We start from the raw sequence: 56,755 nt of genomic DNA on the forward strand, positions 1-56,755 counted from the left end.
GCCGTCTGGGCGGCGCGAATGGAGGACGTGCCCCCACCAGCGCACCGGGGCGCCGGCCTCGAGCAGCACCGCCTGGAGCCCACGCTCGTGCACGCGCGCGGCGGCGGCGAGCGTCATGGGCCCGGCGCCGATATCCGCGACAGGGATCCAGCACAAGAGCTAGACGAAGCTGGTGACCGAGCCAGCAGACGGCTCAACGTCGAGAGGCCCTCCGGCCTTGCAGCCCTCGTGAGTCACATAGCTGTCCCGGCGGTCGTGATACCAATCCCCGTTCCTGGCCGCTGTCACCGGCGGACAGGGTGACAAGCACAGGCCGCTAGCGCGACCGACCTGGCATACGTCGTGCTCTGTGCACACTTATGTTTCACCACCCGACGCGCCGGCGTCGGAGTGTGAACTGGGTGCTTTTAGGAATGAACGCGAGGCAACCCGCCCAGGTGCGGATTCGAAAGGACGACTGATGCCATACCCGTCGCGGCCTTTCCTCTCGCCATTGCCGCAGTTCGCCGACACGGCCGGTGTGCGGCAGTCTCCTGCCCAGCGGGCCGCGCTCATCGAGTTCGTCAGCCGGGAGTACACCGCTGGCCGATCCCTCCGAGAGCTTGGACAGCTGACCGGGCGGACACAAAGCGCCATCCGTCGCGCCCTGGACCAAGGCGGGGTTTCTCGCCGACCCCCGGGTGCCCCGAAGACCGCAGCGGCGCCCCCGTCCCAATGAGCCGCCCCTCCGCGCTGCGCCCCGGTCCTGGCGGCTCATGTGTCGTCTAGTGTGCCGAGGTACACGGGCGGGAGGGGGTTGGCACTCGTGAGGCTGCAGCTGCCCTCGCCCGACGATCGCCGGCTGCTCATCATGGTCCCCAGATCGGCGAGCGTCCGCCGTCCTGCTGCCTGCAGGTCGAGGTCCTTCGCTGGGTGTGGCTTCGTCGCCCAGATCGTCAACCGGCCTGGACCATCAAAGCGTGATCTGACGCGGACGGGGTCCTTCGAGCCGACACCGGCACTGAACGCCTTGCCGAAGATCAAGTCAGCACGTCCACCCGCCGCATCGTTGGTGTAGCGCTCGGTCCGGTCCGGCTTGCCGAAATCCTTGGCTCGACGTGCCTCGTCAATCCAGTCCGCCTGGAACGAGTCCTCGACGTACGTGCACGTGTATCGCACGGCTAAGAAGCCGTCGCGGACCGCGATGTCCAGATCCGGCTCATCCGACGGGGGGACTGCTGAAGGTCTGGTTGACACTTCGGGTGTGGTGTTTCAGGCCGCGTGAGCGGCTCGGTTGATGGTCTCAAACTCGACGGGGGTGAGCTTGCCGAGGGCGCGTTGCCGACGCCGGCGGTGGTAGGTCCGTTCAATCCAGGTGACGATCGCCAGGCGCAGCTGGTCACGGGTCTCCCAGCGGCGGGAGTTCAGGACGTTCTTCTGCAGCAGGGAGAAGAACGACTCCATCGCCGCGTTGTCCGCCGAGGAAGCCAGCGGCCCATCGACCCGCACAGGCCGTGCCGGTGCAGGGCGGCGACGTAGGGCCGCGAGCGGAACTGACTGCCCCGATCCGCATGGACCACGCACCCGGCCACCTGCTCGCGGCCGCGGCGGGCGATGGCCATCTCCAAGGCGTCGAGGGCGAGGTGGCTGGTCATCCTCGAGTCGATCGAGTAGCCGACGATCCGGCGGGACCAGACGTCCTTGACCGCGCACAGGTACAGCTTCCCCTCGCCGGTTGGGTGCTCGGTGATGTCGGTCAGCCACACCATGTTCGGGCCGGGTGCGGTAAGTCCCGCTCGACCAAGTCGTCGTGCACCGGCGGGCCCGGCTTCTTGGACCGGCCCCGCTTGCGGGCGTGGGCGGAGACGATCCCGGCCTGCGAGCACACTTTCCACACCCGCCGCTCGGAGACCTCGTGCCCGGCCTCGGCCAGCTCGTCGGCGATGAACCGGTACCCGAACCCCGGGTCATCGCGGTGCACCTCGAACGCGGCGTTCGTCGCGTACGCGTCGACCAGGTCCCGCTCACTGACCGGGGCCGTCCGCCAGGAGTAGAACGGCTGCCGGGAGAAGCCCAGCAGCCCGCAGGTCACCGCGACAGGGATCCCGTCTGCGGCAAGGTCCAGGACCAGCGGGTAGGTCATTTTGGGGACTGGCCCAGCCTCAGGTTCGCCTGCGAGAGATATGCCGCGGCCCGGCGCAGCACCTCGTTCTCCTGCTCCAGCGCGCGGTTGCGCCGCCGAAGCTCCTTCAGTTCCTCCGACTCGGCCCTCGTGGTCCCGGGACGGATCCCGTCCTCCACATCAGCGCTCTTGAGCCAGTTCCTCAGGCACGACTCCGAGATTCCGAAGTCCCTGGCCAGCTGCGCGATCGGAGTCTCACCCTTGCGGGCGAGCGCGACCACATCGTCACGGAACTCCTTCGGATGGGGTGCAGGCATGTCGACATCCTTCCAGCGGGACCTCCCGGCCCCACAGAACTGGTGTCAACCGAACCTTCAACACTCCCATGCGGCAGGCGCTCGAGCTCACCGGGCTCGTTACCGCGACGCGGCTGAGTTCCGCCCGATTCACGAACGGGCAAGTCAGGGGTAGCACCCGAACCAGACAGGCCACACTGCGGGTTTCTGCAAGCCTCCGACGCTACGCAGAGCGACAAGCGACCGGTCTGTGGGCCTGTCGCGCGACTCCGTGATAGGACTCCGGTGAGCGGTTTGATCACCGCGGCCGAACAAACGGCGGGACGGTGGCTGCCGTTCGGCAGGACACCTCATGTCCCACCTGTGCCTTTCTCCGACCGCCCAGTCTGAAATCGCCCGCCAGCTCGGTGCTCTGGCGGCTGCCGTCACTACGGAACCTGGCCCGGTAGCACCCGACGACGTCGTCGGACTCGCGCAGGTCAGAGTTCGGGTCGCTACCCCCGTGGGTTTGACTCTCAGGCGCCCCGACTGGGCGCCGACTTCGCTTGCGCTGGACCCGTCTCTCGGTCGGTCGACCTCCTCCAGTACCAGATCGGAGACGGCCCCTGCCTCGACGCGGCTACCGGCCCCTCCGTCACCTTGTCGGCCTACGTGGCCGAGGACTCCCGGTGGACGACGTTCGGCCTGCGCTGTGCGGCGGAGACCGGTGTGCACTCGCTCCTGGCGTTGCGCCTGCCCGTCGGCGGCGTCGCCCACGCCGCGCTCAACCTCTATGCCCCTGACCTGGACGCGTTCACGCCCGCGGACGTGGTGCACGGGTCGGCCCTGGCCGCACTCGTCATCGAGTCGCACGTGCGTCGGGCCGACAACACCAACCTGCGCGCGGCGCTCGAGAGCAGCCGGACCATCGGGATGACGGTCGGCATCCTCATGACCACTTACCGCGCCGAACGGGAGACCGCCTTCGCGCTCCTGCAGTCCGCGAGCATGACGCTCAACACCAAGCTGCGCGACGTGGCCGGCGAGGTCGCGGACACCGGAGCGCTGCCCGTCCCTCGGCCGTCGCGCCGGCCCTGACACCGCCGCCGACGGGGCGGCGGCGCGCAGCCGGGCGTGGAGCCCGCCCCGCGCAGGAGCGGCGAGTCCTCCAAGGGGTCGGTCCACCCGGGTGGGGGTGGAGGGTCCCGCAGCAGCGGGCCCCCGTCGCGGTCCACGTCCGCGTCGTCCACCCGGGGCGGGTCGCCCGACTCCTGCGTGCCGTCGTCCTCACCGGTGCCCATCGTGCGCCTCCCGACGACCGGGGCTCACCGGCCGGAAGGGGTCCTACCCCGCCCTCGGCGGACCAACCCCGCCGGCGGTGCCGCCCTCGGGGGGCGTCATGAGGTGCTCACGGCCGCGGTCGACGACGACCACGCGGTCGCGTAGGCCGGCGGCCGTCGCGGCCGCGAGGAAGTCGTCGAGGGACGAGGTGAAGACGTCGTAGTCCTCGTGGTGCACGGGGACGACCTGTCGCGGGTCGACCATCCGCATCGCCTCGACACCCTGGTCGGCGTCCATCGTCACGAGCACCCCGAGGACGCGCGTGCCGCCGAGATGGAAGAGTGCGACGTCGATGTGAGGGTGCCGCAGCGGGACCTCGCGCAGGTCGTCGATCGCGAGGGTGTCACCGGTGACGTAGAGGCGGCGCCGACGACCGTCCGCCTCCCACTCGAGGACGCTGCCCATGACGTCGGGCAGGACGAGCCCGGCGCGGGGCGGGCCGTGCCGCCCCGGGGTCGAGGTGATCCGCACGCGGCTGTCGCCACGCGTGACGACGACCGCGTCCCAGGTGTCGAGCCCGAGCGCCGCGTGGAAGCCGAGCTCGTGCAGCGCCGAGGCCGACTCCGGGGTGGTGACGACCGGCAGGTCGTGGTCGAGCCGGGCCTGGGCCACCTGGTCGAAGTGGTCGCCGTGGAGGTGCGAGAGGAGGACCAGGTCGATCGGCGGCAGGTCGTCGATGTCCATCGCGGGGTCCCGGAGCCGTCGGGTGCTCAGCCCGTGACCCAGGTCGACCGACTCGTGCCGGTGCACGAAGGTCGGGTCGGTGAGGACGGTCAGGCCCCCCACGTGGAGAAGCGTCGTGGCGTTGCCGACGACGGCCAGCCCGTCGGGCCGCCCCTCCTCCCCGGGGTCCGTTCCCGGGAGGGGCAGCTCGATGACCCTGTTCATGCGCGGGCACGTTCCCTGTCGGCCGGCGCACGGCGCGTCGTGGCAATGCCGAGGGCGACGAGCACGACCCCGAGGGCGAGGTGCAGCCAGTCGTCGGCGGTGTCGAGGGGCACGAAGTTCGCCTGCGAGGTCTCGTCCACCACGAGGCCGTAGAGCCAGAGGACGAGGTAGACGACGCCGCCGACGACGAGGTATGTGCGCGCGGCGCCCGCCGTCCGGGACATGAGCAGACCGGCGACGCCGAACAGCAGGTGGACAACGTTGTGCAGGACCGAGACCTGGAAGATCCCGAGGAGCATCGCGTGCGACTGGTGGCCCGCGAACTCCAGCTGGTCGTAGTCGGTCGTGATGCCCGGCACGAAGCCGAGGATGCCGACGACGAGGAAGACGACGCCGAAGACCTGCGCGGCGCGGCGGGCGGGGTGCACGCCGGGTCGGTGGGCGTCGGCGCGCTCGGACGTGTGGGGTGATGTGGACATGGGTCCCTCCTTCGAGTAGGTGCTGGCTGGTCTCTACCCCTGCGTCTCAACCTCATTCGTCGACGACCGGGCCGCTCCGCGGGGCGGGGAGCCGCGTCGAACGGTGGACTCGGTGGTGCGTACGACGGTGAGGACGGGGTATCAGCCCGGGAGCACGCCGGTGTGCACGACCTCCTCTGCGATGTCGCGCAGCTTGCGGTTGGTCGACGTGCTGCGCCGGCGCAGCATCTCGAAGGCCCGCTCGCTTGGGACCCGGTGGCGCGCCATGAGCACCCCGACGGCCATCCCGATGCTGCGGTTGGTGCGCAGCGCGACCTCGAGGTTCTCGGCCCGGGTCTTGGCCTCGTCGACGAGCCTGTTGCGCCGCCGGGCGAGTTCGTGGTGCGTGCGCAGCCGTGCGAGGAGCTCGACGGGGTCGAAGGGCTTCGCGACGTGGTCGTCGGCGCCGGCGGCCAGGCCCTCCGCCGCCTCCCGTGCCCCGGAGCGCGCCGTGAGCAGGACGATCGGCACCGTGCTCCAGCGGCGTTCGGCCCGGAGCACGCGCACGAGGTCGAGCCCGCTCGGGCCGGGGAGCATGACGTCGCAGAGCAGGAGGTCCGGGACGACCTGGACGGCGAGCGCGGCCGGGACGTCGGGGACGGCGACCACCCGCCAGCCGTCCCCCTCGAGCATCCGCCGGAGGTAGCCGCTCACGTCGTCGTGGTCCTCGACGAGGACGAGGAGCGGACGGTCGTCGGGCATTCCCTCGTCGACGGCGACCGGCTCGCGACGACCGGCGGTCACCGCCCCGTCGAGCAGCCCGGCGACGAGAGAGGAGTCGCTGACGACGGGTGCGGGCGTGCCGCCACTGCAAGGGTCGCCGACCGGCACCCGGACGCGGGCGAGCGTGCCTCCTCCCGCGCCCGGCTCCAGCGTCAGTGAGCCGCCGTGCGCCCGGACGAGGTCTCGCGCGTGGGCCAGCCCGATGCCCGTCCCCGTGTGGCCGCGGACCGGACGACCGGGGCCGCGGCGGAACCGCTCGAGCACGGCGTCGACCTCCTCGGGCGCGATGCCCCGGCCGGTGTCGGCGACCTCGAGGACGACGTCGTCGCCCTCCCGGCGCAGGGCCACGCGGATGCTGCCGTCCGCGGTGAAGCGGTAGGCGTTGGACAGCAGGTTGGCGACGACGGTGCTCCAGGAGTCGGGGTGGGCGAGGGCCACGACGTCCTCCACGTCGGTGTCGAGCACGAGGCCCGCCGCCTCGACGGCGCTGCGGAACATGGCCACCACGTCCCGGGTCAGCACCCCCAGGTCGACCGCCGCACGCTCGACCTCGAGCCGACCCGCCTCGGCCCGGGAGACGTCGAGCAAGGCCCCGACGAGGCGGTCGAGGCGCACGGCGGCCCGCTCCACGGCGTCGAGGTGCTGCTCCGCCTCGTCCGCCGCCAGGTCGAGGCCGCGCAGCTCGCGCGCGGCCGTGAGCACGACGGTGAGCGTGGTGCGGAACTCGTGGCTGACGTTGGCGACGACGGCGCTCTTCGCGGCGTCGAGCTCGGCGTAGGCCGCCACCCGGGCCCGCTCGGCCGCCGCCCCGCGGACGTCGCCGAGGAGGGTGGAGATCTGATGCGCGAGGAGGGTCACGAAGCGCTCGTACTCCTCGTCGACGGAGCGGTACGGCGTGAGGCCGAGGGTCAGCACACCCTCGAGGGGACCCTCCGCCGTTCCGAGCGGGACGTGCACCAGACCGGTCGGGCGGTGGCCGGCCAGCGGAGGGGGCTCGACGACGAGGTCCCCCGGGCCGATCCCGACGTGCTGCGCCGAGCGCGTCCGCCCCGCCACGGCGAGCGCGTGCGCCCCGGCCTCCTCGACGCGGGCGGGGACGACCTCGCCCCCGTCCACGACACCGGTGCTCGCCGCCCGGACGAGGGCGCCGTCGCCGTCGGGCAGGTGCAGGGCCGCGAAGGGTACGGCCCGACGGTCGGCGGCGAGGAGCTCGACGACCCGCGTGGCCGCCTCCTGCGCCGAGCCGACCGCGAGGCTCGGCAGGGCCGCCAGCTCGCAGACGACGGCCGAGCGGTAGCCCTCGACGACGACGGGCGTCACCTCGGTCGTCGCGACGAAGACCCCCAGGACCTCCCCGTCGGCCGCCCGCACCGGGCTGAAGGAGTAGCGCCAGTAGGTCTCCTCGACGAAGGCGTGGCGCTGGAGGAGCAGCAGGAGCGCCTCCTCGTGGTCCGGTACGCCCTTCTCGACGACCCGCCGCACGCGGGGTCCGAGCTCCGGCCAGGCCTCGGGCCAGCACTGCGCGGCCGGCTGGCCCATCGAGCGGGGGTGCTTGACGCCGCAGACCGGACGGTAGGCGTCGTTGTAGACCTGGACGAGGTCCTCGCCCCACCACAGGAGCATCGGGATGCTCGCGGGGAGGACCGTGCGGATCGCCGCGGCGAGCTCCGGTCGCCACGTCGTGGGATCGCCGAGCGAGGTCGCCGACCAGTCGGTCGAGCGGGCGAGGGCGGAGGTCTCGTCGCCGCCGGGGAACAGGGAGTCGAGCAAGGCCCGGGGGCTCTCGCGCGGGTCGCGCGCGCGGGCCTGGGGGGACGGGTCGGTCATCTGGGTCCTGGCGTGTCGCACGGAGCGCCGGTCAGCCGTGGGTTGGACCTCCGGCACTCCGTCGCTCACCCTAGACGAGCCCGCGCACCCGTCGCCACGGCGACGCATGGCCCCGGGGCGCAGGGGTATCCGCGCCGCATGAGCGACACGACACCCGACCCGACCGTCACCGTTCCCGGAGCCCCGTCCTCGGAGCCGCCCACGCTGGAGGAGCCCACCGACCCCCGTCCCCCGCCGCCCCCGAAGCCGGAGCAGGGGACCCCCGACCCCCGCACCCCGACGGGGGTGTCCCTCGAGGCGGACCCCACGGACTTCGCCCAGCAGGGCGAGTACCTGACCACGTCGACCGGCACCCGGCTGCGCGATACCGACCACTCGCTCAAGGCCGGCGAGCGGGGGCCGACGTTGCTGCAGGACCACCACTTCCGCGAGAAGATGACGCACTTCGACCACGAGCGCATCCCCGAGCGGGTGGTGCACGCCCGGGGCACGGGCGCGCACGGCGTCTTCCTCGGCTACGGCACCGCGGGCGACCTCTCCCGCGCGGCGTTCCTCGGCAAGGACGTCCTCACCCCCGTCTTCGTCCGGTTCTCGACCGTCCTCGGCTCCCGCGGCTCGGCGGACACCGTCCGTGACACGCGGGGGTTCGCGACGAAGTTCTACACCTCGGAGGGGGTCTTCGACCTCGTCGGCAACAACATCCCGGTCTTCTTCATCCAGGACGGCATCAAGTTCCCGGACATCATCCACGCGGGCAAGCCGCACCCCGACCGCGAGATCCCGCAGGCCCAGTCGGCGCACGACACCTTCTGGGACTTCGTGTCGCTGCACACCGAGGCGCAGCACCACACGATGTGGAACATGTCCGACCGCGGTATCCCCCGGTCCTACCGGACGATGGAGGGCTTCGGCGTCCACACCTTCCGGCTCGTCGCCGCGGACGGCTCGAGCTCGCTCGCGAAGTTCCACTGGAAGCCGCGGCTCGGGGTGCACTCCCTCGTCTGGGAGGAGGCGCAGATGCTCGCCGGGTTCGACCCCGACTTCCACCGGCGAGACCTCTACGACGCCATCGAGGCCGGGGCGTTCCCTCAGTGGGAGCTCGGCGTCCAGGTCTTCCCCGACACCCCGGACCAGACCTTCGAGGGGATCGACCTGCTCGACCCCACCAAGCTGGTCCCCGAGGAGCTCGCCCCGGTGCAGCCGATCGGTGAGCTGACGCTCAACGCGACGCCGACGAACTTCTTCGCCGAGACCGAGCAGGTTGCCTTCCACCTCGGGCACCTCGTGCCGGGCATCGACGTCACCGACGACCCGCTGCTCCAGGCGCGGCTGTTCTCCTACGTCGACACCCAGCTGACGCGCCTCGGCGGCCCGAACTTCAACCAGCTGCCGGTCAACCGGACGCACGCCCCGGTCAACGACATGCTGCGCGACGGCCTGCACCAGAGCGCGGTCCACGGCGGGGTGGCGCCCTACAAGCCCAACAGCCTCGACGGCGGCTGCCCGTTCACGGTCGGCGCCGGCGAGCCGGCCCTGGAGGACTTCCCGGCGGCCGTCGCGGCCGAGGCGACCAAGGTCCGTCGCAACCCGGCGTCCTTCGGGGACCACTTCAGCCAGACCCGGCAGTTCTGGGTCAGCATGAGCCCGGTCGAGCAGGACCACATCGTCGCCGCGTACGCCTTCGAGCTCGGCAAGTGCTGGGACTCCACGATCCGGACCCGGCAGCTGCTCGCGCTCGCACAGGTGGACGACGGGCTGGCCGCGCGGGTCGCCACCCGGCTCGGGATGCCGGCGCCGGCGAGCGTCGACGTCCCCGAGGTGGAGCCGAGCCCGGCGCTCTCGCAGATCGGCCGCGAGTGGCCGGTCGAGGGGCGCCAGGTGGGGGTCGTCGTGTCGGCCGACACCGACCCCGCGGACGTGGAGGCGTTGACCACGGCGCTGCGCGAGGCGCTCGTCACGGTCCTCCTCGTCGCGCCGGTGGGCGGCCCGGTCTGGCCGGACCGGCCGGAGCAGGCATATCGCACGCTGCACACCGCCCGCTCGGTCGAGCTCGACGCCGTCGTCCTCGCCGACGCCCCGCCGCCGCTCGGTGACGAGCCGGTCGTCGACGCGACCGTGCCCGACGTCGACCCGCGGGTCACCACCCTCGTCAGCGAGGCGCTGCGGCACGCGAAGCCGGTGGCCGTCCTCGAGCCCTCGATCGCGGAGCGGCTCGGCGTCGACACCTCGGCGCCGGGGGTGCTGACCGGCGACCTCGACGGCCTCGCGGGCGACCTCGTCCGGGCGCTGTCGACGCACCGGGTCTGGGAGCGCCAGGGCCGCACGAGCTGACAGGGCGCGGGGGGCCGGGCGCCGCCCGGCCCTCCGGCGCACTCCCCGCCCCCGGTGCGTGTACACCGCAGTAAGTGTCGCCTCGGCGACACCTACTGCGGTGTAGCAGGCACCTGGGGATGGTCTGCTGGTCCCCGGGACGGCGACGGGCCCACGGCCGCCGAAGCGGTCATGGGCCCCTGCCGGCGGTGGCTCAGCCGCCCGAGGAGGTCTGCTCCTTCGCCTCCTGTGTCACGTCCTGCGCCGCGGACGAGCCCTCGTCCTTGACGCGAGAGACGCTGTCGGACGCGGTGTCCCGCACCGACTGCACGGCCTCTTGGGTGCTCTCCTGCAGGCCGCCGGCGGTCTCCCCGGCGACCGACTTCACCTCGTCCACGAGGGGCTGCGCCCTCTCGGCCGCGCTCGCCGCGAGGCGGCGCTCGGCCGCGCTCGGCGGCAGGAGAGAGCCGACGAGCCAGCCGGCGGCCAACGCGACCGCCCCGGCCGCGAGCGGGTTGCCGCGGGCGGTCTCGCGCACCTGACCGGGCACCTCGCGGACCGCGTCGGTCGCTCCGTGCGCGGTGTCGCCGCCGGCGCCCGCGACGTCGTGGGCCGTGCCCATGACGCGGTCGCGGAGCCCGGCGGCGCGGGAGCCCGCCCGCTGGGTCGTCCGGCGCGCGACGCTCGACGGGCGGACGCTGTCGGCGAGGACGTCGACGTCCTCCGTCAGCCGCCCGCGCGTGCGGTCGATCTCGCGGCGGATCTCGTCGGGGTCCTGCTGGGTCGGGGTCATGACTGTCCTCTCAGGGCGTCGGGGATCTCGGTGGTGGTGTCGACGGTGCGCGGGGCGACGGGGGTGGCCCGGCGCAGGCGGTTGCGGCCGAGGACGGCCGTGACGGCGGCGACGAGCGCCCAGACGAGGGCGACGACGAGCGCCGACCAGTCCCGGCCCATCCACTGGCCGAGCCCCCACCAGGCCGCGACGGACAGGAAGACGAGCACGAGGTGCCCGGCCACCGCGGTGACGGCGAGCATCGAGGCCCCCGCCTTGGCGTGGTCGGCGCTCTGGCGCAGCTCGGCCTTGGCGAGGTCGACCTCCTGCCGCACGAGCGTCGAGAGGTCGGAGGTGACCTCGCCGAGGATCTCGCCGACGGACCGCAGCGACGGCTCGGGCAGGTCGGGCCGGGTGCTCCGCTCGGTCATCGTCCGCTCCGGCCGAGGTCGCCCGGCCCCTCGAGGAGGCCGTCGTCGCCGATCGGCGTCGGGCGTCCGTCGGGGTCGATGGGCTGCGTCTGGCGGTGGACGCCCCGCAGCTCGTCGTCAGGGAGCGTGGCGCCTCCGGCCGCCGCCGTCTGCGGGCTCGCGCCCGGGGTCGTCGGCGTCGTCCCGGTCGTGGCCTCGCGTGGCGAGGTGGCGTTCGGCACGGCCGCGTCGCCCCCGGCGTCACCCGTGCCGTCGGACGACCCTGCGCGCGCACCGGACCCGCTGCCCGTCGCGCTCGAGCCGCCGGCTCCGTCCGTCGTGGCGGAGTTGCCGCCGGAGGTGTTCGAGGAACCGCTCGGCTCACCGGCGGCCATGCCGCGGCTCATCCGCCCGGCGAGCACGCCGAGCCCGGCGGCGACCGCGAGGAAGGTCCCCGGGCGGCGCTGCGCGAAACGGCGGGTCTCGTCGAGCAGTGCTCCGGGGTCGCGGTCCTCGAGCCAGCCGGCCGCGGTCCCGGCCCGCCGGGCGACGTCGTCGACGAGGTCACGGGCCGGGCCTCCGTCCTCGGCGTTGCGGGCCATGGCCCCGAGCTGGTCGGCGAGCGCTCGCAGCCCGTCGGCCGCGCGCTGCTGCTGGGTCCCGGCCTGGTCGGTGAGGTCGGAGCGGGCCTGGTCCCACAGCTGTCGGGCCTGGTCCTTGGTCTCGTGGGCGACGTTGCGCGCCTCGTCGGCCGCGGTGCTCGCGACGTCGGCGGTCGCCTGCTTCGCGTGCTCTCCCGTGGCCTGGACGCCCTCGGCGTCCGTCCGGTTCGTCTGGGTGGTCATCTGCGCCCGTCCTCTCCCGCCGTCGACCCTCGACGGCATGGGCGGGGCGTACCCGGTGGTGGGAGCCGGAAACGTTCTGCCGGAACGGATGCGCACTCCACGTCTGACGATGTGCGCAGCCGGGAGGTCATCCGTCCTCGGCCGTCACCGTGCGTGGACGCAGCAGGGCGAGGGCGGCGAGGATCATCCCGAGCAGGAGGTGCAGCACGCCGCCGACGTCGTCGACCGGCACGACGTTGGCGGCGGAGGACGGCTCGACGACGAGGCCGTGCACCCACAGTCCGAGGAACACCGCACCGGCCGTCAGCAGGAACGCCCGGGCCGCACGCGCCGACCGGGCGGCCCACCCCCCCCGGCCAGCCCGAGCCCCAGGTGCACGAAGTTGTGCGCCACCGAGACCTGGAGGATCCCGAGGAGGTGTGCCCCGGACCCCTGGCCGGTGGGGGCGAGCTCGCCGAGCCCGGAGGTGATTCCCGGCAGGAACCCGGCGACGCCGAGCGCAGCGAGCGCGAGGCCGACGAGGCCGGCGGCCCGCCGACGCGCGAGACCGACGGCGTCGACGGGGGCGGGCCGGTGTGGCGGGTGGTGCGTCGGCACGGCCGGTCCCGTCAGAAGACGGGTTTGCCGCCCGTCACGCCGAGCACCGTCCCGGAGACGTAGCTCGCCTCGTCGGAGGCGAGGAAGACGAAGGCCGCGGCCACCTCGACCGGCTGGCCGACCCGTCCGAGCGGTGTCTGCGCGCCGAAGCCCTCGACGGCGTCGGCCGGCATCGTCGCGGGGATGAGCGGGGTCCAGATCGGTCCGGGGGCGACCGCGTTGACGCGGATCCCCCGCGGGCCGAGCTCCTGGGCGAGGTTGACGACGAGGTTGGTGAGGGCGGCCTTCGTCGCCGCGTAGTCGAGGAGGTTCTCGCCCGGCTGGTAGGCCTGGACGGAGGTCGTGACGACGACCGAGCCCTGCGACTCCTCGAGGTCGCGCGCCAGCTCGCGCACCAGCCAGAAGGTTGCGAAGACGTTCGTGGCGAAGGTCCGCTCGACCTGCTCGGGCGGGAAGTCCTCGAGACCGTCGTGCGTCATCTGGAAGGCCGCGTTGCTCACGAGCACGTCGAGGCCACCGAGCTCGGCGCGCACCCGGTCGACGACCTCGACGACCGCGCCGTGGGTGCGCAGGTCGGCCTCGACCGCGACCGCCCGGCCGCCGGCGGCCTCGACCGCGGCGACCGTCTCGCGTGCGTCCTCGGCCTCCTCCGGCAGGTGCGTGACGACGAGGGTCGCGCCCTCGTGCGCGAAGGTGACGGCGACGGCCCGACCGATGCCGGAGTCGCCGCCGGTCACGAGGACGCGCTTGCCGACGAGGCGGTCACGCCCCACCCACGACGTCTCGCCGTGGTCCGGTCGGGGGTCGAGGGCGGCGGTCGTGCCCGGCCACTCCTGCTCCTGGGCGGGGATCTGGGTCATCGGGGTGCTCCTGGGTCGCGGGGCACCGCCCGGACCGACGGCGCCGTCCTGCCACTACCCGTCGGGTGTCGCGTCACGCCCCGACCGGACGCGTCCGCCCCGCCGGGGGCGGTCCGGTCGGGATGGCCTCAGACGAGGATCTCCAGCGGCTCACGCGTCACGAGCTGTTCCCAGGGTCGGGCCCCGGCCGAGGCGGCGACCACCTCCCGCAGACGGACGCGGATCGAGGACGGCAGCGACGCCGGTCGAGGAAGCAGAGTTGTCTCACACCGGCACTCGCGCATCGAGTCGGCCCAGTAGAGCGAGGGCGTGGCGCGGGGGACCAGGGGCACCTCGGCGCGGAGCATCCCCACGAGGCGACCACACCGGCGGCACGAGGCGGCCCCCACGTCACTGAGCCGAGCGGCGGCGCTCATCCCTGCCTCGCCGTAGTGGCGATGCCGTCGAGGACGAAGCGCTGCGTGAACGCGAAGACGACGATCATCGGGACCGTCGCGACGAGGGTTGCGGCCATGGCGATCTCCCAGTGGTACTCGCCCGAGAGGGCGACGGTGTCGACGATCTGCTTCAGTCCCCGGGGCATCGTGAAGTACTCCGGGGTCTGGAGGTAGATCAGGGGTTTCATGAGGTCCGACCAGCTGGCCTGGAGCTCGAAGACGAACACGATGACGAGCGCCGGCCGGGCGAGCGGCAGCGCGATGCGGCGGAACATCGTCAGGTGGCTGGCGCCGTCGACGCGGGCGGCCTCGAACAGCTCCCGCGGGATGCCGAGGAAGAACTGCCGCAGCAGGAAGATGTAGAACGCCGACCCGAAGAGGTTCTGGGCCCACAGCGGTACCTGCGTGTTGACGAGACCGGCCTGATTCCAGATGAGGTAGGTCGGGATCATCGTCACGGCACCGGGCAGCATCATCGTCGCGAGGACTAGGCCGAACAGCGGCCCGCGCCAACGGAACCGGAAGTAGGCGAACCCGAAGGCGACGAACGCGCTCGACATCGTGACCGCCGTCGCGGCCATCAGCCCGACCGTCGCCCAGTTGAAAACCGAGCGCAGCACCGGGCCGGCCTGCCAGACCTCGACGAAGTTCGACCACTGCACCGTCTCCGGCAGCAGCGAGTTGTCGAACACCTGCGACTTGGGCTTGAGCGAGGCCGAGACCAGCCACGCGAGCGGGTAGACGAACAGGGCCGTCGCGCCGAGCAGCACGAGGAGGTAGAGGGCCTGACCGATCCGGCGGCGCCCCGACGTGGGGGTTCCGTTGCGGCGCAGCCGCACCGGCGCAGGGAGCGGACCGGCGGGGGCCGGCTCGGCGCCGGCGACGGGCAGGCGCGCGAGGTCGGGCCGGGCGTCCGAGGTGGGTGTGGTCACGAGCGGCTCCCCTCGTAGTGGACGAAGCGGTTGCCCACGCGCACTTGGACGACCGTGACGACAAGGATGATGACGAACAGCAGCCACGCGAGCGCCGACGCGTACCCCATCCGGAAGTACTGGAACGCGTTCTGGAACAGGTAGACCATGTAGACAAGCGAGGAGTCGGACGCGCTGGCCTTCTGCTGCGGGCCGTAGAACATCGTGTACGCCTGGTCGAACATCTGCAGCGCCGCGATGGTGTGCGTGACGACCCCGAAGAAGAGGGCCCCCGAGATCATCGGCACGGTCACGTGCCAGAAGCGCCGCACCGGGCCGGCACCGTCGAGCATCGCCGCCTCGTGGAGCGCGACCGGCACGTTCTTGAGCGCCGCGAGGTAGATGACGACACTGCCGCCGACCGCCCACAGGCTGACGACGGCGAGCGAAGGCTTCATCCACGTCGGGTCCGTCGTCCAGCTCGGGCCCTGCACCCCGAACCAGCCGAGGACCTCGTTGACCAGGCCGCGCTGACCGTTGAGGAGGAGCAGGAACATCGCCCCAGCGGCCACGGCCGGCGTCATGACCGGCAGGTAGAACGCGGTGCGGAAGAAGCCCGCCGCGCGCCCAACCCGGTGAAGCAGCAGCGCGAGCCCGAGCGCCACGACCGTCGCGGCCGGGACATAGAGCAGCGCGTAGACGACCGTGTTGATCAGGGCGGTCCGCACCCGCGGGTCCTCGCTCAGCTCGCGGTAGTTCGCCAGCCCCACCCCGTGGGCGGTGTCGACGATCGAGTAGTCGGTGAACGAGAGCACGAGGCTGGCGACCATCGGCCCGGCGGTGAAGAGCAGGAACCCGACGACCCACGGCGAGATGAACCCGAAGGCCGCCCGGGTCTCCTGCCGCTGCAGCCGCCCGCTCACCGCCCGGCCTTCTCGTACGCGGACTCGGCCTCCTCCTGCGCCTGCTGGAGGGCCTGCGCGGCCGGTGTGCCCTCGAGGGCGCGAGAGACCGCGCTCTGCCAGGCGGCGTCGATCTCGGCGCCGGCGGGCGAGGGGTTGACCGCGGTGGCCTTGTCGAGGACCGAGTAGTAGTTGTCGATGGCGTGCGCGAAGCCCGCGTCGGGCGCCGGCGTCAGGTACTGCTCCCGGATCTGTTCGTCGGCCTCGGTGTTGGCCGTGAACAGTCCCGTGAAGAACGACTTGTCCTTCTCCACGGTCTGCATTCGGGCATCGGCGGCCTTCATCCAGGTGTCCGTCGAGGTCATCGTCTTGGCCCACTGACACGCCGCGACCGGGTTCTTCGCGCCCTTCGGGATCACCCACGCCGAACCGCCCAGCATGCTCACCGGCTTCCCTTGGCGGTCCGTGATGATCTCCGACTCCAACTCGAGGCCCTTCGGGATGGAGTCGCGCAGCACGTTGACGTACCAGTTCTCCATCGGAAAGGCGGTGATCGTGCCCAGCGTCAGCGGGTTGTCGGCACCGAAGATGTCGAAGCTGTCGCGGAAGGACTTGAACTTCGTCCAACCGCCCTGGGCCTGGACGAGCCCGACGGTGTACTCGAGCGCCTCGACGGCCTTGGGGTCGTCGAGGCGCGGGGCGCCGTCCTCGCCGACGATGTCGACCCCGTTGATCTTCGCCCACAGCGGGAAGGAGTCGGGCAGCTTGGGATCGAACCCGATGCGCTGGATCTTCGACCCGTCGGCGCGGTAGAGCTTCGTCGCGGTCGCGGCGAGGGCATCCCAGTCGCGGGTCAGGATCTGCGACGGGTCGACGCCCTCGGCCTTCAACGTCTTTGCGTCGACGAGGTCGGTCTGGACGATGGAGAACTCGGGGATGCCGTAGGGGTGCCCGTCGTAGGTGACCGAGCGCATGGCGGCCGACCGGTACTGCAAGGCGTCGATGCTCTGGCCGGCGATGCAGTCGTCCAGCGGCTGGATCGCCCCCTTGGCGGCGTAGGAGCCGATGAGCGTGCGGTCCATCGAGACGGCGTCGGGCGGGTTGCCGCTCGCGAGCGCGGTGAGGAACTGCTGGGCGTCGAAGCCGCCGGGGTTGACGGTGACGTCGACGTCGGGGTTCGCCGTCTTGAAGCCTAGACGCGGGACTGGCCCACCTCGTCCTCGCCGCCAAAGCCCATCGTCGTCATCGAGCCGGTGGCGCGTCCCGCCCAGGAGGACTGCGCGTCGTCCTTGGAGGACACCACCTCGTCCCGCCCCCGGTTGCCACCCACGCCGGCGCACCCGGCCAGAGCCACCAAGGGGACCACCACGAGCCACCGTCGCCACGTCGTCGCCATCACTCGACCTCCTCGTCTCCGGACCGGCTCCGTGCCGGTGGGCGGCGATCAGGTACCCGGGGCGACAAAGGAGAAACGCTTCTCCCCCGAGAACGGTCTCTCCGCAAGGTCTCCTTCCGGGGCGCAACCACTCCGTGCGCCCGGCAGGGGATTCTCTCCGCAGGCATGGATCCCGGGGCAGCACACCTTCACCGGCGGCTCTCAGGCGGACGTCTCGACCGCCCCCTCCGGCCGCCACCCGCGACCCACCCTCAGGCGGCGACCACGTCGAGGCTTTCCCGCAGCTGACGTAGGATCCGCGACAGGATCCGCGAGACCTGCATCTGGCTGACCCCGAGCATCGACCCGATCTCCGACTGCGTCAGCTCCTCCACGAACCGCAGCCGAACCACCCGGCGGTCGCGCTCTCCCAGGGCGTCCAGGGCCAGCCGCAGGTCGGTGTGCAGCTCGAAGCGGTGGTAGAAGTCCCCGACGTCGGCGAGGCGGTCGCCCTCGGTCCCGCCGGCCAGCACCGGCGCGTCCAGTGATGCCGGTCGGAACGCGGTGCTGCACAGGCGGGCCGACTCGATGTCGGCGCACTCGCACTCCAGCAGCGCCGCGATCTCCGCGGTGGTCGCCTCGCGCCCGAGCCGGTGTCGCAGGCTCTCCTCCGCCACCACCACCTCGGCCCGAAGCTCCTGCATGCGGCGCGGCGGTCGGACGACCCAGCCGCAGTCCCGAAAGTGGCGCTTGAGCTCGCCGGTGATGGTCGGCACCGCGAACGCGACGAACCCCGACCCCGAGTCCGGGTGGTAGCGGTTGGCGGCCGCGACGAGCGCCGTCCGGGCGACCTGCTCGAGGTCGTCACGGTCGACACCGCGGCCGGCGTACCGGTGGGCCAGACCGTCGGCCAGCGGCAGCATCTCCTCGACGACCTGGGCGCGCAGGCGTCGCTGCTCGTCGAGGTCGGTCGTGACGGCGACGCGGTCGAGGAGGCCTTCGACGACCTGGTCGCGCTCGCCAGGCAAGGTGGAACGTGGGGTCTTGGACATGACTGTCCTCCGTCAGGAAGAAGGAGGGCACACTGTCTGACCCGCCACGCGGCCGGATCTGGACCTAGGGTTATACCGTGCCACCCATAGCCTGCCGACGGGGGTTTGGTGGCACGGATTCTCGCGCGGCGATGACCGAGCGGCTCAGGACGGGAGCCGGGCGCGCTCGTTGACCGCCGCCCTGGCGTCCCGCAGCATGTGGCCGAACCCCACGCCGGGGAGCGCGTCCTCGTCGAGCACGGCGATGTCGTCACACCTGAGCAGGAGTTGCTCCGCGCGGTCGAGGTCCCCCGCCTCCTGCGCCGTCACGAACCGTGGGACGACCTCCCGCTCCGACCTCGTCTCGTGGTGCACCATCCCCGCCGCGAGGAGCCCGAGCTGCACCGCGAAGGACGGGCAGTCTGTGCCCAGGTCGTCGAGACGCTCTGCCCCCTCGACGATCTCGTGCTCCTCGACGGCGTCCCCGGCCCCGGCCACCCCGTCGGCCGCGAGGGCGACGCGCTCCGCGGCCAGGTGGACCGCGAGGTGGCGCAGCAGCCGGTGGAGCGCCGCGTCCCGGGCCCCCGGTGCCGCGCGCGCCACGTCAGCCACCATCTCGCGCAGCCGCCGGTGCTGGGTGGCGACCACGCCGGCGAGCGTCGTGTGCGACATGCCTCTTCCTTCCGGGGTGACGACCAGGGGGCAGCCCTGCCGCCCAACCCTGGTCGCGCGGACCACTACCCCGATGCTCCACCGGCATGCGCGCCACGGGGACTGCCGGGACCGGTGTGGCGACATCCGAACCGGGTAGCCCACGGGCATGGACACCACCTCACGGTCGGGACTGACGAGCACCGAAGGAGGCGCCGGGGTCGCCCTCGTGGCCGGCGCCTCGCGCGGCCTCGGGCTCGAAATCTCACGGGTGCTGCTGGAGCGGGGATGGGTCGTGCACGCCACCGGCCGCGACCCGGCCGCGCTGCAGCGTGCGCTCGACCTGCTCGAAGCCCCGCCCGGACGCCACCACGTGCACGTCGCCGACTCGCGCGACCCTGCCGCCGTCGACGAGGTGGTCACCGCAGTCCTCGAGCAGCACGGCCGGGTCGACGCCGCCGTCCACGTCGCCGGCGTCATGGGCGTGGGCGCGGTCGAGTCGGTGACGCTCGGTCACGTCCACGTGGCCGTCGACACGATGCTCTGGGGTCCGGTGCACCTCGCCCTTGCCGTCCTGCCCTCGATGCGCAGCCGCCGCGCTGGTCGTATCGGGATCGTGTCGTCGGTCGGCGGCCTCGTCGCGGTCCCCCGCCTCATCCCGTACTCGGTCGCCAAATTCGGGGCCGTCGGCCTCGCCGAAGGCCTCGCGGCCGAGCTTTCTGGCACCGGGGTCACCGTGACCTCGGTGACCCCGTGGCTCATGCGCACCGGCGGCCACGTGCACGCCCGCTTCACGGGTGACGCCGCCGCCGACGACGCGTGGTTCGCCCCGGGCGCGACGTGGCCCGGGGTCAGCCTCCCGGTCGAGCGGGCCGCCCGGCGCATCATCGACGGCGTCCTCGCGGGGCGGCCGGTCGTCAGCGTCTCGCCGTGGGTGGCCCTCGCCCGCCGGGTCCACGGCCTCGCCCCGGCGACCACGGTCCGGGCCCTCGGCCTGGCCGCCCGGCTCCTGCCCGGCGACGCGCCGGTCCGCGACTGGCGCCGCACGGACGCACCGTCCGCCGAAGGTCACGCGGTCGCCGCCCGCTCCCGGTGGCTGCGCGTGCTCGCCGCCCCCGGCCGCCGCTCGGCCCACCGGCAGAACCAGACCGGCTCGCGTGGCGGCGCCACGGACCGGTAGCGCCGCCGACCTGGCCAATCGTTCGCGCACCCACGTCGGTCTCCTCATGCTGCGGCTCGGTTACGGCTTCTCGCCGGAACTGCGGCGCCACCTCGGGGGTGGCCCAGCCTCGACCCTCCCCGCAGTCCCCTGCGGTTGGGGCGCTCGAGCGCTACTGCACGTTCCTCAACCGCCGGCAACTGGACGGACGCCTGATCCGCCCAAGCACAGGCGACACGAGCCGAGCCCGGCTCGTGACGGCTTTCAGCAAATCGCGCGTTCCAGTGCTCCCCTCCCCTCACTTTGCCGACAAGTTCGAGTCCTGCCGGGGGCGCGCTGCAAAGTGGTATCTGACCTGCAAAGACACCGAATCGTGGAACCGTACGTGCCCTACCCGTGCCCTAGCAGACCGTCTCAGAACCGAATCATCGCTCATGCCGTAAACATGCTCGTGATCAGACGGGTTCTGCATCCGCTGACGGGAGCAGACACGCTCAGGCACCGCGCTGATCGGCCTGTCGGACAGACCCATCGACGAGTGCACCGCGCTGGCCGTCTCCACAGCGCAATGGGGTCACCCGATGTGCGGGCCCACCTCGGTCCGGGGGTTCGTCACGGGCGAGCCCCGCGGGGTGGTCTCACCGCGCTGGGCTGGGCCTCGGTGGGCGTCCTCGAGCTGACCGCGCTACCGAGCATCGGGAAGGACCGCCGCACGTCCTGGGCGCGGGACGCGGACGTCCTGCTCGTCGACGGCAGCGACGCGACGTACCGGGCCCACTGGATGCGCACGTCCGGGCTTCCCGAGCTGCTGCCCTCGCTGACGGACACGGTCTGGGTCGGTGTGAGCGCCAACAGAATGGTGCTGACCCCGCGCATCGGCTCCGAGTTCGTGGCGAGGCCGGACGCCCCCGACGACCGGACGCTCGGCCTCGTCGACTTCTTCCTCTTCCCGCACCTCGACGTCTTCTCGACGAACACGATGGCCGACGCCGAGCACTGGGCCACCGCGATCGGCGGGCCGGCCTACGTCATCGACGACCAGACGGCCGTCACCGTCGACGGGCACGCCGTCGAGGTCATGTCCAAGGGTCGCTGGCGGAGGTTGCCGCACTGAGCCACCGGCGGTCGTTTCCGCGTCGACCGCACCGGGTACGACCGCGCCGTGCCTCCGAGCGAGCCGTCCCGACCGCACGACGCACCCCTGCGCCGATGAGCCCGGTCGCCCTGGCCGGGCTGGTGCTCGCGGGCGTGGTCGTCCTGACGCCACTGTCGCGGCGGCTCGGCCTGCCGCAGCCGGTGGTGCTCACGGTGCTCGGCCTCGCCCTCGGCCTGGTCCCCGGCACCGGGCCGGTCCCCGTCGACCCCGAGCTCATCCTCCCCGTCGTCCTGCCCCCGCTGCTGTTCGCGGCCACGCAGCGGGCGACGGTCTCCCAGTTCCGCTCGGGCGCCCGGGTGATCGCCGCCCTCGCGGTGGGGCTGACGCTCGTCAGCGCGGCCGCGGTCGCCGTCGTGGTCCACGCGATGGGGCTGGGCTGGGCGGAGTCGGCGGTCCTCGGCGCCGTCGTCTCGCCGCCCGACCCCGTCGCCGCGACGTCGGTCGCGCGGCGGCTGCACCTGCCGGGCCGCGTGCTGACGCTCATCGAGGGCGAGGGACTGTTCAACGACGCGACCGCCCTCGTGCTCTACGCCACGGCGGTCACGGCCCTGGTGACGGGTGAGGTCTCGGCGCCGGGCGTCGCCGGACGCCTGGTGCGGGAGGTCGTGCTCGGGGTCCTGCTCGGCCTTGCCGCCGGCTGGCTGGCCCGCGTGCTGCTCGCCCGGATCGACGACAGCGTCAGCGAGACCACCCTGACGCTCGCGGCTCCCTTCGCGGTCTACCTGGCCGCCGACCGGCTCGAGGGGTCGGGGGTGCTCGCCGTCATCACCCTCGGCCTCTACCTGCGAAGCCGGGGGCACGCGGCGGTCAGCTCCTCCGGCTACCTGCTCGGCCGGTCCGTCTGGCGCTACCTCGACTTCCTCGTGACGAGCGTGGTCTTCGTCCTGCTCGGCGTCGAGCTGTCGTCGGTCCTCCTGCGTGCCGCGCCCGCGACCCCCTTCGTCCTCATGACCGCCGTCGTGACCGGCGTCCTCGTGGTCGTGCGCGTCGTGTTCCTGCTCGTCGCGCTGCCGGCGACCCACCGCCTGACCCGCGCCCGGCTCCCCTACGACCGCCACGAGGGCCTGGCCGCCGGGTGGGCGGGGATGCGCGGCGTCGTCACCGTGGCCGTCGCGCTGTCGGTGCCGCGGACGGGTGACGACGGCGCACGCGCGACGATCGTGCTCGTCGCGCTCGCGACGGTGCTCGTCACCCTCGTCGTGCAGGGGCTGACCCTCCCGTGGGTCGTCCGCCGGCTCGGGGTGGCCGAGGAGCGGGACGAGCGCGCCGAGGCCGCCGCGCTGCGCCGCCGGGCGGCGGAGGCCGCCCTGGACGCGGTGCGACGCACGGCGACCGAGCACGGCGTCCCCGATGCCGTGCACCGCGCGGCGGCCCGCCGCTACGAGGCGGAGCTCGAGGCCCAGGAGGCCCTCGCCGAGGCCCGGGCGGACGACACGCGGGGCGACGACCACGCCCGGGCCGTCGCCCACCTGGCCCGCGTCGCCAACGACGTCGAGCGCGACGTGGTCCTCGCGGCGCGGCAGTCCGGCGAGGTCTCGACGGAGGTGGCCGAGGAGGTGCTGCGGGCCGTCGAGGCCCGGTCGGCCCGCATCACGGGCTGACCCGGTCCGCACCGCCGGGCCGCCGACCGCGCGGACGTGTCGCCGCCGGGGTCGTGGGTAGCAGGCCCACCGGCCCGTGACCCGATCCCCGGAGGCGACCCGTGACGACCACCCGACCGACGAACCCCGCCGACACCCGCGAGGCCGCCTCGCTGCAGGCGCCCGGGCTGATGCTGGGCGTCGGCCTCGGGGGCTTCGTCGACGGCATCCTGCTGCACCAGCTCCTCCAGTGGCACCACATGCTGAGCAGCACCGGCCGCGACCACCTCGGGCTGCGCGCCTACCCGGTGAAGAGCGTGCCCGGCCTGGAGATGAACACGGTCTGGGACGGGGTGTTCCACACCGTCACCTGGCTGTTCGTGCTCGGCGGCCTGGCCCTGCTCCCCGCGCGGGTCACTGCGGCCCGCGGACGGGTCTGGGGCTCGCGGGTGCTGTGGGGCTGGGTGCTGGCCGGCTGGGGCGTCTTCAACCTGGTCGAGGGCGTCCTCGACCACCACGTGCTCGCCATCCACCACGTCCGCAGCGGGCCGCACCAGCTCTGGTGGGACCTCGGCTTCCTCGCGCTCGGCGCGGTCCTGCTCGTCGTGGGGACGACGCTGGCGCGCGGGGGCCGCTACGAGTCGCGCGAGGTCGAGCCGGACGCGGCCCCGTGACGCCCGAGCACGCCGGCACGGGCGCCGGCCCCCTCGTCGTCGCGGCGCTCGCCGTCGTCGCCGCGGCAGCCTACGTCCTCCTGGTGCTCGCCGCGCGGCGCTCCGGGCGCGGCTGGGACCCGCGGCGGACGGCGTCCTTCCTCACCGGCTGCGCCCTCGTCGTGGTGGCGGGACCGGCCGGGACCGCACTCGGCGGGTTCCCCGGCCACATGGTCGTCCACCTCCTCGTCGGGATGGTCGCCCCGGTGCCCCTCGTGCTCGGGGCGCCGCTCACCCTCGCGGTGCGGGCCCTGCCCGTCGGACGCGCCCGCACCCTGACCCGCCTGCTGCGCAGCCGACCGGTCGCGGTGCTCACGGTGCCGTGGGTCGCCCTGCTCCTGGACGCCGGAGGGCTCTGGGTCCTCTACTGCACACCGCTGTTCACCGCGATGATGCGCGACCCGGCCGTCGGTGTCCTCGTGCACGTCCACGTCCTCCTCACCGCCTGCCTGTTCGCGTGGACCGTGGCCGGCCCCGACCCGGTGCCGCACCGGCCCTCGGTGCCGCGGCGCCTCGTCGTGCTCGGCGTGGCCGTCGCGGCCCATGCGGCGCTCTCCCAGCTCCTCTACGCCGGGGTGCTCGTCGAGGTGCCCGGCCCGGCGCCCGGACGGATGGCGGGGGCACAGCTCATGTACTGGTTCGGCGACCTCGCGGAGGTGGCGCTGGCTCTGGCCGTGCTCGGCCGCTGGCGTCCGGCGGCGCGGCCGGCGCCCGCCCCGGCCTGAGCCGCCGGGTGTCGTCGGGCAGGCGCACCGTCACCGCGGCGGCGTCGAGGTGAGCGAGCAGCGGCAGGACAACGCGCCGGCTGCTGCCGAGGGCGGCACGGGCCTGGGCGACCGTGAACGGCTGGGACAGCGCGGCCAGCCGTCGCACCGCCTCCTCGGTCGCGCCCGGCAGCAGGACGACCCCGCGGCCGGCCCGCTCGAGGTGGCCGGAGCGCACGAGGGCGTCGAGCCGGGGCCCGACGAGGCCGAGCTCGCGCAGCCGCTCGGCGGTGGGCGCCGCGAACGGCGCGTCGGCGAGGTCGGCCGCGAGGGCGTCGAGCGCCGTGGCGTCCTCGGCTGCGGGAGAGCCGTGCTCGTCCAGGACCACCCGCCCGTGGCGCAGGCACAGCGGGGGCGCCAGCAGGGCCTCCACGACGCCGGGGTCGTCGAGGCCGGCGGCACGGGCCGCGGCCGCGGGGGCCAGCCCGTCGGGACCACCCGCGCGCACCGCGTCGACGAGGTGGGTCCGCAGCGCCTGCGCCCGTTGCGGCGCCACGACCACGTCGCCCGCGACGACGCTGCCGGACGGCGGCTCCCCGTGGGCCCCGAGCCGCCGCAGGAGGTCACGGGTCACGGCGCCGCGCCGGGTCACCTCGTCGGCGGTCGTGCCGACCGCCCCGGCGAGCGCGCGCGCCCGGGCCGCGGCCGCGCCCCGGCCGTCCAGGGCCGGCGGCGCGGGGTCGAGCACCTCGACACCCCAGATCCGTCGGCTGCCGGGGTCGCGCAGGACCGCCCGGTCGCCGACCCGCAGCGGCAGCGGGCGGGCGGGCCGCAACCGCACCACGTCACCGGCGAGCGGCCGCACCCGCACCTCGACGTGGTCGCTCCCGACGTGGAGGACCGGCTGCCGCGGCGGGCGGTCCTCCGGACGCAGCCGGACGTCGACCTCGGCCGGGGTGAGCATCGAGCCGGGGCTGACGAGCTGGGCCCCGCGCCGCACCCCCTCGGGCGCCCTTCCTCCGAGGTCGAGGGCGACGCGGGCGGGCGCCGAGACCTCGTCCCGCGGCCGACCGAGCGCCTCGACCCCCCGCACGCGCACGGGGCGGCCCTCGACCTCGAGGAGGTCACCGGGTCGCACGGTCCCCGCGGTGAGCGTGCCCGTGACGACGAGCCCCGTGCCCCGCACCCCGAAGCGCCGGTCGACCCACAGGCGGACGTCGGCGTGGGGGTCCGGGAGCGGCGTGCGGGCCAGCACAGCGGCCAGGGTGCGGCGCACCGTGTCCAGTCCCTGCCCGGTCCGCCCGCTGACGACGACGTCGGGGACCTCCCGCAGGGAGGTGCGCCCCAGCTCCCTCCGCGCCCGGGAGAGCGCCGGCGCCGGGTCCGCGAGGTCGGCCCGGGTCACGACGAGCAGGCCGTGCCGCACGTCGAGGGCGTCGAGCGCGGCGAGGTGCTCCGCGGCCTGCGGCATCCACGGGTCGTCGGCGGCGACGACGAGCATCGCCACCCTGAGGGCCCCCAGGCCGGCGAGCGTCGTCCCGAGGAAGCGCTCGTGGCCCGGCACGTCGACGAACGCGACCTCCCCGACGCCCGGCAGGTCGGTCCAGCAGTACCCCAGCTCGATCGACAGCCCGCGCCGTGCCTCCTCCGCCAGCCGGTCGGGGTCTTGGCCGGTCAGCGCACGCACGAGGGTCGACTTGCCGTGGTCCACGTGGCCGGCGGTGGCGACGACGTGCACTCAGCCGGCTCCCTCGGTGTCCGCCCGGACGCGGCGCACCGCCTCGACGAGGACGGTGTCGTCCTCGTCGGCCACGGTGAGGAGGTCCAGGAGCAGCCGCCCCTCGTGCACCCGCCCGACCACGGGAGGGTCGCCTGCGCGCAACGGGGCGGCGAGCCTCGACGGGAGCGACACCGCGGCGCTGGGCAGGGGGACGCCCGGGGCGCCACCACCGCCCACGCGTCCGTCGGTGTCCTGGACGGCCACGTCCCCACCGATCAGGGTGGCGAGGGCGGCCGCCCTGTCCCGCAGGCTCTCCCGCGTGCGGCCGAGGGCCTCGACGACCGGCGGCACGGGGCCGGTCAGGGTGGCCTCGAGGGCGGCGAGGGTCAGCTTGCCCACCCGCACGGCGCGGGCCATCGGGTGGCGCCGGACCTGCTGCACGAGGTCGGCCCGGCCCAGGATGAGGCCGCACTGCGGGCCGCCGAGCAGCTTGTCCCCGGACGCCGTGACGAGGGCGGCGCCCGCCCGCAGGGCGCTCGCCGCGTCCGGCTCGTCGGGCAGCCGGGGGTGGGGGCGCAGCAGCCCCGACCCGAGGTCGGCGACCACGGGGACGGGGAGGGAGGCGAGCTCGTCGACGCCGACGGAGGAGGTGAACCCCTCGACCCGGAAGTTGCTCGGGTGGACCTTGAGCACGAACGCGGTGCGCTCCCCCACGGCGCGCGCGTAGTCCTCGAGGCGGACGCGGTTCGTCGTGCCGACCTCGCGCAGCCGCACCCCGAGCGACTCGACGAGCTCCGGGATGCGGAAGCCGTCCCCGATCTCGACGAGCTCCCCGCGGGCGACCACCACCTCGCGGTCGGCGGCCAGCGCCCGCGACACCAGGGCCACCGCGGCCGCCCCGTTGGTCACCAGGTGCACGTCGCCCGCGTCCGGGACCGCGGCCCGCAGGGCGTCGAGCGCCCCCGTGCCGCGGGGTCCGCGCCGCCCGGTGGCGAGGTCGAGCTCGACGTCGGTGGCACCGGCTGCGACGACGACGGCCTCCACCGCCGCCCGGGAGAGCGGCGCCCGGCCGAGGTTGGTGTGGACGACGACGCCGGTCGCGTTGACCACGGCGCGCAGCGAGGTGCTCGAGCGCGGCAGCCGGGCCACGACCTCGCCGACGACGGCTCCGGGCGCCACCCGGCCCTGGCGGCACTCCTGCAGCACCTCCGTGACGACGCCCTTGACCGCGGCCCGACCGAGACGACCCACCGCGTCCGCGACGACGGGCTCGGCGAGGACGGCGTCGGTCCGCGGCACGTCACGGCGGCGGTCGTCCACGGGGCTCCTCACGACGGGAAGACTGGCGGAGGCGGACGGGAATCGAACCCGCCTGACCGGGTGACCCGGTCACGTCGGTGTTGAAGACCGCGCCCGTCACCAGACGAGGAACGCCTCCGCGACCGACCCTAGACCGCGGCGCGCCGGCCCGCCGCGACAGGGGCGCACCGGTTTCCCCGTCGGGGACCCGGGAGGGCTACGGTGCTGGGAGAGCCCCGCCCCGACGTCGAGAGGACCCACCGTGCCGACACCGCTCGAGTGGCCGTTGCTCCGTCAGCTGCGGGGTCGGGACCGGCTCGGGCGGGGCGTCGCGGTCGAGTCCGCGCAGACCCGGTCGCTCACCCCGCGCACCCGCACCGCCGACCGCGTCGTCGACTCGGTCTGCCCCTTCTGCGCCGTCGGCTGCGGGCAGAAGGTGTACGTGCAGGACGAGAAGGTCACCCAGATCGAGGGCGACCCCGCCAGCCCGATCTCGCGGGGCCGGCTGTGCCCCAAGGGAAGTGCGAGCACGCAGCTCGTCACGTCCGACCACCGCGTCACGAAGGTCCGCTACCGCCGCCCGCACGGGACGGAGTGGGAGGACCTCGACCTCGACACCGCGATGGACATGATCGCCGACCGCGTCGTCGCCACCCGGCGGAGGTACTGGGAGTGGGAGGACGAGCACGGACGGCGCACCCGCCGGACCCTCGGCATCGCGAGCCTCGGAGGAGCGACCCTCGACAACGAGGAGAACTACCTCATGAAGAAGCTCTACACCGCGATGGGCGCGGTGCAGATCGAGAACCAGGCGCGTATTTGACACTCCTCCACCGTCCCCGGTCTGGGGACGAGCTTCGGCCGGGGAGGGGCCACCACCTTCCAGCAGGACCTGTCCAACAGTGACTGCATCGTCATCCAGGGCTCGAACATGGCCGAGTGCCATCCCGTCGGGTTCCAGTGGGTGATGGAGGCCAAGCGCAGGGGCGCGACGATCATCCACGTCGACCCGCGGTTCACCCGCACCTCGGCGGTGGCCGACCTCCACGTGCCGCTGCGTGCGGGCACCGACATCGCCTTCCTCGGCGGGCTCGTCCACCACGTGCTCGAGAACGACCTCGACTTCCGCGAGTACGTCGTCCACTACACGAACGCGGCGGCCATCGTCTCCGAGGACTTCCGCGACACCGAGGACCTCGACGGCCTCTTCTCCGGCTACGACCCCGACGCGCAGCAGTACGACCCCACGAGCTGGCAGTACGAGAACGCCCCGCAGTCACCGGCCGCCGGCATGCGCGACCCCGGCCAGTCCGCCGGGCCGGCGTCCTCGGAGGAACCCGAGGAGCACGAGGCCGCCCGCTCGGAGGAGACCGGCTCCGGGGGGCCGACCGTCCAGGCGAAGCCGCAGCGCGACGAGACCCTCCAGCACCCGCGCTGCGTGTTCCAGATCCTCAAGCGGCACTTCGCCCGCTACACACCGCAGCTCGTCGCTGAGGTGTGCGGGGTCCCCGAGGAGGACTTCCTGCGCGTCGCGAAGGCCCTCACCGAGAACTCGGGGCGCGAGCGCACCAGTGCGTTCTGCTACGCCGTGGGCTGGACCCACCACTCGACCGGGGTGCAGACCATCCGGACGGCCTCGATCCTGCAGACCCTGCTCGGCAACATCGGCCGGCCGGGCGGCGGCATCCTCGCCCTGCGCGGGCACGCGAGCATCCAGGGGTCCACCGACATCCCGACCCTGTTCAACATCCTCCCCGGGTACATCCCGATGCCGCACGCGGCGCAGCACCGCTCGCTCGAGGAGTTCGTCGCCGAGGACGCCGGCTCGACCGGCTTCTGGGGCAACATGGACGCCTACACCGTGAGCCTGCTCAAGGCCTGGTGGGGCGAGTCCGCCACCGCGGACAACGAGTTCCGCTTCGACTACCTGCCGCGGCTGACCGGCCACCACGGCACCTACGACACGGTCGTCAACCAGATCGAGGGACGCAGCCCCGGGTACTTCGTCGTCGGGGAGAACCCGGCGGTCGGCTCGGCCAACGGCAAGATGCAGCGGCTCGGGCTGGCCAACCTCGAGTGGCTCGTCGTGCGTGACCTGACGATGGTCGAGACCGCCACCTTCTGGAACGACGGCCCGGAGATCGAGTCCGGCGAGCTGACCACCGAGGGCATCGCGACCGAGGTGTTCTTCCTCCCGGCGGCCTCGCACGTCGAGAAGAAGGGCAGCTTCACGAACACCCAGCGGATGCTCCAGTGGCGCCACCAGGCGGTGCAGCCGCCCGGGGATGCCCGCAGCGACCTCCAATTCTACTACGAGCTGGGTCAGCGCATCCGAGCGAGGCTGGCCGGGTCGACCGACGAGATGGACCGGCCGCTGCTCGACCTCACGTGGGACTACCCCACCGAGGGCCCGCTCGGGGAGCCGGACGCCGAGGCGGTGCTGCGCGAGATCAACGGCTGGGACGGCTCCGGCGACGCGCTCTCGTCTTACACCCAGCTCGCCAAGGACGGCTCGACCGCGTGCGGCTGCTGGATCTACTGCGGCGTGTACGCCGACGAGACCAACCAGGCCGCCCGCCGCAAGCCCCACTGGGAGCAGTCACTCGTCGCCCCCGAGTGGGGCTGGGCCTGGCCGGCCAACCGGCGCATCCTGTACAACCGCGCCTCGGCCGACCCCGACGGCAAGCCGTGGAGCGAGCGCAAGAAGTACGTCTGGTGGGACGCAGAGCAGGGGAAGTGGACCGGCGACGACGTGCCCGACTTCGTCGCCGACCGGGCCCCGGACCACGTCCCCGAGGAGGGGGCCCAGGGTCCGGACGCCCTCGGCGGGCGCGACCCCTTCATCATGCAGACCGACGGCAAGGCCTGGCTGTACGTGCCGACCGGCCTGGCCGACGGCCCGCTGCCGACCTTCTACGAGCCGGTCGAGTCGCCCGTGCGCAACGCCGCCCACCGGCCCCAGCGCAACCCGGCGCTCGAGGACGTCGCGGAGCCGGCCAACCCGCTCAACCCGCCCGAGAGCCGGGTCTTCCCCTACGTCTTCACAAGCTACCGCCTGACCGAGCACCACACGGCGGGTGGGATGTCGCGGACGCTGCCCTACCTCAGCGAGCTCCAGCCGGAGATGTTCTGCGAGGTTTCGCCGCGGTTGGCGCGCGAGCGCGGTCTCGATCACGGCGGCTGGGCGACCATCGTCACCTCCCGCTCGGCCATCGAGGCGCGCGTCATGGTGACGGCGCGGATGCGCTCCCTGCGGCTCGGCGAGCGGTGGGTCGAGCACGTGGGGCTCCCCTACCACTGGGGCGCCAACGGCCTGGTGACCGGGGACTCGGTCAACGACCTCGTCGGCATCGCGCTCGACCCCAACGTGCACATCCAGGACAAGGTCGGCACGTGCGACATTCGACCCGGGCGGCGGCCGCGCGGCCCGGCGCTGGTCGACTTCGTCGACGACTACCGGCGCCGCTCGGGCGCCCACCCGGCCGAGGAGGACGACTCATGAGCAACTCGCTGTCCGGACCACTCCATGACGTTGCCGGCGACGCCGGCCACGAGGCCCATCCGCCCCGGATGGGATTCTTCACCGACACCTCGGTGTGCATCGGCTGCAAGGCCTGCGAGGTGGCGTGCAAGGAGTGGAACCTCGTCCCGGAGGACGGGCTATCCCTCACCGGGATGTCCTACGACAACACCGGCGCCCTCGGGGCGAGCACCTGGCGGCACGTGGCGTTCGTCGAGCAGCCGACCGGTCGCGCCTCCCGCAGCACCGACCTCGGGATGCCGGGGATGGGCCCGCCACCCGACGCCACTCCCCCGGCCGGCCCCGGCCAGGAGACCGAGTCGGGCGAGGGCGGTGTCCGCTGGCTGATGTCTTCGGACGTGTGCAAGCACTGCACCCACGCCGCCTGCCTCGACGTCTGCCCCACCGGCTCGCTGTTCCGCACCGAGTTCGGCACGGTCGTCGTCCAGGAGGACATCTGCAACGGGTGCGGCTACTGCGTACCCGCCTGCCCCTACGGCGTCATCGACATCCGCCCCGGCGACGGCCGCGCCTTCAAGTGCACGCTCTGCTACGACCGCATCGGCGAGGGGATGACTCCCGCCTGCGCCCAGGCCTGCCCGACCGAGTCGATCCAGTACGGGGAGCTCGACGAGCTGCGCGAGCGGGCCGGCCGCCGCCTCGGCCAGCTGCAGGAGCAGGGCGCCGATGGGGCGCGCCTGTACGGCGCGGACCCCGACGACGGTGTCGGCGGCGACGGGGCGTTCTTCCTCCTCCTCGACGAGCCCGAGGTCTACGGGCTGCCGCCCGACCCGGTCGTCACGACCCGCGACCTCGGCTCGATGTGGCGCCACGTGGGTGCCGCCGCCGGCGCGCTCGTGGGCCTCGGGGTCGCGTCCTTCCTGGGGAGGCGCCGGTGAGGGAGCAGCGGATGGTCCCCGAGGCGAGCCCGGACTCGTACTACGGGCGGCCGATCATCAAGGAGCCGACGTGGAAGACGCCGGACGTGCCGCTCTACCTCTTCCTCGGCGGGCTGGCCGGTGCGTCCGCCGTCCTCGCCGAGGGTGCTGCGGTGACGGACCGGCCGGACCTCGAGCGGGTCGCGCGGGTCGCGGCGGGTGCGGGCGCCGCCCTCGGCACCGTGGCGCTCGTCCACGACCTGCATCGACCGGAGCGCTTCCTCAACATGCTGCGGGTCCTCAAGCCCACCTCACCCCTGTCGGTCGGGTCGTGGATCCTCGCGCCCTTCAGTGGGCTCTCGGCCGCCGCCGCGGCCTCCTCGGTCACCGGCCGTCTGCCGCGGGTGGGCCGGCTCGCAGGGGTCGGTGCCACCGTGCTCGGCCCCCCGCTCGCGACGTACACGGCTGCGCTGCTGGCCAACACGGCGGTCCCGGCCTGGCACGAGGCGCACCGCGAGCTGCCCTTCGTCTTCGCCGGGTCCGGGGCGACGGCCGCGGGCGGGTTCGCGTGCCTGTTCACCCCGCTCGACCAGGCCGGCCCGGCCCGACGGATGCTGGCGGCCGGCGCCCTCGTCGAGCTGGCCGCCGCCGAGCGGCTCACCGGTCGGCTCGGGCTGGTCGGCGAGCCCTACGGCCAGGGTCGTCCCGGACGGCTGATGAGGACGGCCCGCGTGCTGACCGCGGTCGGTGGCACCGCCGCCCTCGTCGCCGGACGACGCTCGCGCACGGTGTCGGTGCTCGCCGGTGCGGCGTGCGTCGCCGCCTCGGTGCTCACCCGCTTCGGCATCTTCGAGGCCGGGATGGCCTCGGCCCGCGACCCGAAGTACACGGTCGAGCCACAGCGCGAGCGGCTGCGGGCCCGTGCCGCCGAGCGGGCCGGGACACTGGGTCGATGACGGCGGACACCACGACCCAGCGGCTCACCCAGTACGCGTCGGGGGGCGGCTGCGCCTGCAAGGTGCCCCCGGGCGAGCTCGAGCGGGTGCTGGCCGGTCTCACCCCGGCCGGTGGTCCGGACCTGCTCGTCGGCGTCGAGAGCGGTGACGACGCCGCCGTGGTCCGCATCGAGGGCGGTCGCGCGGTCGTGCTGACCACTGACTTCTTCACGCCCGTCGTCGACGACCCCTACGACTGGGGCCGCATCGCCGCGGCCAACGCCCTGTCGGACGTGTACGCCATGGGTGGCGAGCCGCTCGTGGCGGTCAACCTCCTCGCGTGGCCCCGCGACCGAGTGCCGTTCGTCCTCGCCGCCGAGGTCCTGCGCGGCGGCGGGGATGTCGCCCGGGCGGCTGGCTGCCACCTCGCCGGGGGCCACAGCATCGACGACCCGGAACCCAAGTACGGGCTGGCCGTCACCGGGCTCGCCGACCCGGACAGGTTGCTGCGCAACGACTCCGGCGTCGCAGGGGTCCCGCTCACCCTCACCAAGCCGCTGGGTCTCGGCGTCCTCAACAACCGGCACAAGGCGACCGGCGAGGTGTTCCCCGAGGCGGTCGAGGTGATGACGACCCTCAACCGCGACGCCTCCCGCGCCGCGCTCGCGGCCGGCGCCGTCTGCGCCACCGACGTCACCGGCTTCGGCCTGCTGGGGCACCTGTTCAAACTCTGCCGCGCCAGCGGCGTGTCGGCCGTCGTCGACGCCGCCGCCGTCCCCTACGTCACGGGGGCACGCGAGGCGCTGGCCGACGGCTACGTCCCCGGCGGCAGCCGGCGCAACCTCGACTGGGTGCGGCCGCACCTGGAGTCCGGGGTCGGTGAGGACGAGCTGCTGCTCCTCGCCGACGCCCAGACCAGCGGTGGTTTGCTCGTCGCCGGCGAGGTCCCCGGCCACCCGGTCGTCGGGCAGCTCGTGCCGCGAGGTGGGCCGCCCGTCACCGTCCGCTGACGGGCGGCTCGTGCTCCTCCACCTCGGCGGGGCCGAGCGCGGAGACTCGGGAGCTGCGCTTGCGGTGGGAGACGTCGGGTCCCCCGGAGGCGTGGGGGTGGTGCAGGTCGAACGCGGGGCGCTCGGAGCGGATCCGCGGGATGCGGTCGAAGTTATGCCGCGGTGGGGGGCACGAGGTCGCCCACTCGAGCGAGGCGCCGTAGCCCCACGGGTCGTCGCCGCCGACGAGCGGCGCGGACCGCCAGGTCCTCCACACGTTGTAGAGGAACGGCAGCGTCGAGGCGCCGAGGAGGAACGCGCCCGCGCTCGAGATGCCGTTGAGCGTCGCGAACCCGTCCTCCGGCATGTAATCGGCGTACCGACGGGGCATGCCCTGCGCGCCGAGAACGTGCTGGACGAAGAACGTGAGGTGGAAGCCGGGGAACAGCATCCAGAAGTGGATCTTCCCGAGCCGCTCGTCGAGCATCCGCCCGGTGAACTTCGGCCACCAGAAGTAGAAGCCGGCGAACATCGCGAACACAACGGTGCCGAAGACGACGTAGTGGAAGTGCGCCACGACGAAGTAGCTGTCGGAGAGCTGGAAGTCCAGGGCCGGGCTGGCGAGGATGACGCCGGTCAGGCCGCCGAAGAGGAAGGTGACGAGGAACCCCAGGGTCCAGAGCATCGGCGTCGAGAAGTCGAGCTTGCCGCCCCACATCGTGCCGATCCAGTTGAAGAACTTCACGCCGGTCGGGACGGCGATGAGCATGGACATGATGGCGAAGAACGGCAGCAGGACCTGGCCGGTCACGTACATGTGGTGCGCCCAGACCGTCATCGACAGGGCCGCGATGGCGATCGTCGCGTAGACCAGGGTCTTGTACCCGAACACCGGCTTGCGGGAGAAGACCGGGAGGATCTCCGTGATGATGCCGAAGAACGGCAGGGCGATGATGTACACCTCCGGGTGCCCGAAGAACCAGAAGGCGTGCTGCCACATCAGCGCGCCCCCGCTCTCCGGCGCGTAGACCTGCGCACCGAGCTGCCGGTCGGCGCCGAGCGCCAGGAGCGCCGCCGCGAGGACCGGGAACACGAGGAGCACGAGCATCGAGGTGATGAGGACGTTCCACGTGAAGATCGGCATCCGGAACATCGTCATGCCGGGGGCGCGCATCGTGACGATGGTCGTGATGAAGTTGACCGCCCCGAGGATCGTCCCGAACCCGCTGAGGGCCAGCCCGAGCACCCACAGGTTGCCGCCGATGCCCGGCGTGTAGTCGGCGGTCGAGAGCGGAGTGTACGCGAACCAGCCGAAGGCCGCGGGTCCGTCGGGGGTGAGGAACCCGGCGCCGGCGATGAGGCTGCCGAAGAGGTAGAGCCAGTACGCGAACATGTTCAGGCGTGGGAACGAGACGTCCGGCGCGCCGATCTGCAGCGGCATCAGCGCGTTGGCAAACCCGGCGAACAGCGGCGTCGCGAAGAAGAGCATCATGATCGTGCCGTGCATCGTGAACAGCTGGTTGTACCGGTCCGGGGTGTCCACCAGCTGCAGACCGGGCGCGGCGAGCTCGCCGCGGATGAGCAGTGCCATGACGCCGGCGGCGAGGAACCACCCGAAGGACGTGACCAGGTAGAGGTTGCCGATGACCTTGTGGTCGGTCGAGGTCGCCCAGGCGGCGAGCGCGGCGAGGCGACCGGGTGGGCGCCCGCGTGGCGCCGTCGGTCGGGTCCTCGGACCGGCGTCCGTCAGCGTCATCGCCGACCTCCTCACGCTGCTGCACCGGCGATACCCGGACTCCCGCCGGGCATGCGTCCGGCGCCGACCGCGTCGGTCGAGGTCGCTCTGGTGGTGTGTGGACCGGTGACGAGCGGGTAGGTCAGGGCGTCGTCAGAGCCGTCGAGAACCCGTCCGGAGGCCGTCCCGGTGTCCATCCCTCCTGCGTCGACCACCGCGCGCCCGCTCCTGCCTCCACGGACCCGGGTCGCCGGCGTTCTCATCGTGGTGGCCATCGGTGTCGTCGGGCTGCTCTGGGCCAAGTGGCTGCCGTACGGCGCCAAGGTCGAGGACCTGCTCGGGACGCGCCGATGGGCCGGGTCGGACGTCCTGACCACCAGCGGCGCTCCGGGCAGCGGCCCCACCGTCACGGGGGCGCTGGACTTCACGCAGGCCTACGCACTGGCGGTGTGGAAGGCGGCCCTCGTTGCGGTGCTCCTGGCCGCCGCCCTCGAGGCGCTCATCCCGCGGGCCTGGCTGCTGCGCCCCCTCCAGCGGCGGACGGGCGCCGCCCAGGGCTTGTGGGGTGGCCTCGTCGGCCTGCCGAGCATGATGTGCACCTGCTGCACGGCCCCGGTCGTCGTGGGACTGCGGCGACGCGGGGCGCCGGTCGGGGCGAGCGTCGCCTACTGGCTCGCCAACCCGGTCCTCAACCCCGCCGTCCTCGTGTTCCTCGCCCTCACCCTACCGACCCGATTCGTCGTCGTCCGTGCGCTCGTCGGGATGGCCCTCGTCGTCGGCGCGGCGGTGGTCGCGGCGCGGATCGCGGACCGCCGCGGCCCGACCGCCCTCCCCGCCCCGACGGTGGCCGCCGACCCTGACCCGGTGGACGCCGGCGAGATGGCGCGTCGCTTCGCCCGAGCCCTCGCGCGCTACCTGCTCGTCATCGTCCCCGAGTACCTCCTCGTCGTCGTGCTCACCGGCGCCGTGACCGGCCTGCTGTCCGACTGGACCGTCCTCGGCGACCGGCCGGGTCTGGTCGCCCTCGTCGTCGTCGGCGCCCTGCTCGTCATCCCCACCGGTGGCGAGATCCCCGTCGTCGCCGGACTCCTCGCCGCCGGAGCCGGGCTCAGCACGGCCGGCGTCCTCCTCCTCACCCTCCCAGCCCTCAGCCTGCCCTCCCTCGTCATGGTGGCGCGCTCCCTCTCGCTCCGGGTGACGGCCGCGGTGGCGGGCCTCGTCGTCGTGGCCGGGGTCTGCGCCGGCGCCGTCCTGGCGCTCTCGTCGGGATGACCGCTGCGAGGTGTGCCGCTGGAGGACCGAAGTCGGCGCGGCCCCGTCACTCGCGCACTCCCCGCGCGGTCGCGACGTCGTCGACGACGTCGATGATCGTCAGGGTGTTGGCGATCAGGGCGCCGTACAGCGGCCAGCTCGGACCCGACAGACGCGCCGTGGCCAGGTCGTCGGCGAGGTCGCGGAGGTCGGTGCGCAGGTCCTCGACCGGGCGGTCCGGGACCGCGATGCGCCGACCCAGCCGCTCGAGCAGCGCGGCGAAGCGCGTCCGGAACCCGGTGTCCCAGTCGTCGGCCGATTCGGCTGACTCCCGGAGGTGTCGAGCGATGCCCCGGACCTGCGCCACGCCCTCCTCCAGACGTTCCAGCACCTCGGGGTAGGAGGTCGGATGGGTCCGGGGGTGTCGGTGCCTGCGCGGGTTCCAGAGGCGGGCCTCGTCGGCGAAGCGGACGAGGGACCAGGCGTGGTCGACGGCGGCATCCACCGCGCGCGTCTCCTCGATCCATTGGTCGGCGTCCTCGGTGGTCCAGTCGCCGTCGATCCGGGCGGCGATGTCCCGCAGCAGCCGGCCGAGACGCCGGTCGACGAGGTCGATGCGTTCGCGGGCGCTGCGGTCGTCGAGGGGCGGGACGACAAGGAGGTTGACGAGCAGTGCGACTGCGACGCCGATCACCGTGTCCGCCAACCGGTCCGGCAACACGTCCATGGCCCGCTCCTCGGAGCTCGTCTCCCCCGTGATGATGACGAAGAGCGCCGTGGTCGCGATCGTCACGCCCTCGTGCGGTACCCACCGCACCCGCCCCAGCGCCAGGCCGACGAAGATCGCCACCCCCAGCGACCAGGCCGAGGCGCCGAGGAACCTCACCGTGACGAAGGCCACGAGGAGCCCCACCCCGACGGTCAACACCGTCTCCAGGCCACGCCACAGGCTGCGGCGGACGGTGGCGTGCACGGTGAGCAGCGCGACCCACGGGGCGAGGAACGCGTCGGCGAGCCCGAGCACCGCGTCGGCGAGGAGCCAGGCCAGCACCGAGGCCACCGACGACTTGACGAGCTGGAGCGCCTCGGTCTGCGCCGCGGGCGAGCCGACCAGACGCCGCACGCCGACGAGGGCGGCCCGGACCGTCCGGGGCCCGTCGCCACGGCGGAGCGGATGTCGGTCGGTGCGGTCACCCGACATAATGCCGTGCCACCCCGGGGCGAGCGCGCCGCACCGATCCTGACATGCACCCGGTCACGCGGCCGGGTGCAGCAGCACCTTGGTCCAGCCGCCCAGCCGCTGGTCCAACTCGCTGTCGTCGGTCGCCGCCCCGGCCAGCGGGAGCTCGCGGGAGACGATGTCGCCCGGCGTGTCCGGCTCGGTGAGGACGAGGTCGCGCGGCTCGCAGTTGTCGCGCTCCACCGGTGCCTGCCCGGTCACCATCCGCTGGCCCTGCGTCAAGAACGTCCCGAAGTCCCAGGCGATCCTTCCTTCCTTGCCGAGCTCCGACGACCCGGATGAGGTGGTCGGCGACGAGCTCGGGGTGCTCCTCGCCCTCGGTTTCGTGGGCCTGCCAGCCGACCGCGTCCACTCCGCAGTCGACACCGACTCCGCAGGGCAGCTTCATGCTCTGCACTACCGGGTCACCGGCCGGGAGGTCGACCGGCGTCGCGTCGACGTGACGGGCCAGGTCCAGACGGTCGGGGTGCCGGTCGACGACGAACTCCGCTCGCCCGTGCAGGCGGGCGCTGTGCGCCGATATGAGACCCACCGGCCCTCCGCGAGATGGCGATGCGCTCGCCTGCGGCCAGCTCCGCGAGCCCGGTCCGGTGCCGCTCGGAAGCATGTCCGACGGCATCGTGATGTGTTCTCGGACTCGGTGCCCTGGGGCAGCTCCGACAGGCTGACGTCGGCGAACGGCACTCGGAGAAACCTCGCCTCCCCCTGGGCGTAGGGACTTATGGTCGCGTAGCCGTAGGCGTCGCCCTGCATCCCGTCGATCGGGTTCGTCAGCTCGCAGAACGAGGTCGAGCCCTCTACACAGCTGCAGCCGCTGCCGCACACGGTGATGAGGGGCACCGACACCCGGTCGCCTTCACGCACCCGGGTGACACCGGAACCGAGCGCCTCGACCACACTGATGGTCTCGTGCCCGAGCACCGTGCCGCTCTCCAGGCTCGTGCGCCCCTCGAACATGTGCAGGTTCGACCCGCAGATGTTCGTCGTCGTGATGCGCACGACCGCTTCGGTCGGCTCCACGACGCGGGCGTCCTCCGAGGCCACGTCCCGTTCGCCCTTGTGGGCCAGTGCCTTCACGGGGTCGCCTTCCGTCGGTGGTTCTCCGGTCGGGAGGCGTACACCGTCGATACCCAGGAGCCTCGCACCCACGAGTCCCGGTCGTGGCGGAGGAACCCCTGCCTTCGTCGGGCCGCGACCTCTCGACGACGGTGTGCCCGCCGCCCTGCCCACCGAGGCCCGACCTGCTGCCACCGGCGGGCACGCGTCACGCGATGACGGCGTCGATGGTCTTCTTGAGCGCGCTCGGCTGCTCCGGCCGCCGCGGTGCCCGCTTCCACGCCTCCGACAGCTCGGTTCCGATCTCGCGCAGCTGGGACCGTGACAGGCCGGCGCGCACCTTCGGGAACCACTCCCCCTCCTCCTCCTCGATGTGGTGGGTGACGATCTCGGTGAGCACCGTCGCCTTGGCGACGAAACGCTCGTCGCCACGGTCCATGGCGGCCAGCTCCACGACCAGGCCGTCGGCGACGTGGTGCTCCTCGTAGGACTCCAGCACGTCCTCCTCGAGCTCGGGCAGCAGGGCCCGGACGCGGGGGTACATGATCTCGTTCTCCACGTAGGTGTGTGCCGTGAGCCGCTCGATCACCTCCTCGACGAGGGCCTCTCGGCGGGCGGGCGTTGTCGAGGACGCCCGGAACTCGCGGAACAACTTCCTGATCTCCTTGTGATCCTGCTTCAACATCACGATCGCGTCCTGGGACACAAGGCCTCCTCGGTCAGCACGTCGAGCGACCACGTCGGGCGCTCGCGCCACGCACTACCCACAGCGGTGCAGGACAACCCCTCCGGCCGGCGGTGCTCCAGGGCGTCGCCGCGGGCCCTGTCCAACACCGCGCGGCGGTCTGCTCACCCCGGCGGAGCGCCCCGCCCCCGGCAGGTTGCCCGTCATCGGCGCGATCTCCGATACTGACAACCATGACCGGACCCTAATCGGGGCGAGGCCACGGGGCCGACGCTATCGATGACCTCCTGGCCCCGGTGGCCAGGAACAACGCCCGCCTCGACGCCTTCGAGGAGCAGCTTCGGCAGGTCCAGCGGTCGTCACGCATGATGGTGCGGCCGTGGGCATCGTCATGGCCCGGCGCACCGTCACCAGGAGCGGGCGTTCCATGCCCTGACGCAGGCCAGCACGGACAGCCAGCGCAAAGTCCGGGACCTGGCGGACGAGATCGTCAAGACGGGCAGCGCCGAGTCCCTACGCACCCCGTGAGCACCTAGCAGGTCGCGACCTCCCCTCGCGTCATGACCGGCAACCGGGGCGTGCGGGTGCACCGCGCCTTCATCTGGCGCGCCGCGCTGGGTCGGTTGAAGCCTGGGCTGAGGCTCTCCGCGGTGATGGGTAGCCGCTCTTGAGGAGGGCACACCTCACCACGCCGAGGACGGACACCCTTTAGTCGTCACCGGGCGTCGCTGGTTCGCGGGCCCTGGCAGATACCGCCCCGCTAGGCCGGCGACGCCGCCCTCTGTTAGACGACGCCGCCGGCGGAGGGGTAACCATGGGGTTGACGTCGAAACAACTGAGGCCCGCGGCCGTTCTTCGACCCGGACACGCCCCCAAGCGTGGGTGCATCACGTGGCGCGCCGCCGGCCCGGCATATCGTGCCGCCCATGGTCGACAGCCACCGTGAGCTCGACTGGCTCGCGCGATGCCGCGCCGGCGAGTCGGTTCGCCTGATCGCGCAGCGAGCTGGCGTTTCGCCGTGGGAGGTGACGAAGGCGACGACGCGCTTCGGGCCGTTCCCGCCGGCCGATCGGCAGCTTGGCCGGACGTATCTCACCACGTTCCTGCTCGAGGAGCGGCGTCAACGGTGGATCGCGGATCGCCGTCGCGGGGTGCGCGTGAAGGAGATCGCTGAGCGCGACGGCGTCAACCACCAGACCGTCACGCGCGGAACCAGCGGCTGGGGCCCCTACCCCGCTCGGGAGACGGTCGAGGCGTGGGTAGAGGCGCGCCAGCATCGGAGATCACTCGGGGCGATCGCCATGGAGTTCGGCGTCCTGCCGGCGACGGTGCAGCGCTTCACGACCCCGCTCGGTCCGTTTCCCCGCCCCTCGCAGATGCCGGACGGAATCGAGACGCGCGAGTCGATCGCCCGCCGAACCGGGGTGAGTGACTCGGCCGTGCGGAAGTGGCGGCACCTGCCCGAGCCGGACTGGGTCACGGCGAAGGGGCGACCCGTGTGGCTGTCGTCGACGATCGACCGCTGGCTGGAGAGCGAGGCGCTGCCGCGCTGTGGCGTGTGCGGCGCGCGGCCAGTGTCTCTGACCTTCCACCTCGGCTACCGGCACGGCCAGTAGCCGAGGGGTCATCCGCCCTCACCCTTGAGTGGGGGCGGACCCCCTCGCTCACCCCAAACGTTGCGCATGTCAGGGCCCGGCGAGAACCTCCAGAACAGGGAGGAGGTACCGCCCGGACGGCACCGACGTCGGTGACCCTGCAGGGTCAGCGCGGGTCACAGGACACTCGCGCCCGGCCTGGGCCCACCCATAGGCGATGACGGACGGTAGCGCCGGGACGGGGTGGGGCGCTAGGTCTTGTCTAACCCTGTGCGGCGGTGTCCTTCCCCCTGCGCAAGGACACCGCCTGCACGCGGGGTGGGTGGCCTGCGCCGACTCATGGCCGCTTGCGACGACCGATCAGCCGCTCCGCACCTCGTGTGCAGGTCAGAGTATTCACCCGAGATGACCGCTCGTGACGGTATCCGTGCAGGTCAGAGTGGGCGAACCTGCCGGCGACATGAGCGGGCCGCCCTCCCTGCTCGAAGGCGGCCCGCGCACGCAGGGCGGGCGCGAGTCCCGGACGATGGGGGCCAGAGGGGGGAACGACCAGCCCATCCCGTCGCGCATTTTTACGCCCTGCGTGCTGACTTTAGGATGACAGGTCACAGGCACCACGACTAGCCCCCACGGGCGTTCTGCGCCTCCCAGAACACGCAGACTTCCCGTAGCCCTCGCAGCGAACGGAGCGGGCGTTGCCCCCGCCGCTCGGGGAAGTCCACAATGGTGTCATGACCGGACAGCCCTCAGGGCGCGGCCATGACGCCGACGCCATAGACCAGCTCCTGGCCACCGTGGCCCGGAACACCGCCCGCCTGGACGCACTCGAGAGCCAGGTCACTGATGGACAGGAGCAGATCGCTGAGCTGCAAGCCCAAGGCCTCGTCAGCACCCACCAAGCCGAACAGCTGAGGCACGCCCTGTGCACGTCTCGCAGGATCGGCGCGGCCGTCGGCATCGTGATGGCACGCACCAACGTCACCGAGGAAGTCGCGTTCGACGCCCTGGCGCAGGCCAGCATGCGTAGCAACTGCAAGCTTCGCGACCTGGCCGACCACATCGTGGAAACAGGCAGCACCGAAGTACTGCACGTGCCCTGAGCGAGAACAGCCCGCACCCACTCAGGGGTGAGTGGGTCCGCACACGGCCGCGTGCGGGCAGACGTCATTCACTCGTCCTGGATCGCGCAGGAATATCTCGCGCCGGCCTGCTCGCAGGTGGCCGGGGTCAACCCCTCCCGTCGGCATTGGTGGGTCTGACCCAGCTGACCGCGCTGCCGTCCTAGCCCACTTGCGCACCGTCGACGGCCGAGGACGCCAAGAGCGGCGAGACCACGACCAAGGCCAAGACGTGGTGGCGGGCTCAAGGGTGGCGTGTCGAGTGCAGCGACGGCCCGTTCACGCTGACGTGCGGATGGGTCATGGCTCTCTCCTTTGCTGACGACACCCGGGCCCGGGGTCGCAAGAGTCCCCGCACCCCGGCGGATCGGGTACCCCTCCCACGATCACGCTGGGCGATCGCGCGGCGCATCGGCCGCAGGAGCGGCAGCCGACCCCCTAGAGGAGGGGGCGTCTTTCGTCAGGAGCAGTTTCCCCGGTGCACCACCAACGCGGCCTGCGGACGATCACGTTCCACGAGCTTGGTGACGGCGTGTGCCACAGGCGTCTTCACCGTCGTCTCTGCTAGGAACAGCTGCTGCCCAACCTCCCCGTTCGATAGACCTGCACCCAGCGTCTACGACGCCCACCTGCTGCTGTCGACGGGGACCGCAACCTGACCTAACCCTCCAGCCCCAACGGACGTCGCCGCCACCTGCCATAACGCTCACGGCGGGATGGACCCTCACGCGTTGATCACTACTGGCGCGACACACCGGAAAGCCCGCCCGGTGACGCCTCGGTCACCGGGCGGGCTCGTGGCGGACGAGATCAGGGCCGCGGTGTTCGTCCCTCCGCCGAGCCGTTGGAGTACCAGTGACTCATCCCGGCGCGGTAGTTGTTGCCGCCGTATGCGTTGCGCAGATCGGCGTAGGTGCCCATGTAGAACGCGGGCGCGAAATCGGCCGAACCCTGCCGCCCCTCGCTCATGCCGTAGACGGTGAAGTGGTCCAGCGCTGAAGCATTGTCCCAGCCGGCGAGGTCGCCGTAGCGGGACTTGTAGTAGCCCGGGTCGAAGAAGGGGGACCCGCGTCGGCCTTCGAAGCGGCCGTTGGAGACGAAGTGCTGGATGGCGCCTTGATAGTTCGTCGATCCGTAGGCCGCCGCGACGTCGCCTTGGTTGCGCAGGTAGTAGGCCGAGTCAAAGGTCGGCGAGCCTGCTCTGCCCCACGGGATGCCGTAGTTCAGCCAGTGCCACTGAACGTGGTCGTAGAAGGTGCCGCCCTGCGTGGCGACCTTGCCCTCGGCCCAGGTGCGCACATCGGGGTAGGCGGCTGCGTAGAACTTCCGGTCGAAGATGATCCGGGCCATCCGCGGGTCGGCCATGTTGGAGTTCTCGATGTAGTTGTACGTCTGCGTTCCGAGCTGCGCGCGCCAGCAGTCGTTGTCACACACCGCCGGAGGAGGTGGCGGCGGGTGCGGGGTGGCCGGGACGCGGGGGTCGGGCTCGTCCTCCTTGGAGATCCAGTCCCGCTCGCCGAGCGTGGTGGCGACGCCATACTTGGTCCCCTTGATCGTGTAGGAGCCGCTGATGGTCGTGTAGAGCTCGACCCACTCGATCTTGCCACCCTCGTCGTCGGCGGTAGCGGTGATGCCGCTCGTCTGTGCGACGAGCTCCCGGTTGGCAGCCCCGCACACGCGGGCCCCCGGAAGCGTGACCGTGAGATTCTCGGTGTTGTCCGTGTAGGACCACGAGACACCGGCGTCGTTCTTGGAGACGCCACCGCCGAGGCTGAAGGAGGAGGAGGTCTTGATGCCGGACATGTTGATCTTGATCTTCTGCGTCACGCAGAAACTGTCGTAGGTCCCGTTCTTCTGGACGCGGCTCTCGAAGGGGTAGCTCTCTGACGGCTGGCCGATGAGGACCCGGCGCCGTTCGTCGTCGTTGAAGGTGTCGTTCTCGGTGCATGCGCGCAGACGACCCGAGTGGTAGATCCACGCGTTGCGGCTGGTGGTGACGTTCGTGCTCCAGAATTTCTCGCTGGTCATGTACCCGTCGCGGTACTTGTACCAGCCGTCGCCGCAGTCCTGTGCGGCGTTGGCGGCGGTCGGCATGACCCATCCGGCTGCGACCACCAGCGCGACCACCAAGGCGCGCAACATCTGTCTGCCCATGACTCTCCTTGCCTGTTCACGACACCCGCCGGCGGGCGGAGTGAGCGGACGATAGCAGCGACGATCTGGGCGCCGGAAGCCGTTCAGTAGCGCCGGCCCGTGCGCACCGCTGAGCCTTCACCGACGTGCGTCCAATCCCACAAGATTCGAGAAGGGTTGCAGTGCAACACCTCTCAAGGTGCAAGGCTTCGCTGGCGCGCCGAGCGTCCCGCACACGCGCGGGCTTGCCATTGCAGGAACCTGCAGTGGCGCCGCCGCCGACAGACCCACGCCTGCCGGGGGCACCAGCGAGGTCAGCCCGCACCGCCACCCTTCCTCGATCACCTGCGCCGTGGATAGGGTCCACGTCGCTCGGGCTCGCGTGTCACCACCGGACGTCGCGGGCCTCCCGGATGAACAGCGGCGGCTGCGGCGCCTCGGGAGCAGCCGTCGACGGCACCTCGGAGGGAGCCCGGCTGAACCCCATACCCGTCAGGTCCTCGAGGTCTGAGCGAGAGACCTGGTAGGTGCGGAACTCCTCCAGGTAGTCCAGGCTGCGCAGGGGCCGTTCTGTCTCCAGCCGCTGGGTGAGGAGAAACGCGCGCTGGCGCAGCTCACCGTTGACGACGTAGACCACGACCTTCCAGAACGGCAGAGGGATCTGCAGGCCGTAGCGGATCGGATCATCCGGTCTGAGCACCGGGCCACCGAACACGCTTAGACGTCGGTCCTGCAGGTCCTCCAGATCCAGCACTGCGTTCTCCAGCAGTCCCCACGACTGCGGCGGCGCGCCATCACTCCCGGGCTCGAGAGAGCCGGCACGCCCTGACTGGTTGAAGTTGTCCATCTGCGGAGTGATTTTGGTGTAGCAGAACGACTCCCGGTTAGCTCGCTGGGCCTCGGAAAGCGGCCCCCACAGAAGGTCGGCGCGGCGGGCGATGTGACCGCGGTCGAACCGGTTGTTCCGATACACGTCATCGAGGGCTTGGCCGCGGGGGTCGAGGCGGGCGTCGGGGAAGAAGTCGAGGCCGTCACGCGAGAGCGCACCCTCCCCCGGGTGTAGCCGGGCGCCGTCAAAGTTCCAGGCCGAGAACCAGCACAGCCGCCGGAAGGTGTTGAACCCCACCGTGAAGTGCGTGTAGTCCAGGAACACCGCCTCAGTGGGCGATGCCGGTAGCCGAACCTCTACTCCGAGGAAGTCGACGACGTAGCCCATTGCAGCCCGTTCCCTTCGCTCCTTACCTCGCGCATCGGATCGTCGATGCCATGACGTCGTGGGGTCAAGGGGGCAACGGCGCCGCCGCTGGCCCCTTTCCATGGTGCACCGCCCCCTGTGCCTCGGCGCGAGTCTCGCGGGGCCGAGCCGATTCGGGTGCCTCGCGTCCTGCCTCACCACCCGGGGGCTCGGGGGCTTGCCGCCACACGGGGCTGCGAGGACCATGAGGCAACCACGTAGATGTCGCCGCATGAGTCCTGACCGACCAGCAGGGAGTCAGTCAGGATGAACATCACCCCGGCTCCTCTGCTCGAGATTCGCGTCCACGGCATCGGGGACAAGGACGCTCTGGCCTCGCTGGGCTCACCCACCGTGGTTGACACTGTCGACGGGCGAGCGGAGCTGGTGACTGCCCCGCCGCTGCCCGGGCATCGCGTTCTCCTGGTCAACTGGGCCCGCTGGAACCGCTCCGGCTCCGCGTTTGGCTGGATCGCTTCCTGGCCCTTCAGCCTGCTCAACGCGGCGGGCGAAATGCGTCCGCCCGGTCGGGCAGGAGGGCGGCACAGGCTGCTGACCAACGCACTTGCGCTCACTGCTACTGCCCTTGCCCACGTTTGGCTCGCCGCCGCCCTTGAGGTTGTCTCCCTGCTCATCCCTGCCTCCGACGACCTGCGCAGGTGGCCGTCGGCGGTCGCCGTCGCCTTGGCCGGCGTGGTCCTGCTCGCGGTGCTGGGCCAGCGGGCAATGTCGGCTCAGCCGCCGCCTAGGTTCGTCACGGCTACGCATGCCCTGGTGGTGGTGGGCGTCGCCAGCACGCTTGTCCTGCTGCGTCCATCGCAGCTCAGGGCCGACATCGGCTCCGTGCTCTTTCGAGGGTTCGCCGTCGACTCCTACTCAACGGCCGACTTCGATCGTATCGGCGAGGTGTATGCGGCGGGTCCAGGAGTCGAGCCGGTGCTCACCACCGCGTACCTCGACCCCTTGGCGTGGGTCGGCTACCTGACCCTCACCTTCGCCGGAGTGCTCCTCTTGATGGGACTCGTCCTGCATCGGACGCCCTCAACACAGTGCGCCCTGCTGCTCGGTGGCATCGCCGTGACCCTGGTGAACCTCTACGGCGCCGTCCTGGTGGCTCTGACCCAGAGTGCAGTCACCGCCCTTCAGGGCGTCAGCGTCGTTCAACGACTGTCGACCACGCAACCGCGTCTGGACGACGTCATCCTCATCGGTCGGACCGGTCAGGGGCTGTCGTCACGGATGCTGCCGCTCGTCACGGTGCTGACCCTGATCGCCACGCTGCTGATCAGCGCCCTGGTGGGTGGGCGGAGCCCTCTTGGAGCTCTCCGCGCGGGCGATCGTCGCGCGGCGTTGAACCGTTGGGCGCACACGACCTTGCCGACCATCGGCGCGCGCCTGACCAACATCCTGTGATTCGTGTCGATCGCCACCCTGCTCCTGGTGGAGCTGCTCGGCCTGGGCGTGGGCGTCTTCGCCGACCGCTGGGGTGGCTACCGCATCGTCAACAACGTTCAGTCCTTCGAGGCTGGTCCGCTGGTCACTGTCCTGGTCTCGGCCTCGGGTGCCGTCTTGACCGCCGCGCTGTTCACTCTGCGCAACGCCAGCGTGCGCGCCAAGATCGCTCAAGTGCTTGCGTTCGTGGGCGACGTCATCGGCTACTGGCCGATCAGCACCCATCCGCTGGCTGCCCGCTCCTACCGCCCCGCAGCACTGGAAGCCATCCGCCGCGCAGTCCCCGATGCTGGCTCCGCGAGAACCGTCTTGGTCGGGCACAGCCAAGGCTCCGTCCTGACGTCATGGCACGTCGCGCACGCGCCAGGCTCCCGCCTCGCTCTGGTCACGTGCGGCTCCCCTCTTATCAGCCTCTACTCGCAGTTCTTCCCAACGCACTTCGACCAGGCGTTCTTCGCTGCGGTCAACGACACCGCTCACACCTGGAGCAACGTCTGGCGCGACACCGACCCGATTGCGACGGTCATCCCTGAGGCCGACCGCAACATCCAAGTCCCCGACCCCACCGCTGACGGAGTTCTGCACTGCCACAGCGACTACTGGACCGACCCGCTGCAGGCCGCCGCCGTGCTAGACGGCGCACCACCACAGCCCATCGCCCCCACGACCTGACTTTCGTCGATCCGCTCGCCCGACCGCCGACACGCCTGTCGCGAATTCCTGAAGGAGGACAAGGTGCCCTATCCCACCAGGCCGTCCCTCACTGTCCTGCCTCAGTTCGCCCGCACCGCCGGGGTGCGACAGACGCCCACACAACGCACAGCGCTGCTCGAGTTCGTCAGCGAGCACTACACCGCCGGACGCTCGCTCCGAGAGCTCGCCGAGCTCACAGGACGAACCCAGAGCGTTCTCTGCACCCGTCAAGGGACCGCAGGCGGCGCCGGCATCAGCGTTGGTCGCGCTGGTCGGCGACCTGGATCTGCAGGAGGTCATGTCTAGTGGCCGCCGACGTGATCGACGCGTTGGCGGGCTGGCAGCAGCCGTCGGTACATCCGCCTCCGCAGCAGATGTCGTCCGCCCCTGCGTCGGTCGCGTGGTGGGCGCCTTCGGGGGCGCAGCATCCTTCACCGCGCCACGCGTCGCGGCCCTCCTTGACCGCGAGCGCGGCGATGACCAGTCCGGCGAGCGGGTCGGCCCAGGACCAGCCGAGGGTGGCGTTGAGGACGAGGCCGACCAGGAGCACGGCGGACAGGTAGGTGCAGAGCAGCGTCTGGGTGGAGTCGGCGACGACGGCGTTGGAGCCGAGTGCCCGACCGGTGCGGCGCTGCGCCCAGGACAGGAACGGCATCACCAGCAGCGACGCGGCGGCGATGCCGATACCGACCGGTGAGGTGTCCGGGTCCGCTCCGGTCAGCAGTGCCCGGACGGACTCGAACCCGACGTAGGCGGCCAGGGCGAAGAACGAGAACGCCATCAGCCGCAGCGCCTGCTGCTCGCGGGCCTCGGGCATCTTGTGGCGGAACTGCCACAAGATGATGAGCCCGCTGGAGACCTCGACGGTGGAGTCGAGTCCGAACCCGACGAGGGCGACCGACCCGGCGACCAGGCCGGCGGCGATGGCGACGACGGCCTCGAGGACGTTGTAGGTCACCGACGTCGCGGCGAGCAGCTGCGCGCGGCGACCGAGCCGGGCCCGCTCCTCCTGGGAGATGGGCTCGGTGGGAGCGTGGACGTGTGCACTCATCGAGTCGACTCCTCGGACACTGCGGGCGTGGTGTTGGGATGCTCATCGAGCGGCTGGTGAGTGGCGCCGTAGGTGGCGCACAGGGTCACCGCGTCGCCAGTGAGAGCCAGGACCCGCTCGGCGGCGGTCAGCAGCTCAAGGGTGGCCTCGGGGTGCGCCAAGGAGTAAACAGACGCACGGCCCTGGACCCGGACGGCCACGATGCCGCAGTCCAGCAGGCACGCCAGGTGCTTGCTCACGGTCGACTGGGCCAGGCCCAGGTGGCCGGTCAGGTCGACGACGCGGTGCTCCCCAGCCAGGAGGTGCTGGACGATCGCGAGCCGGGAGCGGTCGCTGAACCCGTGGAACAGGCACGCCGCGGCGGTCAGTGCGGACGCCTCGACCGCAGCGGAAGTGGTATCGCTCTCAGTCGTTTTCATCGTCATCTGGCGATGATAGCCCGAAGGTACCAACGCTGACCACCCGGCGGTCGCGTCAGCTCAGAATCTGGACCAGGTACAGCACGGCCAACGCGAGAGCCATCACGCCGGGGCCTCGGATCGGCATGCTGTCCGCGAGATGCCGCCGGACTCGGGGTGTGGTGACGCTGGCCGAGTTAGCTCTCCATCGAGACCGCCACGTCCGGGACGTCCCACGCGGGCAGGGCGGACATGCTCTCGTCGAGGCCGGGGGTCTCGGCAGGTGCTATCTGGGTGCGCTTCTCACCGAGTCGGCGCATCGTGACCCGGAGCTGCTCGACGTCCGCCAGCCAGTTCTGCTCTTTGGCCGTCTCGATCCGCTGCTGGAGGTCTACCTCGATGGTGTCGAGTCGCTGCCTGGCGTCGGGGTGGACCGCGAGGAAGTCGCAGCGGATGCACGCGTGCTCGTGCTTGCAGCCGGAGCCGTAGGGGCGCACGCAGTCGCCTAGTTCGACCTGGCGACGCCCGAAGTGGTCGGCGAAGACCTGGATCTCCTCAGCTGTGGGCTCGCGGTACTCGTCGCTCGGGCGGACCGCCCGGCGGCGTTCGAGGAACTCGTCGTAGTGGTCGAACACGTCCTGCGGGTAGATCGCGACGTACCCCTGGGTCGTGTTCAGGCTGCGGTGGCCGGCGAGCTGCGCGGCGATGTGGATGGGGAGCTTGTTCGCCACGAGTTCGGTCAGGTAGAGCCGGCGGAAGTCGTGAGGTGTGGGACGGAGGAGGGTCCCATCGCTGTCGCGGAGCCCGGCGCGGGCTGCGGCAGCGGCGAGGTACTTCCGGATGGTGGTGTCGCTGAAGACGGACCCGGAACCGGTACCGAAGTGGTGCTGGAACAGGAACGGGAGGGGGTGGCTGAACTCTCGCTCTGAGCGATCGAGACGGCGCAACAACGGGATCTGTCCGTGGCGGGTCTGGTGGCGGGTGATGATGTCGCTGATGACCTTGGCGAGCGCTGGGCTCATCGGCAGGATGCGCTCCTCGTCGGTCTTCGAGGGCGCGACCTGCAGGAGCGGAACGATCTGCCCTTCCTGCTTGCGCAAGGGGCGTACGGACAGGTGGGTGAGCTCCAGCACCTCCTCGATTCGCAGGCCGGCGTGACGGAGCACCTCGAGAGCTGCCCAGGTCCAGTAGGCCTTGTGCTCGAGGTGGGAGAGGTTGAGGACGTCTCCCGCAGGGTCCACGACGAGCGTCGTTGTCAGCGTGTAGGACGGCGTCCCTCTTGCGCTGAGCAGGTGGTCTCGTCGGAGCCACTGCTGGTCCTCGAAACGGAACGTGGTGCCGGGATCTACTGCTTCTGCCGCGGCCAGGAGCTCGGCCATGCGGACCTTGTCAGCGGTCACCGAGGCGACGAGCTGGGGGATCCACGGGGCGAGGGTCCGCGTGCGCTGCTTGAAGTCGTTCTGCTGACGGCGGGTGTTCGTGCTGCGCGCTCCCTTCAAGGCCGAGCGAGGGATGGGGTTCGGGGCAACCCACTCCGCCCACATCCCCGGGTCTTCCATGGCCCAGGCGGCGAGGTCGTTGTAGAAGGTGCGCACCCGGTCCATGATCTGCGCCCAGTCCTTCCGGGGCTTGCCGTTGTCGAGGGTCTTGATCCGGGTCCGCCATCCCGTCGCCTGCTCCGCGGTCAGGTGCAGCGTGTCGATGTCGGGGTAGTGCTGCTGGATGTTCCCCCAGAAGTTCTTCACGAGGATCGCCTCGAGCTGGTTGAGCGTTGAGTAGTCGCACGAGACCGACATCTCGGTGAGGTAGGCGATGAACACCCTCCGCAGTCGCGGGTCGCGAACACCGTGACGGTCTACGAGCTGGGCCGGCGTTATCTTGTCGACGTGGGTGACCTCGGCGTAGGAGGCAGGCTCGCCGGGGAGCAAGCCGACGTCCTTGCAGGCGGTCCAGGCCTTCGGGAGGCCGTGGTGCCTGATCCCACGAGCGTGGTAGATCTCGCGCAGGTCCCGGAAGTCCTGCGCTGTTAGGTCAGGCACTGTCTTCCGCAGCCAAATCGACATCATGGCCAGCAGCGTGACGACCCGGGTCGTGGCGCGGAAGCCGCCGCGTCGCTCTACGGCGTCGACGATCTGCGCGTAGTTCTCCGGCTCGTGGTGCGTCGCCCAGTCCTTCCAGAGGCGCATCCGAGTCTTGGAGATCATCCACTCGTAGGACGGGCTGACGGCGCCCGCGATGATCAGGGCGTCGATCGCGTAGGAGGTCTCCCACTTCACGCCCTGTCCTGATGAGCCGGGGCTGGGTCGCCAGTCCTGCTCGCCTTGGCCGATCCAGCTCTCCCACCGTTGCTGCCAGTCATCGCCGGGCTGTTCCTTGAGCCAGTCCAGGAGCCGTCGGACTAGCCGGCTTGCCCGCACGTCGGTGGCGGCGAGCTTCGGACCCGCAGGCAGCAATGCCGCCGCCAGCGGCTCAAGGACGGCAGAGAGCACCTCGCGTGATGCCGTCACCAGAGTGCCGTCGGCGAGTGCCTCCGCCACGGTGGAGGACGGTCCACGCCGCGTCATGCCTGGAGTCCCGGGAAGAGCACGGCGATGTCGGACGCGTCGTAGGCGATGCTCGCGCGCGGAGGCGCCGGGGGCGGCTTGGACAGGTGCCGGTGCAGGGCAGAGACCAGCTCGTCGAGCCGGGCCGTCGAGTAAGCCTTGAGCGTGTCGAGGTTCCGGTGGCGCATGAGCGCCTGGGCGTCGGTCAAGGTCATCCTCTCGTCGGCCAGGATCCGGTGGGAGAAGGTGTGCCGGAAGTCGTGCCACGTGTAGTTGGTCCCGAGGCGCTTGTTCGCGCGCTCGAGGACCTGGCGGAGCGCGAAATAGTCCAGGGACTGGTGCGGAGGCCGGAGCGTCAACCACAGCGGCCCGTCGTCCGCATAGAGCGGACGGGTCGCTATGTAGCGCGCTACCCAGACAAAGGACTCCGGCGCGGCCGGGACCCAGATCCGGGTCCCGAGGCCGCCCTTGGGTTCGATGGCGACGACACCCGGGCCTGGATCGATCCCGCGCACAGTCATCGAGAGCAGCTCGCCAGCGCGTGCTCCTGAGGACAGAGCTAGCGTCGCCAACGCGCGGTCGCGGTCGTTGCGGAGGGTGGCGAACAGGTCCTGGAGGTTCTCCTCAGAGATCGCTCGCGGCTGGAGGGTGGGCACCTTCTGTCGGTACCGGCCTCGTCGGACGGGGAGACGGCCGTCGTGGTGCGTGCTGGGCACCGGGTTCCACGGGCCGAACCCGTCCTCGTACGCGAATGTGTAGAAGGCAGATAGGACCGAGAGGGCGTGGTTGATGGTCCTGGGCGCGTAGCCGTCCCGAAGGTACGTCTTCCCTGTGACGGCATTGATGCTTCCCGCCGGCGGCCGAGTCGCCACACGACCTCGTCGCCGCCGCTGCGGATTCGGGTTCGCCTGAAGCCATCGAACGAAGTCCCTGACGTCGCTCGTCCTGGCCTCGTCCCAGGCGACGCCGATTGCGGCGCAGAATCTCCACCAACGCAGCAGGTCGTGGCAGTACGAACGCCGGGTCGACGGAGACGTGCCGTTCGCAGCGAGCTCGGTGACGAATGCCCTTATCGGCTCGATCGCGACTCCGTTCTCGTCGACCACTGCCCAACAGAGGTTGGGCACCTCCTGCACGCTCATCGAGTTCGAGAGTGAGATGGCGAGGACATCGCGAGCCTCTGTCACGTTCGCACCCTGACAGCGTGCACATCTTCACGTCTTAGCGACACGCGTCCAGCTCTTCTCGACGCGCGCTTCACGTAGTGCAGTCAACAAGTGCCATCCGTCGCGCCCTGGACCAAGGCGGGGTCTCTCGCCGACCCCCGGGTGCCCCGAAGACCGCAGCGGCGCCCCCGTCCCAGTAAGCCGCCCCTCCGCGCTACGCCCGCGGTCCAGCAGACTCATCTGTCATCCGGCGTGCCGACGTACACGGGCGGAAGGGGGTCTGCACTCCTGAGGCTGCAACTGCCCTCGCTCGCCGATCGCCGGCTACTCATCATGGTCCCCAGATCGTTGAGCGTCCCCCGTCCTGCTGCCTGCAGGTCAAGGCCCTTCGCTGGGTGTGGCTTCGTCACCCAGATCGTCAACCGGCCGGGACCGTCGAGGCGTGACCTGACGCGGACGGGGTCCTTCGAGCCGACACCGGCATTGAACGCCTTGCCAAAGATCAGGTCGGCACGTCCGCCGGCGGCATCGTTGGTGTAGCGCTCGGTCCGGTCCGGCTTGCCGAAATCCTTGGCTCGACGTGCCTCGTCAATCCAGTCCGCCTGAAATGAGTCCTCGACGTAGGTGCAGGTATACCGCACAGCTAGGAAGCCGTCGCGGACCGCGATGTCCAGATCCGGCTCATCCGACGGGCTCGGCGAGGAAGACGACGGCGATGGCGATGGCGATGGCGTCAGGCTGGGTGTGGGTGCCAGCGCGGTCGACGTGGGTGAGCCCTGCTGAGTTGGCATCATCGGCGGCTCAGGCTCCTGCGCAGACGTACACGCCCCGAGACACACCACGAGCGGAGTGATGAACCCCCACAACGGTTTCACCTGTAATCCCCTTTCCGCTTCTCCGACGTCGCTGTAGGCCTCGCCGTTCCTCCCCGTTGTTCCGCGCTCGCTTGCCGTCGCCTCCGCTCGCCGCCTACAGGCCGTCCAGTGACGTGGACGGGTCAGCCTCAGCGTGTCGCTGCCCCCGGTGGATCGCCAGCGACACCGGCCGGGCGCCGCAGAGATCGCAGTAGTCGAGGGTCGGACCCTCGAACCATCGGTCGATGGTGGCGGACAGCCAGACCTGCCTCCCCCTGTGCGTCACCCAGTCCGCAGGAGGCAGCAGGTGCTGCCAGTGGCGTAGGGCCCTGTGAGTGACCCCCGCTCGAACGGCGATCGACTGCAGCGTCTCCAGTCCCTCGGGTATCCCGGTGAACGGACGCGGGAACGGGCCGCGCGACGAAGTCAGCCGCTGCACCACACTGGGCAGGATCGCGAACTCATCCGCGATGGAGCGGATGGTGCGACCCCGCGAGCGGGCCTCCACCCAGGCATCTACGCACTCCTGCGCCGGAAAGGGCCCCCACGCGCGAGTCGCCCGGGTCACACTCTGGTGAGTCACCCCGTCACGCTCGGCGATGTCCTTCACTCGCACGCCCCGCCGACGGTCCTCCACCCACCGACGGTTTCTGCCCTGCAGCAGAGTCACGCTCAAGACGGAGTACGTCCCCTGTCGTGCGGGTGGGTCGAACGGCCCGCTCAGGCGTTCCGTGGCGACGAGCCCCATCTCCTCCGGGACGCCGGCACGGTCGGCGATCGTCCTGGCGGTCTCACCGGCCCGGCGGCGCGCGACCCAGTCGAGCTCAGGATGGCTCTGCTGCACGATCCGAACGTAGCTCTCCTTCACGCCCCGCCCAAGGATGCTCACGGCCCCCGGGGAGGCTCAGCGTGAGCGGCCCGCCACCGTCAGTCGCGTCGCCTGTAGCGACGGCACCCTGTCGGTCTGCCTCACCCGCTCACCCTCTACGACGTCAACTGATTTGTGGGCGAACGGCATCGAACTCAGAGAGCCGGTGAGTCGTCGCACGTGCGTGGCGCGGTGAAGGAGCACGTCTCGAAGTTCGGGGGGCAACGCCGCCCGTCGGTCGGGGGCCGCGCCTGCGGGTGTGACGACAGCTCTCAGTGAGCCGTTGGGTGCGGTCAGGTCGACTCGGCGCGCGAGGTCCCGCGCTGCGTGTGCGGACAGCTCGAGGGGTTCACTCATCACGGTGTCCACGACCGCCGTGGCAAGGTCGACCTGGGCCGCGACGGCCCCGGACAGGGCGGAAACGACGTTCGTGCTCGTCGCCCGGCGTATCGCCGCCGCACTCGCGTTCTCCGTCCCGATCGTGAGCACCTCGGAGAACGCGGCGATGAGTTCTGCGCCCGCGGCGGTCAGCTCCGGTGCGATCGCTCGGTCCGGAACGTCGGTCGCGGTGCGTACATCTGCATGCAGGGTCTGCCACGCGGCCGCGGCGGAGGCCAGGCCTGCGTCGATCTCCGACGTCGTGCACTGCCGGCTTCCGTCGTCGACAGCGGCAAGAACAGCACGCGTCATGGCGGTCGACGCCGCCTGCACCCGACTGATCTCCAGCAACGTGCCCAGATGTGGCGAACGCGCCAACGCGTGGTGGGCTGCGAGATCCCAGCGTCCCAGGGCCGCATCGATCCGGCCGGGACGCGGTTGCTCGACGTGCTGGCCCGCGAGAGCCGCTGGATACACCCGGTAGACGGGACCTGCGAGCATGCGCTCCGCGGACTCGAGCCGACCATCGGTGTACCGGAGCGCCGCGAGCCGGCGCGACCGGACGCGGGTGGCCGCGCCTGGCCGAGCCCGGACATCTACTGTCTCCCGTCTCACAGCCAGCAGCACCGCGTGAGTCCCCACGTAGAGGGTGTGCAGCACGTGCGCTCGTACCGCCGCAGCATCCGCAGCGACATCCGAACGCTCGATGACCGGAGGCCGCCATCGCCGTTGCACCCGGTCGTGCACGACGACGAAAACATCGCTGACCGCGACGAGCCGCGGATCCCCTACCCCCGCACCCGGCCAGCCTCGTTGCAGGAGCTGCGCGTGCAGCCCGTCGCTCATCACCCGAAGGCGCTCGGCCACCTCGTCAACGCGAACCGGATCCGCCCACCCCCGGCCGGTCGGAGTACGCGTAGCGGCCATCAGCTCCTGCCCTGCCTGCACCATCTCCGGCCATGCCCGCACCAGCTCATCCGCTGACAACCGATCGGGCTCGGTCAGCAGCTCGCGCACGTCCCGGTCGCACGCAGTCAGCAGCTCCCCGACGCTGCGCGACTCCTGGGCCCTCACCGACCCACCGCCTGAGCGAGAGCGAGGAGATCGTCCATTGACGAAGCACATCGTCGGTCCAGCCGACCATGTGGGAGCCTCGCGACGACATCACGCAGGTCGCGGGTCAGCTCGGCGATACCCAACCGAGGTGTCGCACGACGGTCATCCACCGCGGGCCAGCCAACGAGCAGGGCAACGTGGGCCGCCAGGTGATGCGCCTGGCAACTGACGATGTGCCGCCGGACATCCTGCGGTCCCTCGACGCGTGTCGCCTCGTCACCCAACGCCTCCAAAAGGATGACCAACCGGGTTTCGATCCCCGCCTCCACGGTCGCCCCGGGCAGCAACCGAAGCGGCGCCGTCGACACAGATCGTGGAGTCATGACTCCCAAGGGGTAGAACGCAGCTCCGGTGGACGCCGGCGTCCGCCAGAGACCGAGGCCACTCTGCCATTTCAGACGACCAGACACGCTGACGGTGCCGAGGAGGACCGTGGGGAGCACCTGGGTTCTCCTCCCCAGGAGGCCCAACGAGCCGCTGGAGGTAGCCATGACCATCATCCGCGTTCGCCGCGCCCTGCGCGAGGCTGTTCCGCTCATGTCGGGCGCAGCGATCTGGCTGTGCGTGCTGCCGCCATTCCTGGCGCGGATCGGGACGTTTGCGTCAGTCCCCCTGGCGGTGCTCGCGCTGTTCGTCGCGACGGGCCGCCACGAGCGGCTCAGCGGCTACCTCGCCGGCGGCCGCACGCCCACCCCCGACGAGCAGACACTGCTCGCCCCTGCTCTGACGCTGATGTGCCGCGCTCAGCACGGACCGCCCATC

Annotated in this window: 53 protein-coding genes, 1 tRNA gene and 1 pseudogene (1 of these 55 only partly in view); 19 read left to right on the top strand and 36 right to left on the bottom strand. The window is 71.7% G+C overall.

The genetic code is table 11. From position 1 onward, the window contains the following. Positions 1-460 precede the first annotated feature (460 nt). The gene (locus KMZ30_RS22670; protein ID WP_372447528.1) at positions 461-718 is read left to right on the top strand and encodes a helix-turn-helix domain-containing protein; all 258 of its coding nucleotides are present in this window, start codon (positions 461-463) and stop codon (positions 716-718) included. A 35-nt stretch (positions 719-753) separates the two neighbouring features. Here KMZ30_RS22670 and KMZ30_RS17805 read toward each other — a convergent pair whose 3' ends face one another. Beyond that, the gene (locus tag KMZ30_RS17805) at positions 754-1,158 is read right to left on the bottom strand and encodes a hypothetical protein (RefSeq protein ID WP_215513910.1); all 405 of its coding nucleotides are present in this window, start codon (positions 1,156-1,158) and stop codon (positions 754-756) included. Positions 1,159-1,251: 93 nt separating this feature from the next. Then, positions 1,252-2,418, bottom strand: a pseudogene (locus KMZ30_RS17810) (IS3 family transposase). Positions 2,419-3,048: 630 nt separating this feature from the next. Here KMZ30_RS17810 and KMZ30_RS17815 point away from each other — a divergent pair. Beyond that, positions 3,049-3,474 (top strand): ANTAR domain-containing protein, encoded by a 426-nt coding sequence (locus tag KMZ30_RS17815; RefSeq protein ID WP_215513909.1) that lies wholly within the window; start codon positions 3,049-3,051, stop codon positions 3,472-3,474. A 246-nt stretch (positions 3,475-3,720) separates the two neighbouring features. On the opposite strand, the gene KMZ30_RS17820 is transcribed toward KMZ30_RS17815, so the two are convergent. The 3 genes from KMZ30_RS17820 to KMZ30_RS17830 all read right to left on the bottom strand — a co-directional run bounded on the left by KMZ30_RS17820 (position 3,721) and on the right by KMZ30_RS17830 (position 7,673). Further along, the gene (locus KMZ30_RS17820; protein ID WP_215513907.1) at positions 3,721-4,605 is read right to left on the bottom strand and encodes an MBL fold metallo-hydrolase; all 885 of its coding nucleotides are present in this window, start codon (positions 4,603-4,605) and stop codon (positions 3,721-3,723) included. Next, on the bottom strand, positions 4,602-5,084 hold the full coding sequence (locus KMZ30_RS17825) for a DUF4383 domain-containing protein (RefSeq protein ID WP_215513906.1): 483 nt from the start codon (positions 5,082-5,084) through the stop codon (positions 4,602-4,604). Before KMZ30_RS17825 ends, KMZ30_RS17820 begins: the two co-directional genes overlap by 4 nt. A gap of 141 nt (positions 5,085-5,225) precedes the next feature. Further along, on the bottom strand, positions 5,226-7,673 hold the full coding sequence (locus KMZ30_RS17830; protein ID WP_215513905.1) for an ATP-binding protein: 2,448 nt from the start codon (positions 7,671-7,673) through the stop codon (positions 5,226-5,228). A 138-nt stretch (positions 7,674-7,811) separates the two neighbouring features. Between KMZ30_RS17830 and KMZ30_RS17835 the strand changes: the two genes are divergently transcribed. After that, positions 7,812-10,004, top strand: a complete 2,193-nt coding sequence (locus KMZ30_RS17835) for a catalase (RefSeq protein ID WP_215513904.1) — start codon at positions 7,812-7,814, stop codon at positions 10,002-10,004. A gap of 193 nt (positions 10,005-10,197) precedes the next feature. Here KMZ30_RS17835 and KMZ30_RS17840 read toward each other — a convergent pair whose 3' ends face one another. The 13 genes from KMZ30_RS17840 to KMZ30_RS17895 form a co-directional block, all read right to left on the bottom strand. After that, positions 10,198-10,776, bottom strand: a complete 579-nt coding sequence (locus tag KMZ30_RS17840) for a DUF3618 domain-containing protein (RefSeq protein ID WP_215513903.1) — start codon at positions 10,774-10,776, stop codon at positions 10,198-10,200. Further along, the gene (locus KMZ30_RS17845) at positions 10,773-11,186 is read right to left on the bottom strand and encodes a phage holin family protein (RefSeq protein WP_051750625.1); all 414 of its coding nucleotides are present in this window, start codon (positions 11,184-11,186) and stop codon (positions 10,773-10,775) included. Before KMZ30_RS17845 ends, KMZ30_RS17840 begins: the two co-directional genes overlap by 4 nt. Beyond that, a complete protein-coding gene (locus KMZ30_RS17850; RefSeq protein ID WP_215513902.1) occupies positions 11,183-12,010 on the bottom strand; it encodes a hypothetical protein in 828 nt (275 codons plus the stop codon). The genes KMZ30_RS17845 and KMZ30_RS17850 overlap by 4 nt, the downstream gene beginning before the upstream one ends. A 127-nt stretch (positions 12,011-12,137) precedes the next feature. After that, positions 12,138-12,302, bottom strand: a complete 165-nt coding sequence (locus KMZ30_RS22110) for a hypothetical protein (RefSeq protein WP_308279842.1) — start codon at positions 12,300-12,302, stop codon at positions 12,138-12,140. Between the two features lie 11 nt (positions 12,303-12,313). Then, a complete protein-coding gene (locus tag KMZ30_RS22470) occupies positions 12,314-12,607 on the bottom strand; it encodes a DUF4383 domain-containing protein (protein ID WP_215513901.1) in 294 nt (97 codons plus the stop codon). An 11-nt stretch (positions 12,608-12,618) separates the two neighbouring features. Next, positions 12,619-13,467 (bottom strand): SDR family oxidoreductase, encoded by an 849-nt coding sequence (locus tag KMZ30_RS17865; RefSeq protein WP_215513900.1) that lies wholly within the window; start codon positions 13,465-13,467, stop codon positions 12,619-12,621. A 128-nt stretch (positions 13,468-13,595) separates the two neighbouring features. Continuing rightward, positions 13,596-13,814 (bottom strand): hypothetical protein, encoded by a 219-nt coding sequence (locus tag KMZ30_RS17870; protein ID WP_215513899.1) that lies wholly within the window; start codon positions 13,812-13,814, stop codon positions 13,596-13,598. Positions 13,815-13,879: 65 nt separating this feature from the next. After that, positions 13,880-14,836 carry a carbohydrate ABC transporter permease gene (locus KMZ30_RS17875; protein WP_308279841.1) on the bottom strand — a complete coding sequence of 319 codons (957 nt, stop codon included), beginning with the start codon at positions 14,834-14,836 and terminating at the stop codon, positions 13,880-13,882. Continuing rightward, the gene (locus tag KMZ30_RS17880) at positions 14,833-15,738 is read right to left on the bottom strand and encodes a carbohydrate ABC transporter permease (protein WP_308279840.1); all 906 of its coding nucleotides are present in this window, start codon (positions 15,736-15,738) and stop codon (positions 14,833-14,835) included. The genes KMZ30_RS17875 and KMZ30_RS17880 overlap by 4 nt, the downstream gene beginning before the upstream one ends. Then, positions 15,735-16,988, bottom strand: coding sequence for an ABC transporter substrate-binding protein (locus KMZ30_RS17885; protein WP_226903091.1), 1,254 nt, complete (start codon positions 16,986-16,988; stop codon positions 15,735-15,737). Before KMZ30_RS17885 ends, KMZ30_RS17880 begins: the two co-directional genes overlap by 4 nt. Further along, entirely contained in the window at positions 16,910-17,113 is a 204-nt protein-coding gene (locus KMZ30_RS21825) for a hypothetical protein (RefSeq protein ID WP_226903108.1), read from the bottom strand. Before KMZ30_RS21825 ends, KMZ30_RS17885 begins: the two co-directional genes overlap by 79 nt. A gap of 251 nt (positions 17,114-17,364) precedes the next feature. Further along, positions 17,365-18,144 (bottom strand): sigma-70 family RNA polymerase sigma factor, encoded by a 780-nt coding sequence (locus KMZ30_RS17890; protein WP_215513897.1) that lies wholly within the window; start codon positions 18,142-18,144, stop codon positions 17,365-17,367. Between the two features lie 144 nt (positions 18,145-18,288). Then, entirely contained in the window at positions 18,289-18,795 is a 507-nt protein-coding gene (locus KMZ30_RS17895) for a hypothetical protein (protein ID WP_215513896.1), read from the bottom strand. A 148-nt stretch (positions 18,796-18,943) separates the two neighbouring features. Here KMZ30_RS17895 and KMZ30_RS17900 point away from each other — a divergent pair, with 148 nt between their 5' ends. The 5 genes from KMZ30_RS17900 (at position 18,944) to KMZ30_RS17920 (ending at position 24,107) form a co-directional block, all read left to right on the top strand. After that, positions 18,944-19,954, top strand: a complete 1,011-nt coding sequence (locus KMZ30_RS17900; RefSeq protein WP_215513895.1) for an SDR family NAD(P)-dependent oxidoreductase — start codon at positions 18,944-18,946, stop codon at positions 19,952-19,954. 640 nt (positions 19,955-20,594) lie between these two features. Continuing rightward, positions 20,595-21,047: a Type 1 glutamine amidotransferase-like domain-containing protein gene (locus KMZ30_RS17905; protein ID WP_308279839.1), complete on the top strand. Its 453-nt coding sequence runs from the start codon at positions 20,595-20,597 to the stop codon at positions 21,045-21,047. Between the two features lie 95 nt (positions 21,048-21,142). Further along, entirely contained in the window at positions 21,143-22,690 is a 1,548-nt protein-coding gene (locus tag KMZ30_RS17910; RefSeq protein WP_215513894.1) for a Na+/H+ antiporter, read from the top strand. A gap of 101 nt (positions 22,691-22,791) precedes the next feature. Next, complete coding sequence (locus tag KMZ30_RS17915; protein WP_215513893.1) at positions 22,792-23,343, top strand: DUF2243 domain-containing protein; 552 nt, start codon at positions 22,792-22,794, stop codon at positions 23,341-23,343. After that, positions 23,340-24,107 carry a cytochrome c oxidase assembly protein gene (locus KMZ30_RS17920; RefSeq protein WP_215513892.1) on the top strand — a complete coding sequence of 256 codons (768 nt, stop codon included), beginning with the start codon at positions 23,340-23,342 and terminating at the stop codon, positions 24,105-24,107. The genes KMZ30_RS17915 and KMZ30_RS17920 overlap by 4 nt, the downstream gene beginning before the upstream one ends. On the opposite strand, the gene KMZ30_RS22475 is transcribed toward KMZ30_RS17920, so the two are convergent. The 3 genes from KMZ30_RS22475 to KMZ30_RS17935 form a co-directional block, all read right to left on the bottom strand. Next, positions 24,010-25,824, bottom strand: a complete 1,815-nt coding sequence (locus tag KMZ30_RS22475) for a selenocysteine-specific translation elongation factor (protein WP_215513891.1) — start codon at positions 25,822-25,824, stop codon at positions 24,010-24,012. The genes KMZ30_RS17920 and KMZ30_RS22475 overlap by 98 nt on opposite strands. Continuing rightward, on the bottom strand, positions 25,825-27,138 hold the full coding sequence (gene selA / locus KMZ30_RS17930; protein WP_308279838.1) for an L-seryl-tRNA(Sec) selenium transferase: 1,314 nt from the start codon (positions 27,136-27,138) through the stop codon (positions 25,825-25,827). Positions 27,139-27,149: 11 nt separating this feature from the next. After that, a tRNA-Sec gene (locus KMZ30_RS17935) sits at positions 27,150-27,244 on the bottom strand. A 123-nt stretch (positions 27,245-27,367) separates the two neighbouring features. Between KMZ30_RS17935 and fdh the strand changes: the two genes are divergently transcribed. The 4 genes from fdh to selD all read left to right on the top strand — a co-directional run bounded on the left by fdh (position 27,368) and on the right by selD (position 33,448). Further along, entirely contained in the window at positions 27,368-30,607 is a 3,240-nt protein-coding gene (gene fdh, locus KMZ30_RS17945) for a formate dehydrogenase (RefSeq protein WP_308279837.1), read from the top strand. Between the two features lie 68 nt (positions 30,608-30,675). After that, complete coding sequence (locus KMZ30_RS17950) at positions 30,676-31,524, top strand: 4Fe-4S dicluster domain-containing protein (RefSeq protein WP_226903066.1); 849 nt, start codon at positions 30,676-30,678, stop codon at positions 31,522-31,524. After that, positions 31,521-32,459, top strand: coding sequence for an NrfD/PsrC family molybdoenzyme membrane anchor subunit (gene nrfD / locus KMZ30_RS17955; RefSeq protein WP_308279836.1), 939 nt, complete (start codon positions 31,521-31,523; stop codon positions 32,457-32,459). The genes KMZ30_RS17950 and nrfD overlap by 4 nt, the downstream gene beginning before the upstream one ends. Next, the gene (gene selD / locus KMZ30_RS17960; RefSeq protein ID WP_215513889.1) at positions 32,456-33,448 is read left to right on the top strand and encodes a selenide, water dikinase SelD; all 993 of its coding nucleotides are present in this window, start codon (positions 32,456-32,458) and stop codon (positions 33,446-33,448) included. The genes nrfD and selD overlap by 4 nt, the downstream gene beginning before the upstream one ends. Here the strand turns inward: selD and ctaD are convergent. After that, positions 33,435-35,183 carry an aa3-type cytochrome oxidase subunit I gene (gene ctaD / locus KMZ30_RS17965; RefSeq protein WP_215513888.1) on the bottom strand — a complete coding sequence of 583 codons (1,749 nt, stop codon included), beginning with the start codon at positions 35,181-35,183 and terminating at the stop codon, positions 33,435-33,437. The genes selD and ctaD overlap by 14 nt on opposite strands. A gap of 168 nt (positions 35,184-35,351) precedes the next feature. Here ctaD and KMZ30_RS17970 point away from each other — a divergent pair, with 168 nt between their 5' ends. Then, entirely contained in the window at positions 35,352-36,434 is a 1,083-nt protein-coding gene (locus KMZ30_RS17970) for a permease (RefSeq protein WP_215513887.1), read from the top strand. Positions 36,435-36,480: 46 nt separating this feature from the next. Here the strand turns inward: KMZ30_RS17970 and KMZ30_RS17975 are convergent, their stop codons facing one another. From KMZ30_RS17975 to KMZ30_RS17990, 4 genes are all read right to left on the bottom strand, one after another. Then, complete coding sequence (locus KMZ30_RS17975) at positions 36,481-37,536, bottom strand: FUSC family protein (RefSeq protein WP_215520086.1); 1,056 nt, start codon at positions 37,534-37,536, stop codon at positions 36,481-36,483. Positions 37,537-37,668: 132 nt separating this feature from the next. Further along, entirely contained in the window at positions 37,669-37,857 is a 189-nt protein-coding gene (locus tag KMZ30_RS17980; RefSeq protein WP_215513885.1) for a hypothetical protein, read from the bottom strand. A 192-nt stretch (positions 37,858-38,049) separates the two neighbouring features. Then, a complete protein-coding gene (locus tag KMZ30_RS17985) occupies positions 38,050-38,730 on the bottom strand; it encodes an alcohol dehydrogenase catalytic domain-containing protein (RefSeq protein WP_215513884.1) in 681 nt (226 codons plus the stop codon). 187 nt (positions 38,731-38,917) lie between these two features. After that, complete coding sequence (locus KMZ30_RS17990; RefSeq protein WP_226903064.1) at positions 38,918-39,394, bottom strand: hemerythrin domain-containing protein; 477 nt, start codon at positions 39,392-39,394, stop codon at positions 38,918-38,920. Between the two features lie 926 nt (positions 39,395-40,320). Between KMZ30_RS17990 and KMZ30_RS17995 the strand changes: the two genes are divergently transcribed. Next, positions 40,321-41,010, top strand: a complete 690-nt coding sequence (locus KMZ30_RS17995; protein ID WP_215513882.1) for a helix-turn-helix transcriptional regulator — start codon at positions 40,321-40,323, stop codon at positions 41,008-41,010. Between the two features lie 710 nt (positions 41,011-41,720). After that, a complete protein-coding gene (locus KMZ30_RS18000) occupies positions 41,721-42,089 on the top strand; it encodes an ANTAR domain-containing protein (RefSeq protein WP_215513881.1) in 369 nt (122 codons plus the stop codon). Between the two features lie 478 nt (positions 42,090-42,567). On the opposite strand, the gene KMZ30_RS22675 is transcribed toward KMZ30_RS18000, so the two are convergent. The 3 genes from KMZ30_RS22675 to KMZ30_RS18015 form a co-directional block, all read right to left on the bottom strand. Next, positions 42,568-42,720 (bottom strand): LuxR C-terminal-related transcriptional regulator, encoded by a 153-nt coding sequence (locus KMZ30_RS22675; RefSeq protein ID WP_215513956.1) that lies wholly within the window; start codon positions 42,718-42,720, stop codon positions 42,568-42,570. A gap of 197 nt (positions 42,721-42,917) precedes the next feature. Then, positions 42,918-44,261, bottom strand: coding sequence for a hypothetical protein (locus tag KMZ30_RS18010; protein WP_215513880.1), 1,344 nt, complete (start codon positions 44,259-44,261; stop codon positions 42,918-42,920). Between the two features lie 364 nt (positions 44,262-44,625). Then, on the bottom strand, positions 44,626-45,393 hold the full coding sequence (locus KMZ30_RS18015; protein WP_215513879.1) for a DNA/RNA non-specific endonuclease: 768 nt from the start codon (positions 45,391-45,393) through the stop codon (positions 44,626-44,628). 348 nt (positions 45,394-45,741) lie between these two features. Between KMZ30_RS18015 and KMZ30_RS18020 the strand changes: the two genes are divergently transcribed. The 3 genes from KMZ30_RS18020 (at position 45,742) to KMZ30_RS22680 (ending at position 47,925) form a co-directional block, all read left to right on the top strand. After that, positions 45,742-46,887 (top strand): hypothetical protein, encoded by a 1,146-nt coding sequence (locus KMZ30_RS18020; protein WP_215513878.1) that lies wholly within the window; start codon positions 45,742-45,744, stop codon positions 46,885-46,887. Between the two features lie 3 nt (positions 46,888-46,890). Then, positions 46,891-47,598 carry a hypothetical protein gene (locus KMZ30_RS18025; RefSeq protein ID WP_215513877.1) on the top strand — a complete coding sequence of 236 codons (708 nt, stop codon included), beginning with the start codon at positions 46,891-46,893 and terminating at the stop codon, positions 47,596-47,598. A gap of 123 nt (positions 47,599-47,721) precedes the next feature. Next, a complete protein-coding gene (locus tag KMZ30_RS22680) occupies positions 47,722-47,925 on the top strand; it encodes a helix-turn-helix domain-containing protein (protein WP_372449525.1) in 204 nt (67 codons plus the stop codon). Here the strand turns inward: KMZ30_RS22680 and KMZ30_RS18030 are convergent. The 7 genes from KMZ30_RS18030 to KMZ30_RS18060 all read right to left on the bottom strand — a co-directional run bounded on the left by KMZ30_RS18030 (position 47,873) and on the right by KMZ30_RS18060 (position 55,894). Further along, on the bottom strand, positions 47,873-48,670 hold the full coding sequence (locus KMZ30_RS18030) for a cation diffusion facilitator family transporter (protein ID WP_215513876.1): 798 nt from the start codon (positions 48,668-48,670) through the stop codon (positions 47,873-47,875). The genes KMZ30_RS22680 and KMZ30_RS18030 overlap by 53 nt on opposite strands. Then, positions 48,667-49,095, bottom strand: a complete 429-nt coding sequence (locus tag KMZ30_RS18035; RefSeq protein ID WP_215513875.1) for an ArsR/SmtB family transcription factor — start codon at positions 49,093-49,095, stop codon at positions 48,667-48,669. Before KMZ30_RS18035 ends, KMZ30_RS18030 begins: the two co-directional genes overlap by 4 nt. Before the next feature lie 170 nt (positions 49,096-49,265). Further along, positions 49,266-51,605, bottom strand: a complete 2,340-nt coding sequence (locus KMZ30_RS22480) for a tyrosine-type recombinase/integrase (RefSeq protein ID WP_215513874.1) — start codon at positions 51,603-51,605, stop codon at positions 49,266-49,268. A 23-nt stretch (positions 51,606-51,628) separates the two neighbouring features. Further along, entirely contained in the window at positions 51,629-52,798 is a 1,170-nt protein-coding gene (locus tag KMZ30_RS18045; protein WP_215513873.1) for a tyrosine-type recombinase/integrase, read from the bottom strand. A gap of 215 nt (positions 52,799-53,013) precedes the next feature. Next, positions 53,014-53,568: a hypothetical protein gene (locus tag KMZ30_RS18050; RefSeq protein WP_215520087.1), complete on the bottom strand. Its 555-nt coding sequence runs from the start codon at positions 53,566-53,568 to the stop codon at positions 53,014-53,016. A gap of 178 nt (positions 53,569-53,746) precedes the next feature. Beyond that, positions 53,747-54,499, bottom strand: coding sequence for a hypothetical protein (locus KMZ30_RS18055; RefSeq protein ID WP_215513871.1), 753 nt, complete (start codon positions 54,497-54,499; stop codon positions 53,747-53,749). 36 nt (positions 54,500-54,535) lie between these two features. Next, entirely contained in the window at positions 54,536-55,894 is a 1,359-nt protein-coding gene (locus KMZ30_RS18060; RefSeq protein ID WP_215513870.1) for a hypothetical protein, read from the bottom strand. A gap of 588 nt (positions 55,895-56,482) precedes the next feature. Here KMZ30_RS18060 and KMZ30_RS18065 point away from each other — a divergent pair. Next, on the top strand, positions 56,483-56,755 hold the 5' portion of the coding sequence (locus tag KMZ30_RS18065) for a hypothetical protein (RefSeq protein ID WP_215513869.1). It continues 555 nt past the right edge of the window; only the first 273 of its 828 coding nucleotides appear in the window; the start codon lies at positions 56,483-56,485; its stop codon lies off the right edge, out of view.

The organism is Phycicoccus mangrovi (assembly GCF_018729305.1).
GTDB classification, from domain to species: Bacteria; Actinomycetota; Actinomycetes; order Actinomycetales; family Dermatophilaceae; genus Phycicoccus; species Phycicoccus jejuensis.

What these genes read in the sequence shown, in the direction of transcription:
- KMZ30_RS22670 (WP_372447528.1), top strand. Translation starts at nt 461, where the DNA reads ATGCCATACCCGTCGCGGCCTTTCCTCTCGCCATTGCCGCAGTTCGCC.
- KMZ30_RS17820 (WP_215513907.1), bottom strand. Translation starts at nt 4,605, where the DNA reads ATGAACAGGGTCATCGAGCTGCCCCTCCCGGGAACGGACCCCGGGGAG.
- KMZ30_RS17825 (WP_215513906.1), bottom strand. Translation starts at nt 5,084, where the DNA reads ATGTCCACATCACCCCACACGTCCGAGCGCGCCGACGCCCACCGACCC.
- KMZ30_RS17830 (WP_215513905.1), bottom strand. Translation starts at nt 7,673, where the DNA reads ATGACCGACCCGTCCCCCCAGGCCCGCGCGCGCGACCCGCGCGAGAGC.
- KMZ30_RS17835 (WP_215513904.1), top strand. Translation starts at nt 7,812, where the DNA reads ATGAGCGACACGACACCCGACCCGACCGTCACCGTTCCCGGAGCCCCG.
- KMZ30_RS17840 (WP_215513903.1), bottom strand. Translation starts at nt 10,776, where the DNA reads ATGACCCCGACCCAGCAGGACCCCGACGAGATCCGCCGCGAGATCGAC.
- KMZ30_RS17845 (WP_051750625.1), bottom strand. Translation starts at nt 11,186, where the DNA reads ATGACCGAGCGGAGCACCCGGCCCGACCTGCCCGAGCCGTCGCTGCGG.
- KMZ30_RS17850 (WP_215513902.1), bottom strand. Translation starts at nt 12,010, where the DNA reads ATGACCACCCAGACGAACCGGACGGACGCCGAGGGCGTCCAGGCCACG.
- KMZ30_RS17865 (WP_215513900.1), bottom strand. Translation starts at nt 13,467, where the DNA reads ATGACCCAGATCCCCGCCCAGGAGCAGGAGTGGCCGGGCACGACCGCC.
- KMZ30_RS17870 (WP_215513899.1), bottom strand. Translation starts at nt 13,814, where the DNA reads ATGCTCCGCGCCGAGGTGCCCCTGGTCCCCCGCGCCACGCCCTCGCTC.
- KMZ30_RS21825 (WP_226903108.1), bottom strand. Translation starts at nt 17,113, where the DNA reads ATGGCGACGACGTGGCGACGGTGGCTCGTGGTGGTCCCCTTGGTGGCT.
- KMZ30_RS17890 (WP_215513897.1), bottom strand. Translation starts at nt 18,144, where the DNA reads ATGTCCAAGACCCCACGTTCCACCTTGCCTGGCGAGCGCGACCAGGTC.
- KMZ30_RS17895 (WP_215513896.1), bottom strand. Translation starts at nt 18,795, where the DNA reads ATGTCGCACACGACGCTCGCCGGCGTGGTCGCCACCCAGCACCGGCGG.
- KMZ30_RS17900 (WP_215513895.1), top strand. Translation starts at nt 18,944, where the DNA reads ATGGACACCACCTCACGGTCGGGACTGACGAGCACCGAAGGAGGCGCC.
- KMZ30_RS17910 (WP_215513894.1), top strand. Translation starts at nt 21,143, where the DNA reads ATGAGCCCGGTCGCCCTGGCCGGGCTGGTGCTCGCGGGCGTGGTCGTC.
- KMZ30_RS17950 (WP_226903066.1), top strand. Translation starts at nt 30,676, where the DNA reads ATGGGATTCTTCACCGACACCTCGGTGTGCATCGGCTGCAAGGCCTGC.
- selD (WP_215513889.1), top strand. Translation starts at nt 32,456, where the DNA reads ATGACGGCGGACACCACGACCCAGCGGCTCACCCAGTACGCGTCGGGG.
- ctaD (WP_215513888.1), bottom strand. Translation starts at nt 35,183, where the DNA reads ATGACGCTGACGGACGCCGGTCCGAGGACCCGACCGACGGCGCCACGC.
- KMZ30_RS17980 (WP_215513885.1), bottom strand. Translation starts at nt 37,857, where the DNA reads ATGGTGACCGGGCAGGCACCGGTGGAGCGCGACAACTGCGAGCCGCGC.
- KMZ30_RS17990 (WP_226903064.1), bottom strand. Translation starts at nt 39,394, where the DNA reads ATGTTGAAGCAGGATCACAAGGAGATCAGGAAGTTGTTCCGCGAGTTC.
- KMZ30_RS17995 (WP_215513882.1), top strand. Translation starts at nt 40,321, where the DNA reads ATGGTCGACAGCCACCGTGAGCTCGACTGGCTCGCGCGATGCCGCGCC.
- KMZ30_RS18000 (WP_215513881.1), top strand. Translation starts at nt 41,721, where the DNA reads ATGACCGGACAGCCCTCAGGGCGCGGCCATGACGCCGACGCCATAGAC.
- KMZ30_RS18010 (WP_215513880.1), bottom strand. Translation starts at nt 44,261, where the DNA reads ATGGGCAGACAGATGTTGCGCGCCTTGGTGGTCGCGCTGGTGGTCGCA.
- KMZ30_RS18020 (WP_215513878.1), top strand. Translation starts at nt 45,742, where the DNA reads ATGAACATCACCCCGGCTCCTCTGCTCGAGATTCGCGTCCACGGCATC.
- KMZ30_RS18030 (WP_215513876.1), bottom strand. Translation starts at nt 48,670, where the DNA reads ATGAGTGCACACGTCCACGCTCCCACCGAGCCCATCTCCCAGGAGGAG.
- KMZ30_RS18035 (WP_215513875.1), bottom strand. Translation starts at nt 49,095, where the DNA reads ATGACGATGAAAACGACTGAGAGCGATACCACTTCCGCTGCGGTCGAG.
- KMZ30_RS18050 (WP_215520087.1), bottom strand. Translation starts at nt 53,568, where the DNA reads ATGCCAACTCAGCAGGGCTCACCCACGTCGACCGCGCTGGCACCCACA.